Below are 56,869 nucleotides of genomic sequence, written 5' to 3'. Positions count from 1 at the left end.
CGGTGCGATCCGGCGGCGGCGGGCGTGCATGGACTGCAACCACCGGTTCACGACGTACGAGCGCATCGAGACCACGCCGCCGATCGTGCTCAAGCGCGGCGGCGGCAAGCAGGCGTTCGACCGCAACAAGATCCGCGCCGGCTTGCAGCGCGTGTGTCACAAGCGGCCGGTCGACGACGAGCAGATCGAGGCGCTGATCGGCGCGGTCGAGCTGTGGGCCGCGACGCGCGGTGAGCGGGAGATCCGCGCCGAGGAGATCGCCGACCGCGTCACTCGCCTGCTGCGGCCGCTCGACCTGGTCGCCTACGTCCGCTACCTCGCCAGCCACGGCGTCTATCACAACGTCGACGAGTTCGTTCATCTTCTGGGCCAGATGGAGAAGGCCGCGCACACCAGCCCCGAGGGTCAGCGCACGCTGTTCGAGATCGACGCGCGCGGGCAGATCCAGCTGAGCGCGCCGAGCCGGCTGTTCGTCGAGGCCGAGGACGAGGCTGACCCCGGGGACAGGTCGAGCGCGGCCGCGGTGCCGGACAGCGAGGTCTCGTGATCACGCCCGAGCTGGCCGACTTGCTCGGCGGTGCGGACGGGGTCGCCGACGACGGACCGGCCGCGATCGCGGCGGCGCTGGCGAGCGTGGCGGCGGCGAACGAGTCGCCCGAGGCGCGCGACGTCCGGCTGATGGGCGCCGCCGTGGCGCTGGCCCGCTCGGGCACCGGCGCCACGTATCCCAACCCGTGCGTCGGCGCGATCGTCGTGCAGGGCGAGCGGGTCGTCGGCGCCGGGCGCAGCGCGGTCACCGGGGGGCCGCACGCGGAGGTCTCGGCGCTGTCGCAGGCGGGTGGGGCGGCGCGTGGCGCCACGGTCTACGTCACGCTCGAGCCGTGCTCGCACTTCGGCCGCACGCCGCCGTGCACCGGGGCGCTGATCGCCGCCGGCGTCGCGGAGGTCGTGGTCGGTGCCCTCGATCCGGCCGCGCACGCCGGCGGACGCGGCATCGAGCTGCTGCGCGCCGCCGGCATCCGCGTGCGCCACGGCGTGCTCGCGGGCGCGTGCGCGTCGGCACACGAACACTATGTGCACCACGAGGTGACGCGGCTGCCGTTCGTGACCCTCAAGATCGCGTCGTCGCTCGACGGCCAGATCGCGGCTGGCTCCGGGGACAGCAAGTGGATCACCGGCGAGCCGGCGCGGCGGCTCGGGCACTGGTTGCGGGCCCGTCACCACGCGATCGCCGTCGGCGCCGACACCGTGCTGCGCGACGATCCCGCGCTGTCGGTGCGCATGGTCACCGGCGTCGATCCGCTGCCGGTCATCTTCGACAGCGCGCTGCGCGTGGCCGGGGCGGTGCGGCGGCCGACGTTGCTGCGCCCGGGCAGCGTGGTGCTGCACACGAGCCGCGCCCCGGCGGCGGCGCAGCGGGCGGTCGAGGACCTCGGCCTGCGGCGCATCGAGCTGGCCGGCGACGCCGAGGGTCGCGTCGACGTGGCCGGGGCGTTGCAGGCGCTGGGCCAGCTGCCGCTGCGTTCGCTGCTGGTCGAGGGCGGCGGGCGGATGATCGCCAGCTTCGTCGCCGCGGGCGCGTGGCAGCGGTTCTATTGGTTCCATGCCCCGGTGGTGCTGGGCGACGGCAAGCCGGCCGCGGCGGGCCTGAAGGTCGCGGCGGTCGCCGACGCCACGCGGCTCCGTCCGCTGCTGCGCACCGACGTCGGGGTCGACGGCCTCACCATCCTGGGGCCGCCGGCGGATCGCGCCGAGGAGCCCGCGAGACGCGAGAGCTGACGCCGGTGGCGGCCGCCGCGGGCCGTCGATCCGGCCGGTGATCTGTGCCATAACCCCCGCATGTTCACCGGCCTCGTGCGCGGCGTCGGCACGGTCGAGCGCGTGATCCCCGGCGCGCAGCGACGCACCTTCGTGATCGCCTACGCCCTGTCGGAGGGCGATCGCAGCCTCGGCGCGAGCGTCGCGATCAGCGGCGTCTGCCTCACCGTGGTCGCCTCGACCGCGCGCGACTTCACGGTCGAGGCGGCGTTCGAGACGCTGGCCGTGACGACCCTCGGCGACCTGCGGCCGGGCAGCCGCGTCCACCTCGAGCCGGCGCTGCGCCTCGGCGACGCGCTCGGCGGGCACCTCGTCGCGGGCCACGTCGACGGCCTCGCGCGCGTGCGCAGCCGGGTCGCCCGCGGCGACGCGCTCGAGTGTGGTTCGACGTGCCGGGCGAGCTGGCCCGCTACATCGCGGTCAAGGGCAGCGTGTGTGTCGACGGCGTCAGCCTCACCGTCAACGCGGTCGACGCCCGCGGGTTCGCGGTCGGCCTGATCCCGCACACCCTGGCGGTCACGACGCTGAACGAGCGCAAGGTCGGCGACGCGGTCAACCTCGAGGTCGACCTGATGGCCCGCTACGTCGCCCGCCTGCTCGGCGCCGGCGACGAGCCCGCCCGCGCGGCCGCGCCGCCGCTCACGCGCGAGGCCCTGGCCCGCGCGGGCTACCTCGACGACGCCGCCGCGGGTTACACTGACTCTGGGGACAGGTCCGATGCGACATGTCTCGAAGCACCTGTCTCTGAAGACAACCAGTAGCACCATCATGAGCGAAACGACCAACTACGAGCACGTGGAGCGCTGCATCGAGGTCATCCGCCGCGGCGGGATGATCGTCCTCGTCGACGACAAGGACCGCGAGAACGAGGGCGACCTGGTCTGCGCGGCCGAGCACTGCACGCCGGAGCAGGTCAACTTCATGTGCCGGTGGGGCCGCGGCCTCATCTGCCTGGCGCTGACGGCCGACCGCGTGCGCGAGCTGCGGCTGCCGATGATGGTGCCGACCGACCCGGGGCACATGGGCACCGCGTTCACCGTCTCGATCGAGGCGCGCAGCGGCGTCACCACCGGCATCTCGGCGGCCGACCGCGCGCAGACGATCCGCGTCGCCAGCGACGAGAAGTTCGGCCCGCACGACGTGGTCAGCCCCGGCCACATCTTCCCGCTGCGGGCCCAGCCCGGCGGCGTGCTCGTCCGCTCGGGCCACACCGAGGGCTCGGTCGACCTGGCCCGCCTGGCCGGCCTGCGCTCCGCCGGCGTGATCTGCGAGATCATGCGCGACGACGGCGAGATGGCCCGCATGGACGATCTCGAGGCGTTCGCGCGCACGCACGACCTGCCGATTTTGACGATCGCCGATCTGATCGGCTACCGCCTGCAGCGCGAGACGCTGATCGAGGAGATCGCCCGCCAGCCGCTCGAGTCGCCGATCCTCGGCATCACCGCGCAGGACGGCTGGACGATGCACACCTTCCGCTCGACGGTCGAGCCGGCCAGCTTCTACGTCGCGCTGTGCAAGGGCGACCTGCACCAGCGCGAGGACGGCGACGACGCGGTGCTGCTGCGGGCCCAGCGGTCGCAGGTGCTCGAGGACGTGTTCGGGGTGACGGGCGACGGCGCGGCCAGCCGGATGCGCGCGAGCCTCAAGCAGATCGATCGCGCCGGCCGCGGGGTGTTCCTGTACGTGCTCGGCCACCGCTGGCCGTCCGACCCGCTGCTGACGCCGCGCACCGCCGAGCCGGCGCCGGCGCTCAAGCCCGCGGAGGCCGGCTTCCGCGAGTTCGGCCTCGGCGCCCAGGTGCTGCGCAGCCTCGGCATCCACCGCATCGAGGTGATCACCAACAACCCGCGCAAGATCGTCGGGCTGACCGGCTTCGGCATCCACACCGTCGGCGCCGTGCCGCTCGAGGAGGGGGCGGTTGGCTGAGGCTGGCAGGGCGGACATGTCCCAGGGGACACGTCCGCGCGGCCGTCGCGTCCTGCTGATCGTCAGCGGCGGGATCGCGGCCTACAAGACGCCGGAGCTAGTGCGGGCGTTCGTCGCCGCCGGCTGCGAGGTCCAGGTGGTGATGACGCCGGCGGCCGCGGCGTTCGTCAGCGAGCTGTCGCTGGCGACGGTGTCGACTCGGCCGGTGCGCAAGCGCCTGCTCGACCCGGAGGAGGAGGGCCACGTCGGTCACATCGAGCTGGCCGACTGGCCCGACCTCGTGGTCGTCGCGCCCGCGACCGCCGACCTGCTGGCGCGCGCGACCGCCGGGATGGCCGACGACCTGGCGGCGACGGTGCTGCTGGCCACGCGCGCGCCGGTGCTGTGGGCGCCGGCGATGAACACCAACATGTGGCGCCACCCGGCGACGCAGGCCAACCTGGCGACGCTGCGCACCCGCGGGGCCGAGTTCGTCGGGCCCGATCGCGGGCAGCTGGCGTGCGGGTGGATCGGCGAGGGCCGCATGATCGACCCGCCGCTGATCGTCGCGGCCGCGCTGGCGCAGCTCGAGGCGCGCGGGCCGTGGGCCAAAAAGCGCGTGCTGGTCTCGGCCGGGCCGACGCGCACGTACATCGATCCGGTCCGCTTCGTCACCAACGCGTCCACCGGGGCGATGGGGTTCGCGCTGGCCGAGGCGGCCAGGCGCGCCGGCGCCGAGGTGACGCTGGTCGCGGGGCCGGTCGAGCTGGCGACGCCCCAGGGCGTACGCCGCCTCGACGTCGAGACCGCGGAGCAGATGTACGCGGCGATGGAGACCGAGCTGTCCCAAAAGCCATATGATTGGGTGGCGATGGTCGCGGCGGTGCAGGACCTCGAGATCGACGGCGGGGCCGGGCGCAAGCTCGAGAAGGCCGAGCTGCTGACGACGCTGCCGACGCTCGGCTGGCGAGCGGCGCGCGACATCCTCGCCGCGCTGACGGCCCGCTTCGGCCGCGGCGCGCCCGCCGGGGCCGCGCGCGCTTCCTCGGGTTCGCGGCGCAGACGGTCGAGGATGGCCCCGAGGACAGGTTGCAGCAGGAGCTGATCCGCCTCGGCGAGGCCAAGCTGCGGGCCAAGGGCGCCGACGCGATCTTCGTCAACCGCGTCGGCGCGCCCGGGGTCGGCTTCGCGTCGGCGACCAACGCCGGCCTGCTGCTCGCCCGCGACGGCGAGGCGATCGCCGTGCGCGCGTCGGGCCCGCCGATCGCCAAGGCGGCGCTGGCGACCTGGCTGCTCGACGCGCTGGCGGTCACATAACCGGGGGGAGGATCTCGTGGAGGGCGATCGACGCGAAGCGACGCGACGGCTGGCGGTCCAGTTCGCCGCGCACTTGCGCCACCTCCGGGAGTTCCGGGGCCTGGCGTACGTGTCGGCCGCGCCGTCGCCCCGTCGCGCGCCCGAGCCCGAAGCGCGCACGGCCGCACCCGTCGAGGCGGCCTGGCCGTCCGGACAGGCGACCGCCGAGCACGCCGCGAGCGCGCGCGCGCCGACATGGCCCGAAGGACAGGCAGAATCCGACCCGCCGTCGCGTGGGCCGCACGCGCCGTCGTCCGCGCGTCCGCAGCCGAGCCCGCCGGCGCGCGAAGGGACGCAGACTCGCGAAGGCGCGCCGGGGCCGGAGGGGCGCGCGAGTCACAGCCGCGCGCGGCGAGCCGCGACGGCGGACCCGAGGGGTCGGGCGAGTCGCAGACGCGCCCCACGAATCGAGACGAGTGGCCGCAGCAGTCGCAGCCGCGCGGAACGAATCGGGACGAGGGGTCGCAGCAGTCGCAGGCGCGCGGAACGAATCGAGACGAGTGGTCGCGCGAGTCACAGACGCGCCCCGCGAATCGAGACGAGTGGTCGCGCGAGTCGCAGCCGCGCGCGGCGCATCGGGACGAGGGGCCGCAGCAGTCGCAGCCTCGCACCGCGAACCGCGAGAACGGTCCGGAGTGGTCGCGCGAGTCGCAGGCGCGCGGAGCGGATCGGGACGAGTGGTCGCGCGAGTCGCAGGCGCGCGGGGCGAATCGGGACGAGGCGTCGCGCGGAGCAAATCGAGACGAGCGGTCGCGCGAGTCGCAGCCGCGCACGGCGAGCCGCGAGAGCGGTTCGGAGTGGTCGCAGCAGTCACAGCCGCGCGCGGCGAGCCGTGAGAGCGGTTCGGAGTGGCCGCGCGAGTCACAGCCGCGCGCGGCGAGCCGCGAGAGCGGTCCGGAGTGGCCGCGCGAGTCGCAGCCGCGTGCGGCGAGCGGGCCGGACCACGACGAGCCGCCCGAGATCGAGTGGGGCGACGACACGCCGGCGCCGCGTGCCGCCAGCGTGACGCAGCGACCGCCGACCGCAGACCGGTCGCCGCCTCGCCCGGCGAGCGCGCCTCCGCCGTCGCGCAGCGCCAGCCCGCCACCTGCGGAGGCCCGCCCCCGCAGCCCCAGCCTGCCGCTGGTGGATCCGTCAGGGCCGCCGCGCGCGGCCGAGAGTCCGCCGCGCGCGGGCAGCGACGGAGGGCTGCGCGCGCAGGCTCAGGCGTGGACGCCGGGGCAGAAGCTCGAGTACCTGCGGAGCCGCAACGTCGGTGACTGCACGCGCTGCAAGCTGGCGAAGACCCGCACGAACATCGTATTCGGGGTGGGCGACCCGAACGCCCGCGTGATGTTCATCGGCGAGGCGCCCGGCGCGGACGAAGATCGGCGCGGCGAGCCGTTCGTCGGCGCGGCCGGTCGGCGGCTGACGCAGTGGATCGAGCGCCTCGGCATGAAGCGCGAGCAGGTCTACATCGCCAACGTGCTCAAGTGCCGTCCGCCCGGCAACCGCGACCCGGCCGCCGAGGAGATCGAGAAGTGCTCGCCGTTCCTGCGGGCCCAGGTGCGGGCGATCCGTCCCGCGGTGATCGTGGCGCTCGGCAGGTACGCCGGGATGTTGCTGATCGGCACCGATCAGGATCTGAAGTTGGCACAGATGCGCAACCGTCGTTTTACCTACGATGACGCCGGTGCGGGCCTGCAGATCCCACTTCACGTCACGTATCATCCATCGTACGTGATCCGGCGCGAGGGGGAGCTCCCTCCGGGTCAGCGAAACCCGGCCGACGACACGGTGATGTCGGACCTCGAGCGAGCGCTGCGCGTGCTGCGAAGTTGATCTCCTCATGCACATGCAATGCCCGGACGATCGACGGAATTCTACGTGCGAAGCGCTGTGGAGAATTTCGTCACGCGCCGCTCGTGGGGGCAGCGCCGCGAAATTCCTCGCATCCAGATTCTTCGGCGCGTGTCCTGTCAGCGGCTGATGCTGTTCGGCAGTACAGTTGACGTGTCGCGTCGCCACTTCTACAGTCACGGTTCTGTGGCGACGCGATGACGAAGGCTGAACTCATCGAAAAAATCGCACGCAATCGTGATCTGCCGCCGGACATCACGAAGAAGTGTGTGCAGCAGATCCTCGAGATCGCCTTCGGGGAGCTCTCCGCGTACTTCGTCAAGGCGCGAGTGACCCGGGCTCAGAGCCCGCGCTTCACGTTCCCCGGCTTCGGCACCTTCACCAAGAAGAAGCGCTCGGCTCGCAAGGGCGTCAACCCGCGGACGCTCGAGCCGATGACGATCGACGCGGCGTTCACCATCGACTTCCGCCCGGGCGTCGAGCTGCGCGCCAGCCTCAACGTGCCGGCCGGCAAGGCCCCCGCGGCCCGCAAGCGGCGCACCTCGCCGGCGCAGCTCGAGCTGCAGCCGCCCAGCGTCGACCCGGCCGAGCTCGACGAGCTCGACGAGGACGAGGTCGCCGAGGAGGCGGACGAGGCCGACGAGGCGCTGATCCTCCGCCGCCGCTTCACCGCGCGCGAGGACCTCGAGGAGGACGACGCCGACGACGAGTTCGACGAGGTCTCGCTCGCGGTGCTGCGCCGCCAGGAGCCGGCCGACCCGCGGCTCGAGCTGCCGCCCGCGCCGATGCAGCGCGCCGACGTCCCCGGCCGCCGCGCCCACGCGCGCACCGGCTCGCGCTCGTAGCTGTCCGCGAGGACATGTAGAAAGGGTCATGGCCTCGCGGTCATGGCCCTTCGAGCATGTCCGAATCGACATGAAAAAGGGCCATGACCGCATGGTCATGGCCCTTGATCCACTGCGGGACGGGCGCGAGGTTCACTGCGGCGCGGCCAGCTTGGCGTCGTTCTTCGGCGGCTCGGTGGTCTTCGGCGCGGCGGTCAGGCCGACGGGGCTGGTCTTGCCCTTGGGCTTGCTGGGGCTGCTGGAGATGGTGCCGGGGCCGGTCTTGGGCTTGCCGTCGCTGGCGCTGAGCGTGCCGACGCCGGGCTTGGGCGCCTCGCCCTCGCGGGTGGTCACCAGCGAGGCGCTCTTCGGCTCGGTCGGCTGGCTGCCCGGCGCGGCGAGGCGGGCGGAGGTGGCGACGGTCGGCGTGCCGCCGGCTCGCGCGGGCGTCGACTCGTCGGCGCGCGGCGGCTGGGTGTCGTCGGTGGACCGGGTCGGAGCGGGGTCCGGCGTGGTCGCGGGCTCGGGCGTCGCAGCGGGCTCGGGCGTGGCGGCAGGCTGAGCCGCGGGAGTCGGAGCTGAGGTGCTCGACGAATCGACCGCGGCCTGACGCGCCGGCTTGCCCTTGCCCTTGCCCTTCTGGGACCCGTTGGAGGTGCCCTGCGTGCCCGAGCCGCGAGACGACGAATACGAGAAGGAGCAGGCGGGCAGGGTGAAGGCGAGGGCCATGAAGACCGGAAGCAGCTTGCGCATAAAACCTCGGCGTCCAGGACGCGCGACTTAGTGTCTTATTCAGGAGCGCCCGGGCCAAGGGGTCGCGTCGCGCCGGGCGGCATCGCCCTCCGGCAGCGAGCTCACGACGACGGAGATCGACGCGTGCGAGGGCCGATACCGCCCGCTGCGCGCGACCTGCCCGATCCGCGGGCCTGGCAGCGTCTCCGCGGCCGTTCGCGGCGAGAGGGCCGATATCACCCGTCGTTCGTGAGGCTGCGAGGCGGCTTTACAGACCGGTGGGGGTCTCCGTTAGCGTGGAGACCGGGGGCGCCGCCCAGGCGCCGGGAGGGTGGGGAGCCGAGATGACACGCCAGAAGATCGACGACCAGCGCAAGCAGCAGATCCGGGCTGCGGCGACCCGGTGCTTCGTGCGCCGCGGCTACTCCTCGACGCGACTCCTCGACATCGCCCGCGACGCCGGTCTCAGCAAGGGCGGCGTTTATTTCCACTACAAGGCCAAGGAGTCGCTGTTCCACGACATCCTGGACGCGCAGTTGCTGGCCTTGCAGGAGCGCTGGGCGGCGGACGTACCGCCGGACCTGCCGGCCGACCGGGCGCTGGCGCAGGTGGCCGCGAATCACCTCCGCCTGTTCGTGGAGCACGGCGACGAGGCCAAGCTGTGCAACCTGCTGGTGACGATGTCGGGCCAGATCCAGGAGTACCGCGAGAAGCTCGAGCGCACCTTCGTCGAGATGCGGACCGCTTACGCGGAGATCGTCCGCCGCGGGGTCGAGCAAGGCGTGCTGAGCGGCGACCCGCAGGTGGTGGCTCGCGGCATCATCGCCGTGATCTACGGGCTCGCGGCCCAGGCCTCGGTCGACCCGCAGGGCCGGATCCCGCTGACCGTCGAGCAGGCCGTCGAGCAGATCATGCGACTCGCGGGCTCGAAGGCGTGAAGTCGTCGTCGTCGTCGGCGACCGGCCGGGTGAAGCGGACGCCGCCGAGGCCGATCCAGCCCTCGTCGGCGCCGACCGGTCGGCCGGCCGCGTAGGCGACGAGGTCAGCCCCGTAGCCGACGGGGAACAGGCGCGCGGCGGTCACGAGCGCCGCGGTGCCGCTCGGCGGGTCGAGGCCCGGGACGTCCTTGCAGACGCGGCCCAGCTGGTCGGGCCGGCCGTCGGCGAGGGCGGCGAGGGCGGCCCGGTCGCGGGCCATCAGCGCCGCCGCGCGGTCCTTCGTCAGCGCGGGCCGGCCGTACGCCGGACCCTCGTGCCCGAGCTCGGCGGTCACCCACCACAGCACGCGCCTGTCCTCGAGGACATGTTCCATGGTGGCGAGGAAGGCCTCGACCGGGCCGCCCTCGTCGAGCTCGATCGCACCCGGGCCGCACAGCACCGGGAGTACCGGAGGACATGTCCCATCGTACAGGTGCTGAAGGACAGCCGCGGCGAGCTCGAGGCTCATGGCCTCGCGGTGGCGGATCTCCTCGCGGCGGATCCACGGCAGCCGGCGGTCGAGCGCCCGCACCAGCGCCGGGTCGGACGCCAGCTCGCCGCGCGGGGTGGCGTAGCGCTTGTCGGTGACGACGAACGGCTGCAGGCCCGGGTGGTAGTCGGTGCCGAGGACGACCACGAGGTCGATGTCGCGGGCGCGCGGGAGGCCGCGCAGGACCTCGTCGCACAGGCCGGCGGCGGCGCGCGTGGCCGCGTCGGCCGGGGCGCCCGCGGCGAGCAGCGGCTGGTGCGGCAGCAGCACGCCGAGCGCGGCGCCGGCGTCGGTGAACCTGGTCGAAGGGTCAGGTATGGCGGCGGCCAGCAGCTCGGCCAGCGCGGCCGGGTCGTCGGGGTAGAGCAGGCCGGCCCAGCGCGGGCGGCGGACCGGGCTGGCCAGGAACTCGCGGTGGATGGCCTCCCAGCGGGCGCGGAAGGCGGCGTCGTCGAGGTAGCCGGCGGCCTCGAGGTCGCGCACCAGCGCCTCGAGGTCGGCGAGCTCGATGTCGAGGATCCCGCGCATCGCCAGGGACTGGCGGATCTGCGGGACGGTGCGCTGACCGTCGAGCGCGTCGAGCACGACCGAGGCCTCCTGTGGGAAGGCGACCTGCTCGCTGAGGCCGGTCGGATCGCGCAGGACCAGCAGCGCCTCGTCGCCGCGCTGAAGATGGAGGCGCTCGACCTTGCGGAGCCTGGGCTTGTCGCGGCCGGTGCTCATCGTCCGTTGCCCGCGCAGGGTTCGTCGAGGTCGGGGAAGAGGCCGCGGAGGGCCCGCTGAGCGCTCTGGGCCAGCTCCTGGCGCTTGCCCGCGGCGCACAGGGCCTGGCGCACGTCGTCGGTGCCGGGGCCCTCGAGGCGCTGCAGCGCGCGCACGAGGCGGAGCGCGACCGCGAGGTCGTCGGTGCCGCGCAGCACCGCGGCGACGACGTCGGCGCCGGCGGGGCCGTGGCGGTCGACGAGCTGGCGCGCGGCCTCGGCCCGGCGGTCGACGTTCTGCGCGACGTCGACGACCACGGCCTGCAGGGCCGCGAAGGCGTCGGGTCCGCCGCAGCGGCCGAGCGCGGCCAGGACCTCGCGCGCGACCGTGGGGTCGGCCTCGAAGGTGTCGCCGCTGGTGGCGGTGCCGTCGCGCAGGCGGCGGAGGATCGGCGTGGAGCAGGGGCCGTCGACCCGCGCGAGCGCGGCGGCGCGGACCTCGGGCCAGGCGTGGCGCTGGCTGGCGTCGAGCCAGGCGCCGCTGTCGGGCAGGGCGGCGACGGCGAAGGCCGCGGTGGCGACGCGCGGGGCGTCGGCGCCGATGAGCTGCAGGCGCTCGACGAGCGCGGCGGCGCGGGTGGCATCGACGCCGGCGAGGGCGAGGCTGCCGAGGATCTCGCTGCGCAGGGCGACGCGCTTGTCGGCGGGGAGGTGCTGCTCGACGAGGCGGGCGAGGACGTCCTGCGCGGCGGGGTCGCTGCGGCGCGCGACGAGGACGCGAACGGCGGCGACGCGCGCGGCGAACTCCCCGGCCGCGTCCTCGGCGAGGGCGGCGGCGCGACCGGTGAACGCGGCGTCGCCGGCGTCGCCCAGCGCGGCGCGCAGCAGCACGAGGCCGGGCAGACGCGCCGGCTCACTGCCGTCGAGCGCGGCGTCGACGACCTTGATCAGCTGCGCGCGCTCGTTGGCGGAGCTGTGGGCGCGGCGGGCGATCGCCTGGCGCAGCGCGGCGCGCAGGGTCGGCGCGCCGAGGCCGACCAGCGCGACCAGCTCGGGCAGCTTGTCGGCCGGGGTGACCGCGACGAGGTCGGCGATCAGGAGGCCGCGCAGCTCCTCGGTGAACGACTTCTCGGCGATGAGCCCCGTCAGCGCGGGCGCGGCCGCGGGCCCTGCGCGCGCAAGACCTCGCGCCACGGCTCGGCCGCGGGCAGCTCGATGCCCTGCTCCTGCGACTGCTTGACCGCGGCGGCGACGTCGCGGCGCATGGCCTCGGCGAACAGCGGGATGTCCTCGGGGCGGGCGATGCCGCCGAGCAGGGCGAGCAGGCGGCGCTGCTCGGCGGTGGTCGGCGCCGGCGTGGCGGCCATGCGCGCGGTGACCAGCGGCGCGGCCACGGCGGGGTGCAGCTCGAGGCGGGCGCGGGCCTGCAGGTAGTCCTTGCCGCGGCCGGTCAACACCAGCCCGATGTCGGCGGCGGCCTGCTCGGGGCCGTAGGGCGGCTGGGCAACGGCCGGCTCGGCGACGGGGCCGCGGCGGGCCCCGCCTTGCCGCCGCGGGCCGGGGCGAGGGCGGCGAGCATGACTGGTCCATCGGACATGCCCGAACGGACCTGTCCCGAAGGACCTGCGCTCGGGGACATGCTCGATGCGCCAGGTGCCGCGCCGGCGAGCGCGAGCCAGGCGAGGAGCGGGACGGCGGACAGGGGGTCGCCACGGGGGACAAGACTGCCACGCCTCGGCGCTCACTGCAGCACGATCGTCTCGATTTGCCGGCGCGACAGGACGTACGAGAGGAGCAGCGCGCGCTTGTCCGTGGCTTGAGTCACGTCGAGCAGGCGCAGGAACTCGGCGCTGTCGGAGTCCGCCTCGGCCTGGTTGGCGAGCATCCGCTGGACCACCCCGACCAGCGCGCCGGCCTTGAGCGGGGTGTCGGTCGGCATGCGGAGGAAGAAGCCGAAGTACTCGTGGGCGACGCCGGCCATCTGCAGGCCCTCGGGGCGCGGCAGGAGCATCTGCAGCAGGCCGCGGCGGCCCTTCGACATGTTGCCGAAGCCGAGCTCCTGCACCGCGGCCTCGGTGGCGACGGCGAAGAAGCCGGCGTCGACCGGCGTGCCGACGACGAGGCGGTCGACCTCGCGGGGCAGCGTGCGCTTGCCGCGGGCGAAGTTGGCGGCGATCTCGGTCATCACCGCGGGCGGCGCGACGACCAGCTCGCCGGTGTCGAGCACGCGCAGCAGGACCTCCTGGCCCTGGTAGCGCAGCGGGGTGAGCGCCCAGGTGTCGTCGCCGCGGGCGAGCAGTCGTCCGGCGGCGGTGGCGGCGGCGAGCTTGGCGGCGAGGTCGGGGATCTCGAGGATGGCGGCGGAGCGGCGGAAGTCGCGGTGCGCGAGGGCGAACGCGCCGCGGGTCCAGGCCGCCACGGTGTCGTCGCCGAGGGCGCGGGCGACCTGGCAGGTGGCGTCGGCGAACACCGGCTCCGGCCGGCGCGGGCGGCCCTCGGCCTCGGCCTGGGCGCGCCGCTTCTTGTACGCCTCGGTCCGCTTCTTCTCCTCGGCGACGACGTCCGACATGGCCTTTGAACAGGTACACCTGTCTCTCGGGACTTGCGCTGGGCCTTGCGGAGGATCCGCAGGTCGTCGAGCTGGGCCCGCACGTGCGGGTCGCAGGTCAGGACGTACTCGGCGATCTCGTCGAGCTGCTGGGCCAGCGGCGAGGCCATGAGCCGCTGGATGTGGGCGTGGAAGACGACGTCGAAGTCCTTGGGCAAAAACCGGGCGGTGTAGGGCAGGTGTCCGCGGCGGGTGTCGGTCTTGCCGGCGTCCCAGAAGCGGCGCAGCGCGGCCTTGAGGTCCTCGGGGCGGTCCTCCTTCTCGTACAGCTTGACCAGGCGGAGCAGACCGTCAGTGACGAGCTCGCGGCGATCGGTGCGCTCGTCGAGCAGCTCTTCGAAGTGCTCGATCGCGCAGTCGCGGCGCTCGATCTCCTCCATGCAGTGGACGCCCTTGCGGTGCAGCCGCTCGGCGCTCGACTCGCCGCCGTGGGCGGGCGCGGGCGCCAGGGCGAGCAGGGCGAGGGAGGCGGCGGTGACGAGCGTGCGGGGGGACACTGCGGCGAGCATGGACCGTCGCCGCGGCGGGGGCCACTGTGCGCGGCGGCGCGGGTGTGTCAAAACCCGCGCGTCTTTTATGGGTCCTGACGCCTACGACTACGTGTTGCCGCCCGAGCAGATCGCCCAGACGCCGGCGGCGCGGCGCGGTGACGCCCGGCTGCTGGTGCAGCGCGACGCGGGGGCGCCGGTCCACGCCCGCGCGCGTGAGCTGCCGCGCTTCCTCGATCCGCGAGCGCTCGTCGTCGTGAACGACTCGCGGGTGGTGCCGGCGCGGCTGCGGGTGATGCACGGGACGCGCGAGCTGGAGCTGCTGGTGAGCGACCCGCGGCCGGGGCTCGGGCCCGGGCAGACGTTCCGCGCGTGGGTCCGCGGGGCCAAGCGGCTGCGGCCTGGCGACGTCGTGACCTGCGGCGAATGGGTCGCTCGTTACGTCGAGCCGGACGTGATCGATCCGCGGGCGCGCGTGTTCGCGGTCGAGGCCGGCGAGTGGATGAGCGCGCTGCAGAGCCGCGGCGAGGTCCCGCTGCCGCCGTACATCCGGCGGCCCGAGGGGCCCACCGCCGACGACGCGAGCCGCTATCAGACGGTCTACGCCGCGCAGCCGGGCTCGGTCGCGGCGCCGACCGCCGGGCTGCACTGGGAGCCCGAGGTGCTGGAGCAGCTCGACGTCGTGCGCGTCACCCTGCACGTCGGGCCGGGCACGTTCTTGCCGCTCGAGGCCGAGGACGTGCGCGAGCACAAGGTCGGCGCCGAGCGCATCGAGGTCGACGCGGCGGCGGCGAGCCGGATCGCGGCGGCCAAGGCGGAGGGGCGGCCGGTGGTGGCGATCGGGACCACGGCCACGCGCGCGCTCGAGGCGGTGGCGCGCGCCGGCGGCGGGACCGTGGTGCCGTTCTCCGGCGCCACCGACCTGGTGATCGCGCCGGGCTTCGAGTTCCGGGTGGTCGACGCGATCGTCACCAACTTCCACCTGCCGCGCAGCTCGCTGCTGATGCTGGTGTGCTGCCTCGGCGGGCGCGAGCGCGTGCTGGCGGCCTACGCCGCGGCGGTGGCCGCCGGCTACCGCTTCTACTCCTACGGCGACTGCATGCTGCTCACGCGCATGGACGCGCCGCAGTGAAGCATGGTCGAAGGGGCATGCTCTGAAGCGCATGTCCTCGGGGCATGCGCATCAGGACATGTCTTCGCGGACATCACGGTTTCGGCTCGAAGGTCTCGCAGCGGCGGCGCCTGCACGCCGGGGCGAGGCCGCGTGTGCGCTCAGCCGAGCACGAGGACGGCCAGGCCGAGGACGACCAGGTAGGGCACGAAGGGCAGGACGCCGACGCGGACCAGCAGGACCAGCAGGACGCGCAGGGTGGCGACGCCGACGACGAAGCTGACGAGGAAGCCGATGATGAAGGCCAGCGGATCGGCGGCGGGCATGCCGTGCTTCATCAGGCCGATGGCCTCCTTGAGCGAGGCGCCGAGGATGGCCGGGATCGCCAGCAGGAAGGAGAAGCGGGCCGCCGGCAGGCGGCCGAGGCCGAGGGCCATGGCCGCGGCGATGGTGGAGCCGCTGCGCGAGATGCCGGGCAGGATGGCGACGAGCTGGGCGAGGCCGATCAGCAGCGCCTGCAGCGGCCGCGGCACCTCCTGCGGCCGGTGCTGTCGCCGCGCGCGCCACTCGGCGAAGCCGAGCATGGCCGCGGTGACGAGGAAGCAGACGCCGATGGCCTTGGGGTAGTGCTCGGTGGCGATGACGAGGCCCTCGACCGGCGGCGCCAGGGCGGCCGCCAGCGGCAAGGTGCCGAGCACGAGGGCGAAGAGCAGGGCGCGCGCGTCGGTGGGCGAGCTGCCCGAGGCGGCGCGGCCGTGGCTGTCCGCAGGGACATGCCCTGTCGGGTCGGTCACGCCCCTGGCGATGGGGCTGTCCGCGGGGACATGTCCGGCCGGGTCGGTCGCCGCGCGCGGCGGGCAGCGGGTTGTCCGCGCCGGCGAGTAAGCTGTCCGAAGGGACATGCCCGGCGCGGCCTGTCGTCCCACGCGCGGCGGCGTCTGGAAGGGCCTGCTCCGCCGGGCGGGCGGAGCGTGCTTCGAGGCTGTCTGGAAGGGCATGTCCGGTCGCACCTGGCGTAACGGGCATGTCTTTTAAGCATGTCCCGGACGCAGCACGCCGCGGGCGATCGTCAGCAGGTCGTCGCGGTAGTGGATGAGGACGGCCAGCAGGGTGCCGGCGTGGACGACGATGTTGAAGGAGTGGCCGCCTGCGCCGGCTTGGAGGCCGGCGACGCGCTCGGCCAGGGCGAGGTGGCCGGACGAGGAGATCGGCAGGAACTCGGCGACGCCCTGGAGGGCGCCGAGGAGGGCGGCGAGGCCGAGGCTGAGGTCGGGGGCGGACATGGCGATCAGGCGGCGATCGAGGCGGTTACGTCGCGCTGCGCCCCGGCATTCCGCTGGGCCGGCTGCGGTTCGCGCGATGCACGGAGCGGGTCACGACGAACCGTTGCGGCTTGCGAGGCGCAAAGAGCGGGGGACGCTGGCCGGCCAGGACGCGCGGCGCGTCGCGGATCACGACGACACGTCGCAACTTGCGAGATGGCAGGCGAAAGCCGGTCGGTGCCGGGTTCGCTACGCACGGCGCGGGTCACGATGACCGGTTGCGACTTGCGAGGTTCAGGAGAGCGCTGGCCGGCGCCGGGCTCGCGGCAGGCTGCGCGCGTCACGACTCGTCGTCGCCCGGGAACGAGGGGGACCGCTCGATCATGCCGCGCTCCCACAGGTGATTTTCGATCGCCTGCATCAAGGGGAAGGTGCTGCGGCGGTCGAGCGCGGTGATGAAGAAGGTGTCGGGGCCGGCCTCGGCGCGGCGCACCGCCAGCTCCTCGGCGTCGAGGAGGTCGCACTTGTTGAAGACGAGCAGGCGCGGGACCTTGCCGGCGCCGAGGCCGCCGAGGATCGCCTCGACGGCGCTGCGCTGCTGGTCGCGATCGGGGTCGCTGGCGTCGACCACGAGCAGCAGCAGGTCGGCGTCGGCGACCTCCTCGAGGGTGGCGCTGAACGCCTGCAGCAGCGCGGGCGGGAGGTCGCGGATGAAGCCGACGGTGTCGAGCAGGACGACCTCGCGGTCCTCGGGGAAGCGGATCCGCCGGACCGTGGGGTCGAGGGTGGCGAACAGCTTGTTCTCGGCCAGGACCTCGCTCTGGGTCACGGTGTTGAGCAGGCTCGACTTGCCGGCGTTGGTGTAGCCGACGATCGCGACCACCGGCACGTTGGTGCTGCGGCGGAGGGCGCGGCGCTGGTCGCGACGCTGGCGCAGCTCGTCGAGGCGGCGGGTGAGGGCGCCAATGCGCTCCTTGGCGCGGCGGCGATCGATCTCGAGCTTGGTCTCGCCGGGGCCGCGCCCGCCGATGCCGCCGGCCAGCCGCGACATCGCGGTGCCCTTGCCGACCATGCGCGGCAGCATGTAGCGCAGCTGGGCCAGCTCGACCTGCAGCTTGCCGTCGGCGCTGCGGGCGTGCTGGGCGAAGATGTCGAGGATGAGCGTGGTGCGGTCGATGACCTTGAGCTCGGTCTCCTCGGCGATCGCGTGCGCCTGCGAGGGGGTGAGGTCGGGGTCGCAGATCAGCAGCTCGCAGTCCTGCTCGAGCGCGCGGACGATGACCTCGCGCAGCTTGCCCTGGCCGAAGAAAGTGCGCGGGTCGGGCTGCGGGCGCCGCTGGGTCACGAGGTCCATCAGCTGGATGCCGGCGGTGCGGCACAGCTCGCGCAGCTCGGAGATCCGCGCCGCGACCTCGGGGCCGCCGCCGTGGACCACCAGCGCGGTGGCCTTGGTGCCGCGCGCCTCGGCCCGCGCGTCGGTGGTGGCGGCGACGAGCCGAGCCTCGAGCTCGCGGATGAAGCCGGTGAAGTCGACCGGGAGGTCGGGCGCGCCGGGCGGGGGCGGGGTCTGCTCGTCCGGGCGCGTCGACAGGTCGGGGCTGAGCGTCGAGACAGGTACCCGGGGCCAGGTGCGGATCGTGAACACCTCGGCGGCGCGGGGCGGGGCCGGGGTGAGGCTGGCGAGGTCGAGCTGGATGCCCGCGGGGCCGCGGTGGACGGCGGCGACGAGGTCGAGGCGCAGCTTGGCGAGGTCGGCCAGCTCCTCGCGCGTGAGCGGGTCGGGCACCAGGTGGGTGACGATCAGGCGGATGCCGCGGAGGCGGCCGAGCGCGCCGCGGACGCGGGCGAACTCCGGCAGGCTGAGGCTGTGCGCGTCGCCGAGGATGACCGCCTCGACCTGACCGCGGCGGTCGATGAAGAGGCCGAGCTGGCGCCCGAGCTGGTGCGAGAGGTCGAGCAGGTCGCGGGCGAGCGCGGCCGAGACGACGCGATCGGCGGGCACGCGGCGCTCGCCGAGGCGCTGCAGCGCGCGCGACTGGCTGCTCTTGAGGTTGGCGGTGTCCCCGTGGAGGCGGTCGGCGCTCACGCGGTGATCCCTCGAAGATGGCCTTCAGGACAGGTCATGTCTGGTCGGTGATTCGCTGGAGATGGCCCGCAGGACAGGTCGAGACGGAGGGCGGTGCTCACGGACATGTCCTTCAGGACAGGTCATGTCTGGTCGTCGTCCTCGAGCAGCTTGAGGCCGACGGCGAGGGCCTGCTGGGCGCGCTGGGCGGCGTCGCGGCGGCGGGCGAGCAGGGTCTCGGCGCGGTCGAGCTGGGCGCCGAGCTCGTCGACCTGGTGCTCGAGGCCGGCGATCCGGCGGTTGTTGTCGGCGGCGGCGTCGTCGGCCTGGGCGCGGGCCTCGGCCAGCGCCGCCTGCAGCGAGCCGAGCTCGCCGCGCGCGGTCTCCTCGGCCTGCGCCAGCGTCTGTTGCAGCTGCTGGATCTCCCGCCGCGCCGCCTCCTCGGTGGCGGCCAGCGTCTGCGTCAGCTGGCTGACCTGCAGGCGGGCGTTCTCCTCGGTCTCCATCAGCGCCTGCGACATGCGCTCGCGCTCCTGCTGGGCCTGATCGCGCAGACCGTTGATTTGGTTCTGCAGCTGCGCGACGGCGGCGCGGTGGTCCTCCTCGCGCTCGTCGAGCTCGGCGTGGTGCTGGCGCGCGAGCGACTCGAGGGAGGCGACCCGCTCGGTCTCGGCGTCGGCGAGGGCGCGCTCCATCTCCTGGCGGTGGTTCTCGAGCTGCGACTCGAGGTCGGTGACGCTCTTGCGCGCGCCCTCGAAGCCGTCGACGAGGCTGGAGACCTGACCGTTCGCCTCGACGAGCTGGGCGGTGAGGCGCTCGCGCTCGTTCTCGAGCTCGGTGAGCATGCCGGTCTGCATCTCGAGCCGCTGCTGGGCCTCGGCGAGGGCGATGGCGGCCTTGTCGCGGTCCTGGGCGGTCTGGGCGCGGAAGGCCGCGAACTCGGTCTCGGTCTCCTTGAGCTTCTTCTGCGTGACCTCGAGGCGGGTCTTGACGCCCTCCTCGCGCTTGAGCGCGGTCTGCTTGTCGCGCACCGCGGCCTCGATGTTCTCGCGCGACGACAGGATCTGCTCCTGGGCGGCGAGGACCTGGTTCTCGAGCTCGCCGATCTGCGCCTGCAGCTCGCGCTGGAGCTTCTTGGCGTCGACGATGTTGCGCTCGCGCGACGCGAGCTCGTCCTTGAGCGTGAGGATCTCGCGGCTGCGCGCGTTGAGCTGGCTCTTCAGCTGCAACACCTCGCGCTGGGCCTTGAAGCCGCCGACGGCCATGGAGGCGTCGGACATCTCGCCGTCGGGCGGCGGCACGGCGCCGGAGCCCTCGCGCGGGATGGCCGACGAGGGCTCGTCCTGGAGCGCGTTGAAGCCGTCCTGGAACTCCTGCTCGAAGGCCTGGCGGTTTTCGCCGGTGCGCGCGGGCGCGTCGCGCAGCTCGACCTCGAGGCGCTCTTTCGACCGGCCGGCGCGGGCCGGCTTGGCGGGTTGGGGCGCGCCGGCCCCCGCCGGGGCGTTGTCGGGCTTGGCCTCGCCGATCGGCAGGACGGGGCGGATGGCGGCGACCAGGCGCGACTCGTCGAGCGGCAGGCGCAGGTAGTCGTCGGCGTGGGTCTTGAGGTTGCGGTGCTGCTCGAACACGTCGTCGCTGACGTTCGAGGAGTACATGATGAGCGGGATCCGCTTGGTGTCCTCGTGCCGCCGCAGGCGGTTGCACACCGAGAAGCCGGACGTGAGCGGCAGCTCGGCGCGCAAAAAGATGATGTCCGGCGCCGCCTGACGCGCGACGTTGACAGCCTCGGGCCCGTTCTCGGTGATGGTGAACTCGAAGCCGTAGGGGGCCAGGATGTTCTTCAGGGTTGCCGGGGTCTTGCCGTCCGCGTCGATGATCAGCGCTGAGTGCACGTGGGCCAAAATATCCGGCCTTGCTCGCTTCCACCAGGGGCGACGGGCCGGCGGCTGGCTGCCCGCGTAACGAAGTTTTGCGGGGCGTCGCGGGGGTCCGCGCGGAGGCTCTCCGCGGCCTCGTCGCGCGGTCACCGCGAGCGCCGACGCGCCGCGTTCACGCGCTCGCGGGCAGGCAAGCGGCCACGGCGGCCAGGACGCGGGCGGGGTCGAAGGGCACGTGCAAGTAGGCGCTGGCGCGGGTCCGCAGCTTGCTGTGACCGTCGAACACTTCGGGCGCCACGTCGCTGGCGTAGAGAATCAGGGGGATCGCCCGCGTGTCGTCGTCGCGTCGCAGGCGGTTGCACACCGCGAAGCCGGAGGTGCCCGGCAGCTCGACGCGCAGCAGCACCAGCGCCGGCGGCTCGGCCCGCACGCGCGCGAGGGCCCGGTCCGGATCGGCGAGCACGGCCGCCGGCAACGAGCGGGCGGCGAGGATCGTCGCCAGTCGGATCGCCAGCCGCGGGTCGGCCTCGATGATGAGCGCGGACGACACCGCGCCGCACGGTAGCACGCGAGCGGCGCCGCCGACGAGGCCCGCGCCGGCGCTGCGGACGCTCGCTCGCGGGCCGCAGGCGGCGCCGCGGGTGGGGGCTGCAGGCCGGGCGCGCTCAGCCGCGCGAGGCCATGAGGACGAGCGCGCCGGCGGGATCGAGATCGACCTCGACCTGCATGCCGGCGCGGATCTGGCCGCGCAGGATGGCGTCGGCGAGCAGCGCCTCGACGCTGCGCGTAAGGACATGTCGCAAGGGACGTGCCCCAAGGGACATGTCCTTTCCGCACAGGCCGACGACGTGGCGGGTGGCGGCCTCGGTGAGGCGGTAGCGGATGCCGCGCTCGCGCAGCAGGCGGTCGGACGAGGCGCGGACCAGGCGGGCGCAGATGCGGGCCAGCTGGGCCTCGCCGAGCGGGTGGAGCACCAGCGGGGCCTCGATGCGGTTCCACAGCTCGACCGGGAAGGCGGCGCGGGCGGCCTCGAGCACGCGGGCCTCGTCGAGCCGGGCGTCGCCGGTGGCGTCGAGGCAGGTGGCGCCGAGGTTCGAGGTCATGATGATCGCGGCGTGGCGGAAGTCGATCGTGCGCCCGCGGCCGTCGGTCAGCCGGCCCTCGTCGAACACCTGCAGCAGGAGCTGGTGGACGTCGCGGTGGGCCTTCTCGATCTCGTCGAGCAGAACGACGCAGTGCGGCTGCTTGAGCAGGGGGTCGGTCAGCGCGCCGCCCTGCTCGTGGCCGACGTAGCCGGGCGGGGCGCCGACGATCCGCGCGACCGCGTGGGCCTCGGCGTACTCGCTCATGTCGAGGCGCACGAACGCGTCGGGGCGGTCGAACAGGGCCCCGCACAGGGCCTTGGCGATCTCGGTCTTGCCGACGCCGCTGGGGCCGAGCAAAAGGACGGTGGCGATCGGCCGCTGCGAGCCGAAGCCGGCGCGGTTCCTGCGGATCAGCTGGGCGATGGCCGACAGCGCGTGCTCGTGGCCGACGACCTTGCGCGCGAGCTCGGCCTCGAGCTCGAGCATGTCCTGGTGGCCCTGGCCCTCGAGGCGCTCGCGCGGGACGCCGCTGCGCTCGCAGACGATGTCGATCCAGGTGTCGCGCTGGACGGCGCCGCGGCCCTCGCGGGCGGTGCGGGCGCAGGCGAGGTCGAGCAGGTCGAGGCTGCGGCCGGGCTGGGCCAGGCCGGCGAGGAAGCGGTCGGCCAGGCGCACCAGCTCGGCCAGGCGGCTGCCTGACCCGAGAGACAGGCCGTGTTGGGCCAGCACCGCGGGCGCGGCGGCGGCCACCGCGGCGCGCAGGTCGTCGCCCTCGAGCGGCTGGAGGGTGACGAGGTCGAGCGCGGCGGTGAGGCCGGGCGCCCAGGCGCCGAGGCGGGCCTGGCCGTCGGGCGAGGCGACTGCGACGATCGGCGGCTGTCCCGAAGACCAGGCCTTGGCGAGGGCGCCGAGCAGCGCCGGCGGGCCGTCGCCGCCGAGGCGGTCGAGGTCGTCGAGGATGGCGACGCCGCCCTGCTTGGCGACCGCGGCGAGGTCGGCGCGCAGGCCGTCCTCGTCCTCGTAGCGGGTCGCGGACAGGTAGAAGACGGGCTGGTGCAGCAGGCCGGCGAGGTGCTTGGCGACCAGAGTGCGGCCGCTGCCGGCCGGACCGACGAGCAGCGGCGGGCGCGGCGAGCGGCGCAGGACGGCGTCGGCCAGGCGCGCCAGCTTGCCCTCGCGGCCGTGCAGCGGCGGCAGGGCGGCGGGGTCGATCGGGGCCAGGCGATGGCTGCGGACCTCGGGCTGCGGCGCCGGGGCCGGGCGCGGCTCGGGCTCGACCGCGGCGGCGACCTGCGGGTTCGCACCTGTCCGCGGGGACAGGGCCGGGGCGCGCGTGGGGCGGGGCTCGGGGCGGGTCAGCAGGCGCGGCTGCTCGCGGGTGGGCCGGCGGACCCCGGGCTGGTCTTCGGGCCAGGTGCGGGCGCCCTGGGCGTTGTCGCCGGCGGGGCGGGCGGCGTCGAGGCGCTGCCGGGCCGGATGGTCTTCGGGCCAGGTGCGGACGTCGGTCGGACGGGCCGGATCGAGGCGGACCCGCGCCTGGTCTTCGGACCAGGTGCGAGTGCCGCCGCGGGTCGGACGCGGGGCGCCGTCGGCCCAGGTCGGGGCGTCGGCGCGGGCGGGAGCGGGGCGCGCGGACGGGTCGGCGACGCGGCCGTCGGCGAGCGAGCGCCGCACCGGGCGCTCGCCGGCCCGCGCGGTGGACATGCGCTGGACGACCGGGCGGCGCGGGCTGGATGTCTCGGCGGACATGGCCGATGGAACATGGCGCGAAGGACCTGTCTCGTTGAGCGCGGCGGCCTCGAGCGCGCGCAGGCGGTCGATGAGGAGCTTGCGCAGAGCGCCGCAGGCGGCGCCGGCCCGCTCGAGCAGCTGGTAGGCGTGCGAGTCGGCGGAGCGGACGAGGGCGAGCAGGAGATCGAGGTCGGGGTCGGCCGCGCGGCCGCCGCGCTGGGTGATCCGCAGGCGCCAGTCGGCCGGCTCGGTCTCGACCTCGGCGTGCAGCTCGTCGACGACGGCGCGCAGACGGCCGACGTCGAGCCCGTGCGCGGCCAGGACGCCCTGGACGGACTCGGCGGCGCACAGGGAGATCAGGAGCTCGCACGAGCAGCCGGCCCGCGGCCCGGCAGGCGAGGTTCGGCGCGAGCCGCTGCGCACGCCAGGCTCCGGGGGTCCGATCATGGAGCGACGCTACTCGCCGCGCGGCGGACCGCCAAAAAACCGGCAGACGAGCGACTTGCGGGGGCTGGGCGTTGTTCGCTACAAGGCCCGGGCGCCATGCCCAGGTTTCAGATCCTCGTCTGCGACGGCCCGAGCTGCGGCATCACCCACGAGAGCGACCGCCTGGTGACGCTGCTCAAGGCGAGGATCGCGGCCGACCCCGGCCTCAAGACCCGCTGCTACGTGGCCGCCTACAACTGTTTCGGCCGCTGCAGCGAGGGGCCCAACATGTTCGTGCGGCCGCTGGCCCCCGACGAGAAGGGCGAAGTCGAGCCGCGTGAGGTGAGCGGGCTCGGCTTTTACCCGGGGGTGACCGAGGAGATGGCGACGACGATCCTCGAGCGCCACGCGGGCGAGGGCACGCCGGTCGCCGAGTGGGTCGAGGAGTACTGAGGCGGCGCGCGGCGCGAGCGCGAGGCTGCGAGGCGAGCAGCGAGGAGGGTCCACGCGAGCTGCCGCCCGGTGCGACGGCGCACGCGTCGCAGGCGTCGCGGCGGACGGCAGCTTGCAGCGGCGAGGCGTGAGCGAGCTTCAGCGCTGTCTCGAGGGACATGTCCATTTCTGCATGGCGAAATGGACATGTCCTTTCAGACATCCATCGACGACGGCGGTCGGCGGGTCGTGCGGGCGCCGACCCGCGCGAGCGCCGGACGGAGCGGCGATCAGCCGACGCTCTCGATCACCGGCGACCAGAACAGGCACTCGTCGCCGGGCTGCTCGCCGCGGGCGTACTTGCCGAGCTTGCAGTGGTCGCCGCGCAGGACGTCGATGGTGCGCACCAGGACGTCCATCGGCACGTCGCCCTCGGCGGTGATCGTGACGGTCGACTCGGCCGGGAACAGGTGCTTGAGATCGCGGGCGGCGGCGGCGAGGCCGGCGTAGTCGTAGTCGCCGCTGCTCAGGGGGATCGTGCCGGGACCGGCGTCGGCGCCGCCGGAGCGGGTGCGGAAGCCGTCGCGGCCGATGGTGACCTTGAAGCCGAGCTCGGGCTGGGTCGGGTCCTTCGGCTGCGAGGTGGGGTTGCTGACGGAGCGGGGGACGGCGACCGAGATCTGGGCCATGCTCGCGAACTCCATCGCCAGCAGCAGGGCGGGGATCAGCAAGAACATGACGTTCATGACGGGCAGGAGGTCGGCTTGGACGGTGTCTTCCTCGGGCGGCTTGCGGGTGGGCACGGCGGGATCCTCCACGGACATGTAGATGTCCAATAGGACATGTCTCGACGGACAGCGCGGCCGCACACCGGCCGCACGCGTCGCTTCGGACAGGCAGACAGCGCGGCTCCGAAGAGGTTCCCGGGGAATATTCACCGGCCGTCGCGCGTGACCGCGATCTTCGGCCGCCCGTCAGGTGAGGCGGGTGATGACGTCGGCGTGGCCGGGGAAGGCGCGGACCAGCGCGTCGCGGTCGGCGAACTCGAGGTTGGCGAACTCGAAGCCCGGCGCGACGGTGCAGCTGACCAGCGCCCACCCGCCCGGCCGCTCGACCTCGGCGCCGAACCACGCGCCGGCGGCGACCCACTGCTGCGGGGCCTCGCCGGCGGCGAGGTCGAGCCCGAGGCGCAGGACGCTGGGCTCGTCGGCGGCGAAGACGTGGACCTGGAGGCCGTCGCCGGCGTGGAAGTGCCACAGCTCGTCGCTGCGGATCCGGTGCAGACGCGAGCGCTCGCCGTGGCGGAGCAAGTAGTAGATCGCGGTCGAGGCGGTGCGAGCGGCGCCGTCGCGCGTGACCGCGAGCGCGGCGCGATAGGTCTCGCGGTAGTGCCCGCCCTCCGGGTGCGGGACGAGGTGAAGCGCGTCGATCCAGCTCTGAGCGTCGTGCGGCACCGCGCGAGGGTAGCCCAGGCGGGTCGAGGTCGATACCGGGCTCGTCCGCGGCGGCCGGCGGCGAGGCGCGCGGCTCAGCTCGAGAGGGCGGCGCGGCCGATCGTCGCGCCGCGCTCGAGGGTCTCGGCGCCCGCGAGGATGGCCCGGCGCGCCGCGTCACCGGCCGTGTAGCCGGACAGGAAGAAGTCCCAGGCGGCCGCGTAGAAGGCGGCGTAGCTCGCGGCGAGCGCGGGCTCGCCGAGCGCGTCGAGCCGCCGCACGGCGGTCGAGCGATTGCCGCCCCACGCCTCCGCGTAGGCCAGGTCCCGCGCGCTGAGGACCCGCGAGGCGGTCGGCGAGACGCGCCACGCGAGGTCGCGCAGGCGCCCCCATAGGAACTTCGCGGGCGTGTCCACGACCTGCCACGGCAGCCGCGCGACGTAGTCGTCGTGCTGGAGGAGCGAGGCCGCGTCGATGCGCCGGATGGCCGCGGCGTCGAGGGCGGTCGTCGTGGGGTACGGCGCGCCGAGCAGCACGCGGACGGTGCTCGCCACCGAGGGCACGTAGAGGAGCTGGTCCTTGAGCGCGTTCAGGGCGACGAGCTGCGGCCGCGGCACGTGGAGCGGATCGCGGACGCGCTCGCAGTAGAGGACCTCGGCGCGCGCTTGCAGCTCCAGCGCGACGCGCAGGCTGCCGAGGTTCGCGTCGAGGCGCGCGGGGTCGTGCACGAGGATGTGCAGGTCGACGTCGCTGAGCTCGGGCACGTAGTCGAGCGGGGCGTCCCACGGCTTCACCGCGGAGCCCTTGGCGTACAGACCGACGATGTCCTCGCGCGGCACGTGCTCGAGCAGCGCGCTCACGTAGGCGCTCGTCATGCCGTCGACCTCGGCGCGGAGGCGGAGCGGGTCGGGATGCGGCGGGGCCCAGGTCATCGGCGTCACTCTACGTCGGGCGGGGCGGGCCGTCACCGCCCGCGGATCGGCGGCGCGAGGGCGGCTCGCTCACCCTCGTCACACGGGCCGCGATGTCCTCGCGGATCGATCGGCGAATCACATGTCCCGAAGGACATCAACGCGGCGCGGCGCCCGGGACGCCCGGGCGGGTGGGAGCCATGCGGCGGGCCGCGAGGATCTGCTCACGGGTGCCGACGACGGCGAGGACGTCGTTGTGATCCAGCGGCGCGTTGGGATCGATCGCCAGCGGGGCCTCGCCGCGCAGCCACTCGACCACCGTGGCGCCGGTCTGCGAGCGCAGCGCCAGGTCGGCGAGGGTGCGGCCGGCCCAGCGGCGGCCGACGACGATGTGGTCCAAAATCATGCCCTTGCCGAGGCCGACCTCGTGGCCGTGGACGGCGCCGCCGGTCGTGTGCATGTGCACCGCCTCCTCTTGCTCGCCGAGGACCTTGTCGCTGTAGTGGGCGAGCAGGTCGCCGCGGCGGAGCACGCCGACCAGGCGGCGCTCGTGATCGACGACCGGCAGGACCTCGGCGGAAGAGCGCGCGGACGCCAGCATCGCGCCGGCGAGGGTGTCGGTCGGGTAGAGCAGCGCGAGCTGGACGTCCGTCATCAGGTCGCGCGCGGCGGCGTCGGCCGGGACGTCGCCGTGCAGCACCCGCTTGGCCAGCAGGTCGGCGTCGATCCACCCGACCACCGCGCCGGTGTCGTCGACCACGAACGGCGAGCGGCCCTCGTCGAGGGCGACGCGCCGGATCTCGGTCGCGACTGTCCCTTCGGACAGGGTGACAGGCGGCGGCAGCATGAGGTCGGCGACGTGGCCGCGCTTCATGACCTCGACCTCGGCCTCGTGGCCGAGCACCACGCCCTGCTGGTGCAGGATCTCCTGGAACAGGCTGCGCGGCGAGATCCGCCGGGCGACGAACACCGCGAGGATGCAGCCGAGCATCAGCGGGAGGATGAGCTGGTAGTCCCGGGTGAGCTCGAAGATCATCACGATCGGCGTCAGCGGGGCCTGCATGGTGGCGGCGAAGATCGCCCCCATGCCGACGAGCGCGTAGGCGGCGGTCGATTCGGCGCCGGGGCCGAGCGCGAAGTGGGCGACCGCGCCGACGACGGTGCCGAGGCAGGCGCCGACGTACAGCGAGGGCGTGAACACGCCGCCGAAGCCGCCGCTGCCGACGGTCAGGGCGGTGGCGACGAGCTTGAGGCCGAGCAGCGCCAGCGCGAGCTGCCAGCCGAGGTGGCCCTGCAGCGCCTCGTTGATGGTAGCGAGGCCGCCGCCGAGGACGTCGTTGGAGACGACGGCGGCGAGCAGGCCGACCCCGAACGCGCCGAGCGCCGGCTTGAGCAGGACGGGGGCCTTGAGGCGCTGAAACCACTTGGTGGTGCCGATCACGGCGCGGCCCATCAGCGTGCCGAGCACGCCGGCCAGCACGGCGAGGGCGACGAACAGGCCCATCTCGGCGAGCATGGCGTCGCCGTGCTGGACTGTCGCAAGGTCAGGTGCTCGCCGCGGATGGCGTGCGAGGTGAAGGTGCCCGCGACCGCGGCGACGATCAGCGGCACGAACACCGACATGGTGCCGATGTTGCCGCCGATGGCGCCGCCGAACACGATCTCGACGGTGAACACGACGCCCGCCAGCGGGGCGTTGAAGGCCGCCGCGAGGCCGCCGGCGCACCCGGCCCCGACCATCGCCAGGTGCCAGCGCATGCGCAGGCCGAAGAAGCGGGCGAGGACGCTGCCGACGGCCGCGCCGATGGCGACGCTCGGGCCCTCGTGCCCGCACGAGCCGCCGCTGCCGATCGTGATGCCGGTGCCGACGCCGGCGATGACCGCCTGGCGCCCGCCGATCGTGCCCTGCTTGCGGGCGATGGCCTCGATCACGGCGGGGATGCCCATCACCAGCGGCTGCCGGATGATGCGCCGCAGCACGAAGTGCAGGCCGCCGGCCGCGAGGCCGCCGAGCACCGGGACGCCGATGACCGCGGCCCAGCGGACCAGCGCGCTGCTCTCCTCGGGTCGCGGGAACAGGCGGAAGGCGTACTCGATCCACGCCAGCAGGGCGCCGGCCGCGACGCCGCTGGTGGTGCCGACCACCGCGGCCATGACGATGAGGAAGACGTGGTCGTCGCGGACGACCCGCGCGAGCTGCTGGCCCATGAGCAGGCCGAAGCGCGCCCACAACCGCATCAGCACGGTGCCGTGCGGCAAGGCGTCGAAGAAGCCGGTCACCTCGGCGCTGGCGATCCGGTGCGCGCCGGTCAGGCGCGTCGCAGTCGCGTTGCCGGAGGCCGCGGCGGGGTCGGGGGGCGAACCTCGCGCGGGCGCTGGGGGCTCCGTCTCGGGCACGGGGATCCGACGATATCAAGAACGCCGCGGGGAGCGCGAGCCGGAACGAGGCTGTCCTCGAGGACAGGGGCGAGGTGGGCCTGGTCTCGAGGACAGGTCGAGACCGCGCGGCCGAAGCGGTGCGGGAGGCCGGGCGAGGCGCCGCGTCGCTCGCAGGCCGCGCGGACGAGGCTTGGCAAGGAGCCGCTTAACACCTGCAGGGAGTACCCCTGCGTGGGCCGACCGCCCGGCAGGATCTCGCAAGACCGTCGCGCAGCGCCGACGGCGAAATCGTCACGAATGGCGGCAGCGGCAGCGGGCTCAGGCGCCGCGAGCGAAGCGCGGTCGCCTCGTGAGGTGCGCTCGCAACAGATGCGTCGCGGGCGCGGGCGAGGGAGACGGCCGTCCTTCAGCCAGCAGACGCCCGTACATGGCCTCGACGAGTCGCGCGATCATCGACCTCCGCGACGATCGCCGCGAGCGCAGCGATCGTCGCGTGGGGCTCACGTCAGTTCTTGATCGCCTGCGTGTGCGAGCGCAGCGCCTCGGGCAGGCCGGGGACGATGTCGGCGCCGACCGGGACGGTGATGCTCGAGCCGGTCAGGTCCTTGCCGATCGGCTCGACGCGGCCGCCGAGGCAGGTGCCGAGGAAGCCCTCGGCCGCGGCGGTGTAGGCCTTGCTGTTCTCCGAGCGGGCGAAGCCGTGGCCCTCGTCGGGGAACAGCACGTAGGTGACCGGGATGTTCTTGGCCTTCATGGCCTCGACGATCTGGTCGCTCTCGGCCTGCTTGACGCGCGGGTCGTTGGCGCCCTGGGCGATGAGCAGCGGCTTCTTGATCTTGTCGACGTGGGTGATCGGCGAGCGGTCGAGCAGCTTCTGCTTGCCCTCGTCGGTGCGCGGGTCGCCGACGCGGTGGTACCACTGCTGCATGAAGCTGGCCCAGTAGGCGGGGAAGGTGTTGAACAGGGTCATCAGGTTGGACGGACCGACGACGTCGACGCCGCACTTGAAGGTGTCGGGCGTGAAGGTCAGGCCGACCAGCGTGGCGTAGCCGCCGTAGCTGCCGCCCATGATCGCGACCTGGTCGGCGGTGGTGATGCCCTGCTTGACGGCCCAGTCGACGGCGTCGATCAGGTCCTCGTGCATCTTGCCGGCCCACTCGAAATTGGACTTGTTGACGAAGTCCTTGCCGAAGCCGGTCGAGCCGCGATAGTTGACCTGCAGCACCGCGTAGCCGCGGTTGGCCAGCCACTGCGGCGTGGACGAGTAGCCGTAGGTGTCGCGCGCCCACGGGCCGCCGTGGACGTGCAGGACCAGCGGCGCGGGGGTGTTCGGCTTGCCGTCCTGCTCGGGGTCGGCCTTGTGCGGCAGGGTCAGGTAGCTGACGAGCGTCAGGCCGTCGCGCGAGGGAATCTCCTGCGGCCACTGCTTGACCAGCGGCTTGCCGTCGAGCGCGGGGCGGGCCGAGAACAGCTTCGTGAGCTCGCCGCTGCCGCGCGCGTAGCGGTAGTACACCGCCGGCGCCTCGGCGGCCGAGTAGGCGACGATCCAGGTCTGATCGTCGAGCGTGCCGGAGGTGACGCCGATGACGCCGGGGCCGATCGCCTTGAGCCTCGAGGTCGCGGCTGACGCTGTCGTCGAGCGCCTTCCACTCCTCGCGCAGGTAGTTGGTGGCGACCGCCCGCACCACGCCGGTGCGCGGGTCGGTCAGCGCGCCGCTGATGTCGGCCCGCGGGTCCTCGAGCAGCAGCTTCTTGTCGCCGCTGGCGAGGTCGACGGCGTACAGGGCGACGGTGTTGCGGTCGCGAGACTCGCGCAGGTACACGGTCTTGCCGTCGGTGGTGATGTTGCCGAAGTTGGTGCTCAGCGCGTCGTCGAACGGGATCTGCTCGAACGGCTTCCAGCCGCCCTTGCCGTCGGGCAGAAGGACGTCGACGCCGCCGTCCTCGCGCGAGCGCGTGGCCAGGCGCACCTTCAGCTCGGGGTCGGTGACGTAGCCGGAGAGCTTCTGATCGTTGCGCTCGACGAGGGTCCGCTTGCCGGTCGCGAGATCGACGCGGTAGAGGTCGTGCCACTGCTGATCGCGGTCGTTCATGCCGACGAGCACGACGTCGGGGTGGAGGTGGCTGACGCCGTTGACGCTGGCGCGCGTCTTCGGATAGGGCGTGAGGTCGCGGCTCTCGCCGGTCTTGAGGTCGAGCGCGTGGAGATGGAAGTCCTCGTCGCCGCCGGTGTCGCGCACGTAGAGCAGGGTGTCGGGGCGGTAGGACCAGAAGTACTGGGTGATGCCCCGCGCCTTGTCGGTGGTGACCGCGCGACCCTTGCTCGCGTCGTCGGCCGGCGCGACGTGGACGTTGAGCACGCCGTCGACCGGGGCGACCCAGCTGAGGTGCTTGCCGTCGGGGCTGATCTGCACGTTCACGCGCTCGGGGTTGCCGAACAACAGCTCGCGCGGGATGAGCTCGGGCTCCGGCGCGGCGGGCGTGGCGAGCGGCGGCGCGGTGGTGGGCTTGGGCGCCGCCGGAGCGGGCTTCCCGGGGTCGGCCGGCGTCGGCGAATACAAGCGGGAGCGACGGCCAGGCCGAGGGACAGGAGCAGGAATCGACGCATTCGGGTCCTCCAGGGACGGTTGTTCGGGCGAGGCTTTGGAATCCGTGGATGGCGGGTTGGATTCACGCGCTGGGTGAAATCTGGCGAAAGCGCGGGCGGAACCGCGCGACGCATGGCAGGGGCCGACGACCTCAGCCGCGCAGCGGCGGCGAAAACCGGCGTTCCGGCCGGTATGGGCATTGTGTTTCGCGGGCCGAAAAAAACCCCGCGGCCGATCACGCTGCCGCCAATCGGCGGGCGGCTCAGCCCTTCACGCCGCCGGCGGTGAGGCCGGCGATGAGGTGCCGCTGGGCGATGTAGAAGAGGATCATCACCGGGATCGAGACGATCAGCGAGCCGGCGGCGAACTTGGGCCAGTCGGCGCTGAACTCGGAGATGTAGCGCTGCAGGACCACCGGGACGGTGTACATCTCCTCGCGCCCGAGCATCGTGTGCGCCAGGACGAACTCGTTGTAGGCGCTCATGAAGGCGAACAGGGCGGTGACCGCGATGGCCGGGCGGGCGGCGGGCAGGACGACCTTGCGGAAGGCCTCGAAGCGGGTGGCGCCGTCGACCATGGCGGCCTCCTCGAGGTCGCGCGGGATGGTCTCGAAGGCGCCGCGCAGCTGGAAGATGGCGAACGGCACGGCGGTGGTGGCGTAGCAGAGGACGAGGCCCGAGCGGGTGCCGAGCAGGCCGAGGCCGTCGAGGATGATGTAGAGGGGGATCGCGCTGGCGACCGCGGGGAACATCTGCGTGGCCAGCAGGGCCCGCACGCCGCCCTCCTTGCCGACGAACTCGAAGCGGGCCAAGGCGTAGGCGGTCGGCACGGCGATGACGACGCCGACGAGGGCGGTGGCGAGGCTGATGACGATCGAGTTGGCGAGCTGCAGGCCGAACAGCCACCGGTCGGGCTCGCCCGGGACCTCGAGGGTGGAGAAGGCGACGCCGCGCAGGTGCTCGAGGGTGGGTTCGAGCGGGACCGGCAAGACCCGCGGGGTCGGCTCGACCGCGCCGGAGAACGCGAGCGAGACGACCCACAGCAGCGGATAGAGCGCGAAGGCGACGGCGACGACGAGCAGCAGGTGGGCGCCGATCGACTCGGCGAGGCTGACCTTTCGACCCTGTCCCGACGGGCTCATCGCGTCACCTCGGCCGAGATGGCGCTTCGGACATGTCCGAAGCGACCTGGTCGCGGGAGCATGACCGCGAGGACATGTCCGAAGGTGGCGACGCCGGCGCGGGCGAAATCGCGGGGCCGGCGAGCGGAGGGGTTCATCGCCCGGCCCCCTTGCGCGCCAGCCAGGCGGGCAGGCGGGTGGTGACGAGCAGGAGCAGGAAGATCAGGACGGCGTAGGCGGCGGCGTAGCCGTACTGGGCCTCGCGGGTGAAGGCCCAGCGGTACGCCTCGCTGACGAGGATGTCGGTCGAGCCGTCGGGGTCGCCGCCCGAGACGAGGAAGACGACGTTGAACATGTTGAAGGTCCAGATCGCGCCGAGCGTGACGGCGGGGGCGAGGGCCGGACGGATCATCGGCAGGGTGACGCGCGTCAGCCGTTGCCAGCGGGTGGCGCCGTCGACCTCGGCGGCCTCGAGCACGTCGGCGGGCACTGCAGTGAGCGCGCCGAGGGTGACGACCATCATGAAGGGGAAGCCGAGCCACACGTTGGTGGCGACGTTGGCGGCGAAGGCGGTGGCGAAGCGCGAGAACCAGGCGATGGGCTCGATGCTGGCGCCGAACCAGTCGTTGATCGCGTAGATGAGGCCGGTGACCGCGCCGTACTGCTGGTGGAACATGCCCTTCCACGCCAGGGCGGTGACGTAGCTGGGGACGGCCCAGGGCAGGATCAGGAGCACGCGGTAGAGCGCGCGCAGGCGCAGGGTCGGGCGCGACAGCACGAGGCCGAGCGCGAGGCCGATGCCGAGGTGGAGGACGACGTTGACGGCCGTCCACAGGAAGGTGACGAGGAGGACGAACCAGAACGAGCCGGTGGCGAGCAAGGGGCCGCCGCGGGCGGTGAGGATCTCGACGAAGTTGGCGAGGCCGACGTAGTAGCCCTCGCCCGGGCGGCCGGCGAACAGCGAGGTGGCGGCGCCGACGATCAAGGGGATGAACACCAGGAGGCCGACGACGACGACGCTGTGGGCGACGTAGCGGTAGGCCGGCAGCGAGGCGCGCAGGGCCCGGCGGGCGTCGGGGTCGCGGGCGCGGCGGACCAGGTGGAAGGCGACGAGCAGCATGCCGAGGCCGAGCACCAGCAGCGCGGGGTCGGCGAGGCGGCGGCGGGCGGCGGGCGGCGGACGTCGGCGAAGCGGCGGGCGGCCTCGGCGAGGGCGTCGGCGGGCTCGGCCTGGCCGCGCAGGACCTTGCGGATCGCGCGGAAGGCCGGCTCCCAGGTCGAGCGCATGGCCGGATCGGCGGACATCGGCGCGGCCAGCTCGGCCTGGGCGCGGAAGCCGGCGAGGACCGGGCTGTCCTCGGGGACAGGTACGTCTGTCCTCACGGACAGGGTGCCGGCGAGGCGCTGGCGCAGGGCGGCCGCGTCGGCGCTGCCGAGGGCGCGGGCGAGGTCGATCGCGGCGGGCGAGGCGGCCCCCTGCGGCGACAGCATGGCGGCCTCGACGGTCAGCGGCGGGCGCATCGGCTGGCCGGTCTCGCCGACGATCGGCAGCGGCACGACGCGCCAGGCGAAGTCGACGCCGGCGAGCTGACCGACCAGCCACGGGCCGCTGATGGCGAAGGCGGCCCGGCCCGAGCGGAACAGGTCGGAGACGAGGGCGCCGTCGGCGTCGCGCGGGACGGCGCCGCGATCGACGAGCTCCTTGGCGAAGGCGAGCGAGCGCGCGGCGGCGGGGCCGACGAAGCCGAAGCTGGCGTCCTCGGCGAGCATGCGCCCGCCGAACGCGGCGAGCAGCGGCATGTGGCCGTAGGCGCTCTGGGCCTCGTAGGCCAGCGGGTAGACGCCGGGGGGCAGCTGCAGGGCGGCGATGCCCTCGAGGGTGGGCGGGACGTCGTCGACGAGGGCGGTGTTGACGAACAGCGCGACCGACTTGGCGCTCAGCGGGACGCCCCAGCGCGCGCCGTCCTGGGTGACCGCGGCCAGCGACTGGGCGGTGTAGACGGCGTCGGGATCGAGCGCTGCCCCGGCGTCGCCGACGAGGGCACGCAGGCGGTAGTCGCCGAGGCGCTCGTGCGAGTCGATGAAGACGTGCGGGCCCTGGCCGCGCGGGATGGTGGCCGCGAGCTTGCTGCCGAAGCTCTCGTGGGCGACCGCCAGCAGCTCGACGCGGTGGCCGGTGCGCGCGGCGAAGTCCTCTACATTGCCACCAGCGCGGCCGCCTCGGCGTCGCGGTAGGCGTGCCACAGCCGCAGCTCGTCGGCCCGCGCGAGCGCGGGGGCGAGGGCGGCGATGAGGAAGCACAGGGCCCCGAGGACATGTCCCACGGAACATGCGCCGAAGGCCGCGCCCCTCAACAACCGGGCCTCCTGAACATGTCGTCCAGGACATGCGCGAAAGGACATGGTTTTGAGAGCATGTTCATGCGCGCAGGCTCAGGCCGGTGGCGGGGTCGAACAGGTGGAGGGCGCGCACGGCCAGGGGCAGGCGGTCGCCGCGGGCGACGCCGCTCTGGCTGTCGAGGCAGACGGTCAGCAGGGCGCCGCCGAGGCGGGCGTGGATCTGCAGCTCCGGGCCGAGCAGCTCGACCAGCTCGACGTCGACCACGAGGTCGGGCGCGTCGGGGCGGACCACGAAGTCGTGCGGGCGCACGCCGAGGCTGACCGTTCGGCCAGGCTGCAGGGCGGCCCCGAACGGGGCAGGGTCGCGGACCGCGAGGGTCTGGCCGCCGGGCAGGGCGAGGCCGCCGGCCGCGACCTGGACGCCGTCGATGAAATTCATCGCCGGGCTGCCGAGGAAGCCGGCGACGAAGCGGGTGCGCGGGTGCTCGTAGACCTCGCGCGGCGGGCCGACCTGCTCGACGACGCCGCGGTTGAGGACGAAGATCTGGTCGGCCAGGGTCATCGCCTCGACCTGGTCGTGGGTGACGTACACGCTGGTCGCGCCGAGCTGGTCGTGGAGCTTGCGGATCTCGACGCGCACCTGGGCCCGCAGCGCGGCGTCGAGGTTGGACAGCGGCTCGTCGAACAGGAACAGCTGCGGGCGGCGGACGATCGCGCGGCCCATGGCGACGCGCTGGCGCTGGCCGCCGGACAGCGCGCGCGGCAGGCGGTCGAGCAGGTGATCGAGGCCGAGCATGGCGCTGACCTCGGTGACGCGGCTGGCGATGGTGGCCGCGTCGGTCTTGCGCAGGCCCAGGCCGAACGCGAGGTTGTCGCGCACCGTGAGGTGCGGATAGAGGGCGTACGACTGGAACACCATGGCGATGTCGCGGTCGCGCGGGGCGAGCCGGGTGACGTCGCGGTCGCCGAAGCGGATCTCGCCCGAGGTGACCTCCTCGAGGCCGGCGAGCAGGCGCAGCAGGGTGCTCTTGCCGCAGCCGCTCGGGCCGACGAGGACGGCGAAGCCGCCGTGCGGGACGTGGACGTCGACGCCGCGCAGGACCTCGGTGGCCCCGAACCGCTTCACGATCGTGCGCGCAGTGACGGCGACCATCGAGGCGTCGGACGTCCTGCTGCGGGACCAGGAGCATGCCGGAGACCGGCGGGAGGGTGAGGTCGAGGGTGCCGCCGGCGCCGACGGTGTACTTCTTGTTGCCGCCGAGGACGTCGACCAGCACCGCGCCCGCGGGGGCCGAGACGGTCATGGCGGCGCCCTCGAACTGGGTGCGGCTGTCGTGGTTCTGGTTGGTGTTGAACACGACGAGCACGTAGTTGTTGCCGGCCTCGCCGCCGGCGCGCTCGAAGGCGAAGATGCCGGCGTCCGACTCGTCGCCGGTGCGCGTGGTCGACCACACGACCTTGGTGTCGCCGCGGCGCAGCGCCGCCAGCTTCTTGCGGTAAGCGAGCAGCTTCTTGGTGAAGACGAAGGTCGGCCCGGTGGTGTCGAAGGCCGGCGGCGGGGTCGTCTCGCCCAAATAGGGGTAGGGCCGCCACATGTCCTCGCGGTTGCTCGGGTCGTTGCCGCCGCGGTACTCGAGCTCGGTGCCGTAGTAGAGGCAGGGCACCCCCTCGGCGGTCATGAGCATGAGCAGGGCGTTCTGCAGCATGGCCCGCAGGCGCAGCTCCTTGTCGCGCACCGACTTGCCGGCGAAGGCCGGGTGGGCGTCGACCCGCTCGCGCGCGAAGTAGAGGAAGCGCGCGACGTCGTGGTTGTCGATGAAGTTGACGAGGACCTTGTGCGGGGCGATGCCGGCGCTGTCCTTCGGCGGGACGGTGCCGTAGTTGACGGTCTTGTTGGCCCACAGGTTGGCGATCCGGTCGGTCGAGGCGCCGTCCTGGAACACGTCGCGGAACACCTGGTAGTGCTGCGGGAAGTAGAAGGCGCTGTCGAGCTGGTCGCCGCTGAGCTTCGGACCGTCGTCGCACGAGTTCTCGCGCGCGAGCTCCTCGTCGCTCGGCAGGTCGTTCTTGGTGAACGAGCCGACCAGGTCGTCGCGGCCGTCGAAGGCCTCGCCGAACATGAAGAACTTGCTCTTGCCCTGGGCCGCCAGCCGCTGGCGCACCCGCTGGGTGAAGTAGCGCCAGAACTCGTGCTCGACGTGCTTGACGGTGTCGATGCGGAAGCCGTCGGCGTCGGTCAGCTCGATCCACCGCGCGTACGAGTCGACGAACGCCTGCTTGACGTCGCAGCGGGTGGTGTTCACGTCCTTGAGGCCGCCGGGGAAGTCGCCGGTGAGCAGCTGCTGCGGGTCGTCGTAATTGAAGGTGCGACCCTTGCGGTTGTAGACCTCGGGGTTCTGGAAGAGCGCCGGCATCGGCGTGACGTGGCCGCTCTTCGGGTCGAACGGGAACACGACCGGCGCCGGCCCGGCCGGGCCCAGCGAGGTGAAGGCCTGGATCCCGAGCGGGTTGAAGTCGGGGTCGTACTCGGTGATGTGGGTGAAGCCCGACTGGTCGAAGCCCGGCGGCACGGGGGTGCCCTGCGGCCGCGTCCCGGTGCCCTGCAGCAGGATGTCGGGCACGCCGTTCAGGTTCATGTCGTAGAAGAACAGCTGACCCATGTGGTTGGCGACGATGTCGATCACCACCAACATGTCGCGCTCGTGCGCGGCCTGGACCAGCGAGCGCAGGTCGTCGAGGTTGCCGAAGTGGGCGTTCGGCTGGGTCAGGTCGACGGCCCAGTAGCCGTGATAACCGTCGACGTTGGCGTCGGTCTCGATGTTCTTGATGACCGGCGAGATCCACAGGGTGTTGACGCCCAGCTCCTGGATGTAGTCGAGCCGGTTCTCGAGCCCGATCCAGTCGCCGCCGTGGTAGCGGGCCATGTTCTCGCGGTCGAGCAAATAGTTGTTGCCGTCGTCGCCGTCGTCGAAGCGGTCGATCAGCACCTGGTAGATGACGGCCTCGCGCCAGTCCTGCGCGTGGGTGGCCATCTTGACGGGCTCTTCGAGGGTGTCGAAGTGGAGGCAGCCGGCGGCGGCCAGCAGGGTCGGGGCGAGGGCGAGGGCGAGGAGTCGGCGAGCGGGCATGGTCAGTCTCCGAGGCCGCGTCAGCGAAGTAGCTGGTGCTCCCGAACCACCATTCGGCGCCGACGCCGATGAAGTGGTCGATGCCTCGCCGGGCGAACACGTCCTCGGCGGGGTAGAACGAGCGCGCGGCGGCGTCGCGCACGGTGAGGAGGTAGATCAGGCGGATGTGCGGGCGCTGGAACGCTCCCGGGCCGCCCGGGGTGATGAACGGGATGAGGCCGAAGCGGCCCATCTGCGCGAACACGGGCTTGAACAGGTTGGGCTCGGCCTCGGTGGCGACGCCGCGCTGCTGGGCCTGATACGAGGCCTCGAGCGCGACGCCGGCGATCTTGGCGAACCACACCTGCGGGCGGACGATGACGATGCCCTCGTTGAGGTCGTCCCAATCGAGCGAGCGGCTGGCGTTGCGGAACTGGCGATAATAGGAGCCCATCAGCAGGCCGAACGGGCCGCGCTCCCAGTTGCCGCTGAGGGTGATGAGCGCCTCGTAAGCGCCGGTGGTCAGGCGATCGGGCCGCAGCTGCCGCGGCGCGTTGAGCTCGCCGTAGGCCGCGAGGCCGCTGGCGAACCGCGCGGTGAGGTTGACGTAGGTGCTGCGCTTGCCGGTGAAGGCGCTGAGCTGGGCGCCGCCGACGAAGCCCTTGTCCTTGGGGACGTTCTCGTAGACCTTGCTCTCGATCTCGCGCTGGCCCTCGGGCACGTAGTGGAGCTCGCCGTAGAGGATGCCCTTGATGCCGGCGCTGTCGCCGATCGGCCAGGTGTGGGTCAGCTTGAGGCTGCTGACGAGCTTCTGGCGATCGAGGATCGCGACCTCGGCGGCGCCGAATTGATTGTAGGCCGGCGGCCGCAGGATGGTCTGGCGATAGTACGGATCGGTCGGCTGATTGAGGCCGGCGTGGAACTTGAGCTCGGTGCCGGTCTTGAAGGTGTAGCCGACGCCGCCGCCGATGGTGTTGAGGTTGTCGAGCGGCCAGAAGTCGAGCAGGTAGATGTCGTCGCCGCGGTACATGCGAGAACCTGCCCAAAAGGACAGGCCCTTGACGCCGGCGTTGCGGACCTCGAGGTAGAGGTTGCGGATCGCCAGCGAGGCGGCAAACTGGCCGTTGTAGTGGAAGATCGGGGTGGCGAAGGCGGTGGTGGCGACGATCCGCGTGTAGGCGCCGGTCGACTTCCAGTAGTCCTCGCGCCGCAGCTCGAGCTCGGCGTATTGGCCTCGTCGAGCCGCGAGCCGCGAGCGACGATGTCGCCGTTGCGGCCGGCCCGCCCGCCCGCGTCGCCGCCGGCGATGACGCGGCCGTACGAGCCGAAGTGGAAGCCGTCGGCGAGGCCGGGCGGGCTGTTCGGATCGTGCGGGTGCGGGCCGCGAGCGGCCGGTTTGGCCGGCTTGGGCTCCGGCTCGGGCACGGGGGCCTCGGGCGGCTTCTCGGCGGTGGGCGCCGGCTCGGCGGCGTCGGCCGGGACGGCGTCGGGCGCCGGCTCGACGGGGACCGAGCTGTCCTCAGAGCCAGGTCCGGAGCCGGGCTCGCTCGGAGCCGGGGTCACCGGCGGGGTCGAGGCCGTGGGCTGCGAGGTGGTGGGCGGCGCGGCCGGACTCTGAGCAGCGGCCGTCGGTGAGACGGCGACGCCGAGGAGCGCGGCGGCGAGGGGCAGGAGAGGACGTAGATCGCAGCGCACGGCGTCGTCGCATTGGTACTCGAAGCGACGACGGTTGTCGAGCGTGGATCGCGGGGTCAGCCGAGGCGCTGCTTCAGGGCCTTCAGCAGCTCGCGGTCGCCGGGGTCGTCGCTCTCGGCGACGAGGGCCTGGAGCGGCCCGACCGCGGTGTCGTGGGCGACCCGCATGGTCCGGGTCAACTCGCTCGGGGCGCCCTGCGTGTGGACGAACTGCCGCAGCGCGTGTCGGCGGTCCTGGGCGCTGCCCTGGGCGAAGGCGGGGTTGCTGAACAGGTCGCGATAGCCCTGGTAGGCGGCGTCCATGTCGCCGCGGCGGAAGTCGGAGGTGATCTGCGCGAGGGCCTGGATCATCTGTTGTGACTGCATGAGTGGCTCCGTGAAACCCGTAGCACGACAAGGCAGACGCGCACGGGGCTGCACGGAGCGGGCGGCGCCGGACGCCGTCGTGATACGCTGGGCGCCGATGTGGGGCCGAGGCACGTCCGCCCGAGTCGCCGCCGCGGCGATCGCGGCCGGGCTCGCCGCGTGCGAGGACGCGGCTCCACCGCGACGCGACTGCGCGGCGACGGTGTGGGCCCAGCCGCAGCGCCCGGGGGCGACGCTCGAGATCGTGGGCTCGTGGAACTCGTGGTACGTGCCAGGGATCCCGCTGCGCGCGAGCGCGGAGGACCCCGAGTGGCAGGTGGCCCGCGTGGAGCTGCCGCCCGGCGAATACGGCTACTTGATCGTCGAGGACGGGGTCGATCGCGTCGACGACCACAACCCGCTGACGACGTTCTGGCAGGAGCAGGACGACCTCGAGGTGTCGCTGCTGCGGATCGCCGATTGTGGGCAGCCGCAGCTGGTGGTCGATGGGGTGACGGCGACGCCGACCGGGAGTGGACGACGTCGGCGCGGCTGCTCGCGGCGGCCGACGGCTCGCCGCTGCGGCGCGCGGAGGCCCGCGCGAGCGACGGGACGGTGGTGCCGGCGACGATCGACGCGGCGAGCGGATCGATCTCGATCGCGCGGGCCGGGCTGCCGCGCGGCAAGCACTCGCTCGAGCTGGTGGCGGTCGACGAGGCCGGTCGCGAGGCGCGGGCGCGGGCGGTCGGATGGGTCGAGCCGGCGGCAGCGCGGCCGCAAGAGGGGCTGCTGTATCAGATCATGATCGACCGCTTCCGCGGACCGGACGGGGCGCCGCTCGCTCCGCCGGCGAGCCCGGGCGGACGCGCGGGCGGGACTTTGGCGGGCATCGAGGCGGAGCTCGACGCGATCGAGGCGCTCGGGGCGACTGCGCTGTGGCTGTCGCCGGTGTACGTGAATCCGGTCGAGGCCCGCGAGGGCCGCGGCGACGGGCACCTCTACGAGGGCTACCACGGCTACTGGCCGCTCGACTCGCGCGGAGTGGACCCGCGGATCGGCGGCGAGGCGGGGCTGCGCTCGCTGGTGACGGCCGCGCACGCGCGCGGGCTGCGGGTGCTGCTCGACCTGGTGCCCAACCACGTCTACGAGGACAACCCGCGCTACCGCGAGTCGCAGGCGCAAGACCTTTGGAACATGTCCGATCCGCCATGCGTGTGCGGGCTCGGCAGCTGCGACTGGGGGCGCTACATCCAAACGTGCTGGTTCACCCCGTACCTGCCCGACGTGCGGCTCGAGCGGCCGGAGGCGCTGCGCTGGGCCTACGAGGACGCGGTGTGGTGGACGGAGGCGTTCGACCTCGACGGGCTGCGGGTCGACGCGGTGCCGATGATGCCGCGGGCGGCGACCCGGCGGATCGCGGCGGAGGTGCGCGAGCGGCTGGCGCCGCGCGAGGCGAGCTTCTTCGTCGGCGAGGTGTTCACCGGGCCGGGCGCGTGGGGGATCGAGGTGATCCGCTACTACCTGGGGCCCGACGGGCTCGACAGCGTGTTCGACTTCCCGCTGATGTGGGCGCTGCGCGACGCGATCGCCCACGAGTCGGCCGGCTTCGCGGCGGTCGAGGCGTCGCTCGTCGAGGTCGAAGAGAAGACCGCGGGCAGCGGCGGGACGCTGACGCGGATGATCGGCAACCACGACGTCACGCGGTTCGTGTCGGAGGCGGCGGGCGGGACGGCGTCGGACCCGTGGGCCAGCCCGGAGCCGCAGCCGGACGCGGCGCTGCCGTACGAGCGCCAGGCGCTGGCGCTCGGGCTGGTGCTGACGCTGCCGGGGCTGCCTGTCGTTTATTACGGCGACGAGGTCGGGCTGGCCGGCGGGCAGGACCCCGACTGCCGGCGGGTGATGCCCGCTTGGGACGGGCTGGCAGAGCCGCAGGCGCGGCTGCTGGCGACCGCGCGCAGGCTCGGGACGCTGCGCCGCTGCTCGCCCGCGCTGCTCCGCGGGTCGCGGCGGGCGGTGGCGGTGACGGGCGACACGTACGCGTTCGAGCGGGCGACGCCGGCGGGGAGCGCGCGCTGGTGCTGGTGTCGCGGGCGGGGGAGGGGCGAGAGGTGGCGCTGACGGACCTGTCCCTGCAGCCAGGCGAGTACGTCGACGCGCTCACCGGCGAGGCGTTCACGCTCGCGCCGGCGGCGTCGGTGCCGATGGCGCCGCGCTCGCAGCGGGTGCTGCTGCCGGCCGGCGATCCGTGCCTGTGAGAGTGTGATGGGACATGTTCGAGGGGACATGGCACATCGGACATGCTTTCATGGACATGCTTGAAGAGGCATGTCTCTTCGAGCAGCTCGGGTCCGTCCGCGGGGGCGCCGGGCGGGCGGTCGACGCCGCTCCGGCGCGGAAGCGCGCGCGAACGCGGGCCGCTTGCGAGATCGCAGATCGCGGCCCGCGGGGCTGATTCGGGCCGTGGGCGAAGATTGCGCGTTCTCGCGCGGTGCCGGCGCTTGCGGCGGAATGTAACGTGTTCTAGGGGTGTAGAACGCGTTTCAAAGAAGGACGACCGCCTTGCTGCAAGCCCTGCTCGATCGTGTCTCGCCGCCCATCGATTCGATCCCGACGCCGACGCGCTGGCCGGTGTTCGGCCACATCCCGATGTTGACCCGTCACGGGCTCATGCCCGTGGTCGAGGCGGCGCGGCAGAAGCACGGCGACTTCTTCCGCCTGGTCGTCGGCAAGCACTCGCTGTTCGTGGCGCTGCACCCCGACGCGGTCGAGCAGATCTTGCTCACCGACAAGGACTCGTACGGCAAGCGCGACACGTACGACGCGATCCGCATGCTGGTGGGCGACGGGATCCTGACCAGCGAGGGCGAGCTGTGGCGACGCGAGCGGCGGATCGCCCAGCCGTCGTTCAACAAGGGCAGCGTGGCGGCGCTGGCCGGCAAGATGACGCGGCTGACCGAGCGCACGCTGGCCGACTGGACCCGGCGCTACCGCGTCGGCGACGAGTTCGACGTGTACTCGGAGCTGCTCGGGCTGGCGATGGAGATCATCGGCGAGACGCTCTTCAGCCTCGACCTGCGCGCGCAGGTGAGCGAGTCGGCGCATGCGTTCACCGTGGCGCTCGAGCAGGTGTCGGGGCGCGGCAACCAGATGCTGCAGCTGCCGCTGCGCTGGCCGACGCCCGGCAACCTGCGGCTGCGCAAGGCGCTGCGGACCCTCGACGAGGTGACGTTCGACATCATCGCGCGGCGGCGGGCGGCCGGCGCGCTGGGTGACGATCTGCTGGCGGCGTACCTCAACGCGCGCGACGAGGACGGCGCGCCGCTCGACCCGCGGCTGGTGCGCGACGAGATCGCCACGTTCTTCCTGGCCGGCCACGAGACCACCGCGATCGCGCTGGCGTGGACGTTCTACCTGCTCGGCACGCATCCGGCGGTGTGGGACAAGCTCATCGAGGAGGTCGACCGGCTCGAGGGGCGCGTGCCGACCGCCGAGGACGTGCAGTCGACGCTCGTCTACACCAAGGCGGTGCTGCAGGAGTCGCTGCGGCTGTATCCGCCCACCTGGAGCGGGGGCGCGACATCGTGGCCGAGACCGAGCTCGCGGGCCATCGCGTGTATCCGGGCGATCGCGTGCTCTACCTGCCATTCCTGATGCACCGCGACCCGCGCTTCTGGGACGACCCGGAGCGGTTCGAGCCGGCGCGGTTCATGCCCGGCGGGGCGCAAGCCCGGCACAAGCTGGCGTACATCCCCTTCAGCGCCGGTCCGCGCATGTGCATCGGCAACCACTTCACGCTGCTCGAGGGCACGCTGGTGCTGGCGATGATCGCCCAGCGCTTCCGCCTGTCGCTGAGCGCGCGGGCCCGGATCGCGCAGGAGTTCCAGATCACGATGCGGCCGCGCCACGGGGTCCTCGTTCGCGTCGAGGCCAAGCGTTGACGGACTCCGCGGGGTTGCATAAACCCAGGTGGATGACCGCAGTCCCGCTCCCCGGTGAGCTCACCCTGGTCGACGACCGCGCCCGCAGGATCCTCGACGCGGCGGTCCGGCTCGCCGAGACCGGCGGGTTCTCGGCGGTGCGCCTGCGCGACGTGGCCCAGGCCTCGGGCGTGGCCCTCGGCACGGTGTACAAGCGCTTCCGCAGCAAGGAGGACCTGCTCGTCGGCGTCCTCTCGCTCGAGCTGGTGGCGCTGCGCGAGCGCTTCGCCAGCGAACCGCTGCAGGGCGCGACCCGCCTCGAGCGGCTGGTCCAGTGCTTCGCCGCGCTGACCGAGACGCTGTGCGCCCGGCCCCACCTCGGCCGCGCGGTGATCCGCTCGGCCGCGACCGGGGAGAACGCCCTGGCGGAGCGGCTACAGCGGTTCCACACCGCGTTGATGGAGCTGATCGTCGGGGCGATCCGCGGGCGCGACGACGGGCCGGTCAGCGCGCTCGAGCTCGAGCGCCTGGCGGTGCTCGAGGACGTGTGGTTCTCGCGCCTGGTCGGCTGGACCGGCGGGCTCCTGACGCCCGAGATGGTGGTCGAGCAGGTGGCGCGCGCGGCCCGGCTGCTCTACGGCGAAGACGGCGACGCGTGAGGCCGTAGGGCGGCGCGAGCCCTCGCCGGCGAGCGCCGCCTCGCGTCGACGGGTTCGGGTCGGGACGCTCCGAGGACATGTCTCAAGAGGCATGTCTCCGGGGGCATGTGAATCCGGACATGTCGGAGCGAGCATGTCCATGAGGGCATGTGACAGCGGGGCGGCGACGACTGCGACTGACTCGGTGCTGCAGCCGATGACCTGCGAGGAGTTCACCTGTGAGGCGGCCTCGTGCGCGGTCGAGCAGGAGGGCGCGTTCGACTGGCGCGACGCGATCATCTACTTCGTGTTCGTCGACCGCTTCAACAACGGCGACCCGGGCAACGACGCGCTGACGGGGGTCGAGACGGCGGCCGACTGGCAGGGCGGCGACTGGGCCGGGGTGACCGCGAAGATCGAGGACGGTTACTTCAACGAGCTCGGCGTCAACACGCTGTGGCTGACGGTGCCGATGAACAACACGTCGGACGACGGCCTCGGCACCGACGGCCACCTGTACAGCGCGTACCACGGCTACTGGCCGACCGACCTGACGCAGACCGAGGAGCACTTCGGCACGCTGGCCGAGCTGCAGGCGCTGGTGACCGCGGCCCACGCGGCCGACATCAAGGTGATCCTCGACTACGCGATGAACCACGTCCATGTCAGCGCGCCGGTGTACGCCGACCACCCGGACTGGTTCAACCCGAACGACAACGGCAACGGCGGCGACTGCGTGTGCGGGGCCGGCTGCTCGTGGGACGGGGCCGACGGCGAGCGCTGCTGGTTCACCGACTACCTGCCCGACTTCATTCCAGCAACCAGGCGGCCCGCGACTACTCGGTGAACAACGCGATCCAGTGGATCAAGGACACCGGCGCCGACGGCTTCCGCCTCGACGCGGTCAAGCACATCAAGATGGAGTGGCTGACCGACCTGCGCGCGCGTGAAGGCCGACATCGAGCCGATGTCGGGGCAGCACTTCTACATGGTCGGCGAGACGTTCACCGGCGACAAGCCGACCATCAACAAGTACGTCGGCTGCGACAAGCTCGACGGCCAGTTCGACTTCCCGCTGCGCATGCAGATGGCCTACAACGTGCTGATGCGCCAGGGCACGATGACGGAGCTGGCCGACTTCTTCGACGGCAACAACAACTATTACAACGGCGGCGCGGCGGTGATGAGCACGTTCATCGGCAATCACGACATCCCGCGCGCGATCCACCTGGCCGAGGACACGCCGGTGTGGAACAACCAGTGGGCCGACGGCAAGGACAAGGCGTGGAACGGCAAGCCGGGCCTGCCCGCCGGCGCGGCGGCGTTCGAGCGGCTCGGCCTGTCGTTCACGATGCTGTACACCTCCCCCGGCGCGCCGCTCGTCTACTACGGCGACGAGGTCGGGATGCCCGGCGCCGGCGACCCCGACAACCGCCGCTTCATGCAGTGGGACAATCACTCGAGCGGGCAGACCTGGCTCTTGGGGCATATCCAGGATCTGGGGGCGATCCGCGCGGCCCACCCGGCGCTCCGCCGCGGCTCGTACACCCGGCTCGGCGCCGACGCCGACACCATGGCCTACTCGATGGCCGGCGAGGGCGAGACGGTGTGGGTCGCCCTCAACCGCAGCGACGCCGGCAAGTCGGTCGGCGGGCTGCCGGCGATGGCGCTCAAGGACGAGCTCTCGGGCGAGACGGTCGACGGGCCGACGGTGATGGTGCCGGCCCGCTCGGCGCGGGTGCTCGTCGCGCCGTGAAGATGGGACATGTCCTTCGGGACATGCCTTGTGAAACGAGCGGACGCCGGCGCTCGTGAGCCGGGCGCGGCCGGCGTCGCGCCCGCAGCGGGCGGAGGCGAGGGCGAGCGCCGGGCCGCGACGCGCGGAATGGCGAGAGGGCGACACGGTGTGATCATAGCCACGCGCGGCGGCCGGCAGCGGCGGGCGGCGGGGGAGCGGCGATGGTGGTGATTGCTGGCCCCGAGGACAGGTGTGGACATTGCCGGGCCGCCGGCCGCAGCGGGCCCCGGGGGCCGCGGACGGGCGGGCGGGCGGTCACTGGCGCGGGCGCGGTCCTCGGCCATACGCCTTGGCATGCAGCTCCGCCGACCCCGCATCCTGCTGATCTCGACGGGCGCCGTGGCCCTGCTGCTGGCCGGGGCCAAGTTCGCGGTGCTGGCCGCGGGGCCGTCGGGGCCGAAGCCCGCGACCGAGGCGACGCGCGAGGCCAACGCGGCGCTGCTCCAGCAATTGCCGTTCGGCGACCGCGCGGACTTCGAAGACGCCGAGCGGGGCCTGATCGCTCGCCCGCACACGCTGACGATCACCGACGCCGACGGCAACGTGGTGTGGGACCTCGAGCCCTTCAAAAATTCATCCGCCGCGACGCGCCGGCCCCCGAGACGGTGAACCCGAGCCTGTGGCGCCAGGCCCAGCTGAACATGATCTACGGCCTGTTCAAGGTGACGGAGCGGGTCTACCAGGTCCGCGGCTTCGACCTGGCGAACATCACGTACATCAAGGGCGACCGCGGGTGGATCGTGATGGACCCGCTGCTGACGATCGAGTCGGCGAAGGCCGCGCACGCGCTGGTCAAGCAGCACCTCGGCGACCGGCCGATCGTGGCTGTGATCTACAGCCATTCGCACCCCGATCATTACGGCGGGGTGCGCGGGCTGGTCGACGAGGCCGACGTGCGCTCGGGCCGGGTGCGGATCATCGCCCCGGAGGGCTTCATGGCCCACGCGGTCAGCGAGATGGTGCTCGCGGGCTCGGCGATGGCTCGCCGCGCGGCGTACATGTACGGGATGTTTCTCCCGCGCGACGCCCAGGGCAACGTGGGCAGCGGCCTCGGCATCGCCAACGCGACGGGGACGGTGTCGCTCATCGCGCCGACGCAGTCGATCACGAAGACCGGGCAGGAGCTGGTCATCGACGGGGTGAAGATGGTGTTCCAGCTGACGCCCGACACCGAGGCGCCGGCGGAGATGAACACCTACTTCCCGCAGTTCAAGGCGATGTGGATGGCCGAGAACGCGACCCATACCCTTCACAACATCCAGACGCTGCGCGGGCCCCGGTCCGCGACGCGCTGGCGTGGGCCAAGTACCTGCAGCAGACGATCGAGCTGTACGGCGACGGGACCGAGGTCAAGTTCCAGGCCCACCACTGGCCGATGTGGGGCCAGAAGAACGTGCGCGACTACCTCGAGAAGCAGCGCGACCTCTACAAGTACATCCACGATCAATCGCTGCACATGCTGAACTTCGGCTATCTCGGCACCGAGATCGCCGAGTACCTGCATTGCCGCCGGCGCTGGCGCAGTACTGGCCGAACCGCGGCTACTACGGGACGGTCCGCCACAACGCGCGGGCGGTGTACGACCGCTACATGGGCTTTTACACCGGCAACCCGTCGGACCTGAACGAGCTGCCGCAGGAGCCGGCGGCCCGCAAGTACGTCGAATACATGGGCGGCGGGGCGGCGGTGCTGGAGCGCGCCCGCGCCGACTTCGCGCGCGGCGAGTACCGCTGGGTGGCGCAGGTGCTGCGCCACGTGGTGTTCGCGGACCCGGACAGCGCGGCCGCGAAAGAGCTGCTGGCGGACGCGTACGAGCAGCTCGGCTACCAGGCGGAGTCGGGCCCGTGGCGCTCGGAGTACCTGCAGGGCGCCTACGAGCTGCGCCACGGGGTGCCCGAGGGCGAGCCGATCGACCCGAGCGGCCGCGACACGCTGCGCGCTGCCGCCGGCGCTGCTGTTCGACTACCTGGCGGTCCGCCTCAACGGGGCGCGCGCGGCCGCCAAGACGCTGAAGCTGGACGTCGAGCTCACCGACCTGAAGGAGCGCTACGAGCTGACGGTCGACCGCGGGGTGCTGAACTACACCCGCCGCACCGCCGAGGTCGACGGCGCCGACGCCGGCCTGGCGCTGCAGAAGCTGACCCTGATCGAGCTGCAGCTCGGCAAGACGACGATCGAGCAGGCGATCGCAACCAAGGCCCTGAAGCTGCGCGGCAACCGGGCGGCCGTCGAGGAGTTCTTCGGCCTGCTCGACCGCTTCCCGCCGTCGTTCGCCATCGTCACGCCGTGACGGACATGTCGATTCGGACATGCGCTCAGGAGCATGTCCTAGGAGGCATGTCCGAAAGGACGGGTCACGCCGGGGTCGCGGCGCGGCTGCGGCGGAGCAGCGGCCAGCTGACGAGCACGAGGACCGCGAACGAGGCGGTCATGACGAGGCGCGAGCTGAGCACGAACAGGGCGATCGCGGCGTCGTCGGCCCCGACCCACTTGAAGCCGCCGACCCATCCCGCCTCCTGGATTCCCAGCGCCCCCGGCGTGAAGCCCAGCATGCCCGCGAGCTGGCCGACCGGGGTGGCGGCGGCGATCTGGAAGAAGCTGAAGTCGACGCCGATCCCGGCCGCGGTCGACCAGAACAGCAGCATGACCGAGAGGTAGCGCAGCAGGCTGAGCGCGCCGATCTGCACCGCCAGGCGGCGGTCGACGATCGGCGGGTCGAGCTCGGGCTCGTCGACGGCGACGCGGCGCAGGCGGGCTCGCAGGGCGCGGGCGGCCGCGTACGCGCGCAGGGCCAGGCGCGTCAGCGGGGCCAGGCACACCGCGGCGAGCGCGGCGAACAGCAGGCACACGCCGGCGAACGAGCCGGCCGCCTGGGTGGCGTCGAATTGGCCGCGCCAGGCGACGAGGGCCCAGGCGAGCAGCATGACCGGGAGCACGAGGTCGAACACGCGCTCGAGCACCGCCTGGGTGATCGCGTGGCCGAGGCCGCGCTGCGAGCCGGCGTTGCGCAGGGCGACGCCGCGGCCGACGATGTCCATGACGAACGCGGAGCTGACCTGGCCGAGGATCTTGGTCAGGGCGAGGCTGTGGAAGTAGGCGATGTGCGGCAGGCGGTTGCCGCCCATCGCCTCGGCCATCAACCGCCAGCGCGCGCTGGTCACCAGGGTGGCGGCGAAGGTCGCCAGCAGGCACACGCCGAGCCAGCCGGGCCGCGCTCGGCGCGCGCGAAGGCGGCCCGCAGCTCGTCGGCGCCCGGCACCAGCCACCACACCAGGCCGGCGAGCAGGCCGAGGCCGAGCAGCAGCTTGAGCGCGGTGCGCAGCCGCGGGCTCACGCGCGGGCCCTCCTCGGGGACATGTCCGAAAAGACCTGTTGCATCGGGCAGAAACGTCGGGACATGTGCGAAGAGCTAGGCGCTCGCGGGCACGCGCGGGCGCGGGCGGGCGCAGGTCGAGCGCGGCGCGCCAGCCGAGGCGCAGACGCAGGCTGGCGGCGATGCCGAGCGCGGCGATCATGGCGAGCTGGCAGGTGTAGAGGAAGAAGGCGTAGGTCGAGCCGCCGGCGCGGACGACGTCGGGCGGGAGGAACAGGCCGAGGCCGGCGGCGACGCCGAGCTGGAAGGTGCCGACGTGCGCGGGCGGGCCGGGCACGAGCAGGGTGAGGTTGAGGACGGCGAGGACGGCGAGCGCCTCGAGCGGGCCGAGGTCGAGGCCGCAGGCGCGCGCGAGCAGGGCCATGCCGAACACGTTGGTGCCCCAGTAGGCGACGGTGCCGAGCAGGAACAGCACGAGCGGCCGCAGCGACGGCAGGGCGCGCAGGCCGTCGGCGAGGCCGCGGGCGACGTCGGCGAGGATGGCGGCCGGCCGCGCGGCGATCCGCCCGAGCCCGCGGCGCAGCAGCAGCTCGAGCGCGGCGGGCCAGCGCGCGAGGACGACGAGGACGGCGAGGGCGCCGGCGAACAGGGCGAAGGCGGCCGTGCAGGCGGCGTAGAGGCCGCTCAGCGAGGGGACGTCGGGCGCGCCGGCGGCCGCGACGAAGAAGGCCGCGCACACGCACAGGCCGTCGACGACGCGCTCGATGGCGACGGTGCCGAGCAGCGACTGGCCGGGATGCCGCTGCGCCGCGCGAGCAGGGCCGGCCGCACCAGCTCGCCGAGCCGCCACGGCAAGGCGACGATCCACAGCGCGCCGGCGAGACCTACGAGCATGACGTCGCCGAAGCGCACCTGCCCCAGAGGCCTGACGAGGAACCACCACCGGGCGGAGCGCAGGAAGGCGTACAGCAGCAGGGTGGCGAGGTAGGCGGGCAGACCCCAGGCGGCGATCTCGAGCGCGTCCGGCACCGGATCGAGCTGGCGCTGGACCAGCCACAGGGCGAGGCCGGTGATCACCAGCGACAGGCCGACGCGCAGCCACGGACGCCCGGAGGCGGGCGCTGCGGTCGGCGCGGGAGCGGGCTCGGTCGTCACTGCTGGCGAGAGTGTCCCCGGGGCGGCGGCGAATGTCAGGGCCCTGGTTCGGACCCGCCGACGATCGCCGCCCGTCGCCGTGGAGACGGCTCACGCAGGGCCGATCCGGCCCGCCGGGCCCTCGCTCGCGGCAGGGCTCGACGACCCGCGCGCACCAGGGGAGCGCCGCGCTCGCCGGAGAGGTGATGCACCCGCCCGAACTGCTCGCGGCAGCGAGGCGGCGAGCCGTGACGCGAGGCGAGTCGGACGCGTGCCGACCCGAGCGACGCGCGAGGCGGGGCGGACGCCTTCCCAGCAAGCGACGCGCGCACGACGAGCTTCGGGTCGGCCGCAGGGGAGGGCACGTGCGCCGCTTCGTCGCGAGGCCGCCGCGACGGCGCGACCTAACGCAAAGAGCGGCGCAGGGCGCCGCTCTCGTGTGGTCAGGTTGTCAGGATTACGAGCGGCCGCGAGGGCTCACTTCTTCTTCGCGCTGCGGAACCGGCTCAGGTCGTTGGGCAGGTCGGCGACCGCGGGGAAGCTCTTCTCGGGGTGGAGCTTGCGGGCGCGCTCGAGCAGGGTCTCCTCGCTCTCGCGGCGCTCGGGGTCGGGGACGCAGCACTCGACCGGGCACACGGCCTGGCAGGCCTCGTAATCGTGGAACCCGACGCACTCGGTGCAGAGGTTGGGGTCGATGACATACCGGTCGTCGCCCTCCGAGATCGCCTCGTTGGGGCACTCCGGCTCGCACGCGCCGCAGTTGATGCACTCTTCAGTGATGTGGGTCGCCATGGGTAAAACTGGGCTCCTTCCGGGCCGGGGCCACGCGCCCGCAGTGTGCCACGCCTGGACGGCGGCGGCGCAGCAGGTGTGGCGCGCAACATGTGACCTTGCGTCAAGGTCGCGCGCCGCCCCCCGCAGCGACCGCCGTCAGGCCTGCAGGAGCGCCTCGATGTCCCGGCGCAGGTCCCGGAAGCCCGCGAGCACGCGTTCGGCCTCGGCGGCGCGGGCCTCGTCGTCCCCCTGGGCGGGCTCCGAGACGATCGCCAGGACGTAGGCGCCGCCGACGAACGCGCAGCAGAGGCGGCCGTGACTTGCCTCAATCAAGATCTCACAGTGGCCTCGGCCGCGATCTTGGAACCATGAAGTCAGCCGCTCGGCGGCCCGGTCGAGCTGGGCGCCGAGGATCTGGACCTCCAGGGCGGTGGTGCGGGCCTCGTCGAAGACGAGGTCGACGGCGTCGCCCTGGTCGTCGCTGAGCACCGCCCCGCGCACGGCGGTCTCACGCGTGATGTAGTCGGCCAACACGCGGCCGAACTCGCTGAACCCGGAAAAAATCTCGGCCATGCAGTGCGGCCATATTGCGCTGACGGGCTACATCTCGTCATCGCTGCCGGTGCAGGCAGCGATTCCGAGCGCGGTCTGGTACGCGCAGGTGGCGTCGATCAGGCGCTGGCTGACCTCCATGGCCGCCGCCTCGTCCTCGCCGGTGCGCACCAGCTCGGCGTAGGTGTCCCAGTCGGCGAGGTAGGCCTCGGTGTTCATCATCGCCGACTTCATCCCGGCGACGATGAGCTTGGCGTAGGTGCGCCCCTCGACCGCGCCCTTGTAGCTCGGCGGGATCCCGAGGCCCTCGCCGAACGCCTGGTCGGCGTAGTTGCGGGTGCGCTTGGCGAACGCCTTGTCCATCTCGATGGCGATCAGCGTGCCGCTGATCATCGCCGGGTCGCCGGCCAGCATGCCCTCGATGACGGCGATGCCGGGGGTGTTGCGGCCCTCCAGGCGGTCGCGCACGAGGCCGAACACGCCGAGCGCGCGGGCGGCCAGGGCGGTGTCGGCGGCCATGGTGGCGCCGATCGCCTGACCGACGATGTCGCGGTGGGCGGCCCGGAACAGGGTCTTCTCGATGATCTGCTTGTTCGGGGGATCCGCCAGTCGTCGATCGCGGTGGCCGGGGGCTCGCCGCTGATGCCGTCGTGGCCGGCGGCGAAGGCGGCGTCGATGTCGGCGATCATCGGGTCGCCGGCGCCCTCCCAGCCCTCGGCCTGGGCCCGCTCGGCGAGGCTGCGCAGGGCGCCGTCCCACACGCAGTGGGCCTCGTCCCAGGCGGCGTACTTGTCCTCGGCGCCGGTCTCGACGGCCGAGAGGTTGGCCCGCGCTGGAACATCAGGCTGGTGTACAGGTGGCCCTCGGCGAGCGCGGCCCCGGGGCCGTCACCGGTGGCCAGGGCGGCCGTGATGGCGCTGTCGTCGTCGCGCATGTTGGCGGTGTCGAGCGCCTGCACGTAGACCTTGAGGGCGTCGGTGTAGGCGGTGGTGGCGGCGGCGGCGTCGGCGTCGGCGGTGGCGGCGAGGAAGGTCGCGGCCCCGGTCATGGCGTCCTTGCAGGCCTGGCTGGCGTGGTCGCCGAGGGTGTGCGGGTTCAGGTCGCCGCCGGGCTCGCCGGTGGTCCCGGCGGTCGGCTCGTCCTCGGTGGTCGTGGGCCCCGCCGTCTGGGTGCCTTCGGTCGCCGGCCCGTCGGTGGTCGGCTCGGTCGTCGTGGCGTCGGTGGTGCCGTCCGTCTCCGATTCGTTGCCGGGGCAGGCGGCGAGACCGAGCGAGAGGGCGAGTAGGGGAAGGCTGCGCAGGCGCATGAAAGTCTCCTGATGGACGCTTGGGAGCGAACGGCGCCGGTCATAATGAAAAGGAAAATCATTTGCAAGGTCATTTGTTTCCTGTCTCTTGGGGAGACTTACCTGCTTGACCCCGGGGACTGCGGTGCTACAGAACCCCAAAAATGAAAACGATTTTCAATATTGCCCTCGCCGGCACGGCGACGGTCACGTGGGGCTGCGTGGGCTTCGAGCCGATGCAGCCGGACACGTACGAGGGCGACGGGCTGCCGCCGGAGGTCGACCTCTGTGAAGGCTGTCCCGAAGACCAGCCGCTCCGCGGCGAGCTGATGCTGATCGTCAACACCAAGCCGACCGACGGCGGGGCCAACTTCCAGTCCAACTTCCCGCTCGACGACAAGGGCCGGTTCGTCGGCAACGCGCTGTACCTGTACGACCCGTCGAAGCCGTGCGACGCGGGCGGCTGCCTGGCCAAGCTCGGCAACCTGTGGCTCGACGACAAGATGGGCCCGATCTCGCTGGCCGACACGTCGCTGCTGCGCTTCACCGTGCGCGACCTGGCCTGGCACCCCGACAAGGGGCTGTGGGGCCTCAGCTACGACCCACTCAACGACGAGTGGGGGCTGATGACCCTCGGTGTGCCCGACTGGACGCGCGCCGACAACCGCGTCGAGAGCGTCCGCTACGCCTTCAAGTACGGCGACGTGAAGGACCCGGCGACCGACGCCTGCTACTGGCGCCAGAGCATGACCGGGCTCGAGTTCGTCGGTGACTCGCTGTTCGCCGGCTCGGCCGGCAAGCCCGGCAACGGCCTCGACGCCCGCGGCGCGCTGTTCCTGCTCGACCCCGCGTTCCTGGCCGCGCCCAAGCACTGCGTGCTGCCGAGCGACATCAGCCAGGACCCGGTGTACTACGCCTGCGCGCCGATCTGCTCGGTCCACGCCGAGTTCGAGGAGAAGGTGGGTGTCTCCGGGGACATGGCGCCGGGGCCAGGCGGCGACGTGCTCGCGCTGGTCCGCGGCGAGATGTCCGAGACGTTCCCCGCGGGTCGCCACGAGCTGCTGCGGGTCGCGGCGACCGGCGAGCTGCCGGAGCCGCGCGCGTACGGGCCGTACATCGACGATATCCCGGCCGGCTCCGAGATCGAGGGCCTGGCGCGCGTCCAGGGCGCGCTGTACGGCGTCGGCATCGGCGGCACGGTCTACAAGATCACCGAGCCGACCGCCGAGTCGCCGGGGTCGTGGAAGTTCGCGGTGCACGACGAGCTCGGGCCGCTGTTCACCGATCCCGCTCGCAGCCTGCGGATCCGCGGGGCCACGGCCGTCGTCGTGCCCTGAGCCGTCGTGTCGTCGCTCGCGCTCCAACTGCTCGCCCTGCTGCTGGCGGCCGACCCGCGCGGGTACGACGGGCCGGACGCGGCGCCGGACGTACCTGCCCCAGGGGACAGGCCCGATTGGACATTCTCCAAGGGACCTGCCCCGAAGAGCATGGCCGAAGAGCCAGGCGAGGGCGAGGCCGCCGAAGCGGCCGAGGCGGGCGCGGCGGCGGGCCCCGGCGCGCCCCCGGTGGAGCCGCCGGCGGCGAGCGGCGGCGAGCTGCTGCCGGGCGAGTCGCGCGACATCGAGGTCACGACCGACCTGCTCGGCCGCTCGAGCCGGGTCGACGCCCACCGCCACGCGGGCGGGCGGCAGGTGGTCGACGTCGACCAGGCGAAGGCCCAGGGCGCGAGCGGGGTGGCCGAGCTGCTCGACAAGGTCCCGGGGGTGCGCGCGGTCGAGGGCGCGTCGGGGCTGTCGACGTCGGCGACCAAGCTGAACCTCGCGGTCCGCGGCGCCGACCCGCGGCTGTCGGAGCAGGCGACGGTGCTGCTCGACGAGGTGCCGGTGGCGCCGGCGCCGTACGGCGCGCCGTCGATGGTGCTGTTCCCGCTGTCGCTGTTCCAGATCGCCCGCGTCGACACCGTGCGCGGCGGCTCGTCGGTGCGCTTCGGGCCGTGGACGTCGGGCGGCGTGTTCAACATGGTGTCGCACCCGATCCCGAAGAACCCGACGGTGTCGGTGTTCGCCCAGTCGGACCAGTTCGGCGACGCCGGCGCGGCGGCCTCGTACGGCGGCACGCATAAGGGCATCGGCGTGTACGTCGAGTACGCGCCGCGGTTCGGCAAGACGTACCGCGAGCACAGCGAGTTCCAGAGCCACGGCGGGATCGTCAAGTTCGCGGTGCCGGTGACGAAGCGGCTCGAGCTGCTGTCGAGCACGCACCTGTTCTGGGAGAAGACCAACCTGCCGGGCGGCGTCGACTCCGAGACCTACGCGAAGGACCGGTTCACCAGCAACCGCCCGTACGACACCTTCAACGGCCACCGCGAGGGCACGAGCCTCAAGCTGCACTGGCGGCCCAAGGCCGAGCACGAGCTGCAGGTGATCGCGTTTTACAGCCACACGCTGCGGCGCGTGGTCCAGGCGACCAACGAGGACCGCAACCTCGGCGCGGCGCCGACCTTCCTGCTCGTGCAGCCGCGGGCGTTCGACGTGGTCGGCATCGAGCCGCGCTACGCGTTCCGCGTGCGCCACCGCGGCGGCTTCCACGACCTCTCGATCGGCACCCGCGGGGTGTTCGAGACGGCGCGGATCCGCGGCTTCCGCGTCGAGTTCCCCGACCGCCCCGGCGACAAGCTCGAGGCCGACGGCGACGCGCGTGTGCCCGCGCGGCACCATCCTGCCGGAGGGCTCGCCCAACGCGCTGCGCTGCTTCGACGGCCGGATCGGCGGCTACTCCCTGTACCTCGAGGACAAGATCTACCTGCTCGACACCAAGCTGGTGCTGACCGCCGGCGTGCGCCTCGAGCTGACCAAGCAGAGCTTTTACAACGTGCTCGAGGGCCTGAGCTACCCGCGGCCGCTGTACGGCGGGCCGCTGCCGGCGGCGTCGGTGTGGTACGGCGGCGACCACGTCGGGCTCTACCTCGGCTACGGGCGCTCGTTCGGGGCCCCGAGCTACCTGTCGGGGGCGATCCAGCCGATCAACCCCGGCGAGGCGATGGGCCGGGCGCTGCGCTTCATCAAGCCCGAGCTGGCCGACACCGTCGAGGCCGGCGTGAAGCTGATGGAGCTCGGCGGGGTGTACGCGACCGTCGACGGCTGGTACCGCTACTTCAACAACCTGCGCGACGAGGGCGAGAACGCGATCGACATCATCCCGGCGGCGCACACCTACGGCGCCGAGGTCGACCTCGAGTGGCTGCCCGGCGAGGTGTGGGAGAAGGTCGACGGGCTCGAGCTCAACGTCGGCTACGCGTACAACGGCAGCCGGGTGCTGCGCGACCTCTACACCGGCAACCGCATGCCGTGGTACCCGGCGCACGAGGTGTGGGGCTCGGCCAGCTACGAGGCGCCGTTCGGCCTGCGCGTCGGCACCAAGGTCGAGTTCGTCGACAAGCAGTACACCGACTACGCCAACTGGGACGCGCCGCGCGCGACCGGCGAGGTCGGGACCATGCCGGCCTACACGCTGATGGGCGCGTGGCTCGGCTACCGCGCCAGCTTGCCCGCGGGCTGGCGGCTCGAGGCGACGGTCGGCGTCAAGAACCTGCTGAACGAGCAGTGGTTCACCCGCTCCGACGACATCAACGGCGGCATCCTGGCCATGCGCCCGCGCACCTTCTACTTCAACCTGGGCTTCGCCCACGAGTGGATCCGCGGCAAGGCCGGTGAGCAGGCCCGCGCCAGCTGGAAGCGCGGCAAGGTCAACCGCCGGGTCTGGACCGCCGGGGTGCGCCGCGTCGAGCGGTGGTTCTGGCGCACGTGGGGGGC

At 72.9% G+C, this 56,869-nt stretch carries 47 protein-coding genes and 7 pseudogenes (2 of these 54 cut by a window edge); 23 read left to right on the top strand and 31 right to left on the bottom strand.

Features of this window, described 5'->3' with window-relative positions; translation table 11 throughout:
* The 9 genes from rpiB to OV079_RS17745 all read left to right on the top strand — a co-directional run.
* Positions 1–547: the 3' portion of a ribose 5-phosphate isomerase B gene (rpiB, locus tag OV079_RS54125; protein ID WP_276602727.1), read on the top strand. It extends 506 nt beyond the left edge of the window; only the last 547 of its 1,053 coding nucleotides appear in the window; its start codon lies beyond the left edge, outside the window; it ends in the stop codon at positions 545–547.
* A complete protein-coding gene (gene ribD, locus OV079_RS17780; protein ID WP_267769984.1) occupies positions 544–1,779 on the top strand; it encodes a bifunctional diaminohydroxyphosphoribosylaminopyrimidine deaminase/5-amino-6-(5-phosphoribosylamino)uracil reductase RibD in 1,236 nt (411 codons plus the stop codon). Before rpiB ends, ribD begins: the two co-directional genes overlap by 4 nt.
* A 60-nt stretch (positions 1,780–1,839) precedes the next feature.
* The gene (locus OV079_RS17775; protein WP_267769983.1) at positions 1,840–2,316 is read left to right on the top strand and encodes a riboflavin synthase; all 477 of its coding nucleotides are present in this window, start codon (positions 1,840–1,842) and stop codon (positions 2,314–2,316) included.
* Positions 2,208–2,579: a hypothetical protein gene (locus tag OV079_RS17770; RefSeq protein ID WP_267769982.1), complete on the top strand. Its 372-nt coding sequence runs from the start codon at positions 2,208–2,210 to the stop codon at positions 2,577–2,579. Before OV079_RS17775 ends, OV079_RS17770 begins: the two co-directional genes overlap by 109 nt.
* Before the next feature lie 7 nt (positions 2,580–2,586).
* Complete coding sequence (ribB, locus tag OV079_RS17765; protein ID WP_267708542.1) at positions 2,587–3,747, top strand: 3,4-dihydroxy-2-butanone-4-phosphate synthase; 1,161 nt, start codon at positions 2,587–2,589, stop codon at positions 3,745–3,747.
* A 16-nt stretch (positions 3,748–3,763) separates the two neighbouring features.
* Entirely contained in the window at positions 3,764–4,831 is a 1,068-nt protein-coding gene (gene coaBC, locus OV079_RS17760; RefSeq protein ID WP_338088912.1) for a bifunctional phosphopantothenoylcysteine decarboxylase/phosphopantothenate--cysteine ligase CoaBC, read from the top strand.
* A complete protein-coding gene (locus tag OV079_RS56025; protein ID WP_338088911.1) occupies positions 4,816–5,043 on the top strand; it encodes a phosphopantothenoylcysteine decarboxylase domain-containing protein in 228 nt (75 codons plus the stop codon). Before coaBC ends, OV079_RS56025 begins: the two co-directional genes overlap by 16 nt.
* Positions 5,044–6,207: 1,164 nt before the next feature.
* Complete coding sequence (locus OV079_RS56020) at positions 6,208–6,903, top strand: uracil-DNA glycosylase (RefSeq protein WP_338088910.1); 696 nt, start codon at positions 6,208–6,210, stop codon at positions 6,901–6,903.
* Positions 6,904–7,118: 215 nt separating this feature from the next.
* The gene (locus OV079_RS17745) at positions 7,119–7,766 is read left to right on the top strand and encodes an HU family DNA-binding protein (RefSeq protein WP_267769979.1); all 648 of its coding nucleotides are present in this window, start codon (positions 7,119–7,121) and stop codon (positions 7,764–7,766) included.
* A 132-nt stretch (positions 7,767–7,898) separates the two neighbouring features.
* Here OV079_RS17745 and OV079_RS17740 read toward each other — a convergent pair whose 3' ends face one another.
* Positions 7,899–8,498, bottom strand: a complete 600-nt coding sequence (locus OV079_RS17740) for a hypothetical protein (protein ID WP_267769978.1) — start codon at positions 8,496–8,498, stop codon at positions 7,899–7,901.
* A gap of 323 nt (positions 8,499–8,821) precedes the next feature.
* Here OV079_RS17740 and OV079_RS17735 point away from each other — a divergent pair, with 323 nt between their 5' ends.
* Positions 8,822–9,415: a TetR/AcrR family transcriptional regulator gene (locus tag OV079_RS17735; protein WP_267769976.1), complete on the top strand. Its 594-nt coding sequence runs from the start codon at positions 8,822–8,824 to the stop codon at positions 9,413–9,415.
* Here the strand turns inward: OV079_RS17735 and amrB are convergent.
* The 4 genes from amrB to OV079_RS17715 are packed head-to-tail and all read right to left on the bottom strand — an operon-like array spanning position 9,387 to position 13,214.
* The gene (amrB, locus tag OV079_RS17730; RefSeq protein ID WP_267769974.1) at positions 9,387–10,667 is read right to left on the bottom strand and encodes an AmmeMemoRadiSam system protein B; all 1,281 of its coding nucleotides are present in this window, start codon (positions 10,665–10,667) and stop codon (positions 9,387–9,389) included. The genes OV079_RS17735 and amrB overlap by 29 nt on opposite strands.
* Positions 10,664–11,839: a hypothetical protein gene (locus OV079_RS17725; protein ID WP_267769973.1), complete on the bottom strand. Its 1,176-nt coding sequence runs from the start codon at positions 11,837–11,839 to the stop codon at positions 10,664–10,666. The genes amrB and OV079_RS17725 overlap by 4 nt, the downstream gene beginning before the upstream one ends.
* Positions 11,791–12,390: a hypothetical protein gene (locus OV079_RS17720; RefSeq protein ID WP_267769971.1), complete on the bottom strand. Its 600-nt coding sequence runs from the start codon at positions 12,388–12,390 to the stop codon at positions 11,791–11,793. Before OV079_RS17720 ends, OV079_RS17725 begins: the two co-directional genes overlap by 49 nt.
* Positions 12,387–13,214 (bottom strand): hypothetical protein, encoded by an 828-nt coding sequence (locus OV079_RS17715; protein WP_267769969.1) that lies wholly within the window; start codon positions 13,212–13,214, stop codon positions 12,387–12,389. The genes OV079_RS17720 and OV079_RS17715 overlap by 4 nt, the downstream gene beginning before the upstream one ends.
* A gap of 5 nt (positions 13,215–13,219) precedes the next feature.
* Here OV079_RS17715 and OV079_RS17710 point away from each other — a divergent pair, with 5 nt between their 5' ends.
* Together OV079_RS17710 and queA are read left to right on the top strand one after the other, a co-directional pair.
* A complete protein-coding gene (locus OV079_RS17710; protein WP_267769967.1) occupies positions 13,220–13,840 on the top strand; it encodes a hypothetical protein in 621 nt (206 codons plus the stop codon).
* On the top strand, positions 13,830–14,873 hold the full coding sequence (gene queA, locus OV079_RS17705) for a tRNA preQ1(34) S-adenosylmethionine ribosyltransferase-isomerase QueA (RefSeq protein ID WP_267769965.1): 1,044 nt from the start codon (positions 13,830–13,832) through the stop codon (positions 14,871–14,873). Before OV079_RS17710 ends, queA begins: the two co-directional genes overlap by 11 nt.
* Before the next feature lie 140 nt (positions 14,874–15,013).
* On the opposite strand, the gene OV079_RS17700 is transcribed toward queA, so the two are convergent.
* The 6 genes from OV079_RS17700 to OV079_RS17675 form a co-directional block, all read right to left on the bottom strand.
* Positions 15,014–15,646: an undecaprenyl-diphosphate phosphatase gene (locus OV079_RS17700; RefSeq protein ID WP_267769964.1), complete on the bottom strand. Its 633-nt coding sequence runs from the start codon at positions 15,644–15,646 to the stop codon at positions 15,014–15,016.
* A gap of 237 nt (positions 15,647–15,883) precedes the next feature.
* The gene (locus tag OV079_RS17695; protein ID WP_267769963.1) at positions 15,884–16,135 is read right to left on the bottom strand and encodes an undecaprenyl-diphosphate phosphatase; all 252 of its coding nucleotides are present in this window, start codon (positions 16,133–16,135) and stop codon (positions 15,884–15,886) included.
* A 319-nt stretch (positions 16,136–16,454) separates the two neighbouring features.
* Positions 16,455–18,200: a GTPase HflX gene (gene hflX, locus OV079_RS56015; protein WP_267769962.1), complete on the bottom strand. Its 1,746-nt coding sequence runs from the start codon at positions 18,198–18,200 to the stop codon at positions 16,455–16,457.
* A 122-nt stretch (positions 18,201–18,322) separates the two neighbouring features.
* A complete protein-coding gene (locus OV079_RS17685; protein WP_267769961.1) occupies positions 18,323–20,071 on the bottom strand; it encodes a response regulator in 1,749 nt (582 codons plus the stop codon).
* Between the two features lie 157 nt (positions 20,072–20,228).
* Positions 20,229–20,606 carry a response regulator gene (locus OV079_RS17680; RefSeq protein ID WP_267769960.1) on the bottom strand — a complete coding sequence of 126 codons (378 nt, stop codon included), beginning with the start codon at positions 20,604–20,606 and terminating at the stop codon, positions 20,229–20,231.
* Between the two features lie 115 nt (positions 20,607–20,721).
* Positions 20,722–23,319, bottom strand: a complete 2,598-nt coding sequence (locus tag OV079_RS17675) for an AAA family ATPase (RefSeq protein WP_267769959.1) — start codon at positions 23,317–23,319, stop codon at positions 20,722–20,724.
* Positions 23,320–23,415: 96 nt separating this feature from the next.
* Between OV079_RS17675 and OV079_RS17670 the strand changes: the two genes are divergently transcribed.
* A complete protein-coding gene (locus tag OV079_RS17670; RefSeq protein WP_267769958.1) occupies positions 23,416–23,751 on the top strand; it encodes a (2Fe-2S) ferredoxin domain-containing protein in 336 nt (111 codons plus the stop codon).
* Positions 23,752–24,020: 269 nt separating this feature from the next.
* Here the strand turns inward: OV079_RS17670 and OV079_RS17665 are convergent, their stop codons facing one another.
* The 14 genes and pseudogenes from OV079_RS17665 to OV079_RS17595 all read right to left on the bottom strand — a co-directional run bounded on the left by OV079_RS17665 (position 24,021) and on the right by OV079_RS17595 (position 39,667).
* Positions 24,021–24,533 (bottom strand): biopolymer transporter ExbD, encoded by a 513-nt coding sequence (locus OV079_RS17665; RefSeq protein WP_267769957.1) that lies wholly within the window; start codon positions 24,531–24,533, stop codon positions 24,021–24,023.
* 171 nt (positions 24,534–24,704) lie between these two features.
* Positions 24,705–25,184 carry a cupin domain-containing protein gene (locus OV079_RS17660; RefSeq protein ID WP_267769956.1) on the bottom strand — a complete coding sequence of 160 codons (480 nt, stop codon included), beginning with the start codon at positions 25,182–25,184 and terminating at the stop codon, positions 24,705–24,707.
* Between the two features lie 74 nt (positions 25,185–25,258).
* Entirely contained in the window at positions 25,259–26,095 is an 837-nt protein-coding gene (locus OV079_RS17655; RefSeq protein ID WP_267769955.1) for a hypothetical protein, read from the bottom strand.
* A 136-nt stretch (positions 26,096–26,231) separates the two neighbouring features.
* Positions 26,232–27,590 (bottom strand): chloride channel protein, encoded by a 1,359-nt coding sequence (locus tag OV079_RS17650; RefSeq protein WP_267769954.1) that lies wholly within the window; start codon positions 27,588–27,590, stop codon positions 26,232–26,234.
* Positions 27,527–28,471 (bottom strand): chloride channel protein, encoded by a 945-nt coding sequence (locus tag OV079_RS56010; protein WP_267769952.1) that lies wholly within the window; start codon positions 28,469–28,471, stop codon positions 27,527–27,529. The genes OV079_RS17650 and OV079_RS56010 overlap by 64 nt, the downstream gene beginning before the upstream one ends.
* Positions 28,472–28,958: 487 nt before the next feature.
* Positions 28,959–31,061, bottom strand: a pseudogene (locus OV079_RS58105) (S9 family peptidase).
* A 242-nt stretch (positions 31,062–31,303) separates the two neighbouring features.
* The gene (locus OV079_RS17630; RefSeq protein ID WP_267743609.1) at positions 31,304–32,182 is read right to left on the bottom strand and encodes a sugar ABC transporter permease; all 879 of its coding nucleotides are present in this window, start codon (positions 32,180–32,182) and stop codon (positions 31,304–31,306) included.
* A 133-nt stretch (positions 32,183–32,315) separates the two neighbouring features.
* Positions 32,316–32,897: a carbohydrate ABC transporter permease gene (locus tag OV079_RS56005; RefSeq protein ID WP_267778572.1), complete on the bottom strand. Its 582-nt coding sequence runs from the start codon at positions 32,895–32,897 to the stop codon at positions 32,316–32,318.
* A 245-nt stretch (positions 32,898–33,142) separates the two neighbouring features.
* Positions 33,143–34,405 carry a sugar ABC transporter substrate-binding protein gene (locus OV079_RS56000; protein WP_267769949.1) on the bottom strand — a complete coding sequence of 421 codons (1,263 nt, stop codon included), beginning with the start codon at positions 34,403–34,405 and terminating at the stop codon, positions 33,143–33,145.
* Positions 34,357–34,515: a hypothetical protein gene (locus OV079_RS17615; RefSeq protein WP_267769947.1), complete on the bottom strand. Its 159-nt coding sequence runs from the start codon at positions 34,513–34,515 to the stop codon at positions 34,357–34,359. The genes OV079_RS56000 and OV079_RS17615 overlap by 49 nt, the downstream gene beginning before the upstream one ends.
* 64 nt (positions 34,516–34,579) lie before the next feature.
* Entirely contained in the window at positions 34,580–35,653 is a 1,074-nt protein-coding gene (locus tag OV079_RS17610) for an ABC transporter ATP-binding protein (RefSeq protein ID WP_267778570.1), read from the bottom strand.
* 481 nt (positions 35,654–36,134) lie between these two features.
* Positions 36,135–37,532, bottom strand: a pseudogene (locus OV079_RS17605) (alpha-amylase family glycosyl hydrolase); the annotation flags it as partial.
* 199 nt (positions 37,533–37,731) lie between these two features.
* A pseudogene (locus OV079_RS58100) lies at positions 37,732–38,820 on the bottom strand (carbohydrate porin); the annotation flags it as partial.
* Positions 38,821–39,358: 538 nt separating this feature from the next.
* Entirely contained in the window at positions 39,359–39,667 is a 309-nt protein-coding gene (locus tag OV079_RS17595) for a hypothetical protein (RefSeq protein ID WP_267769945.1), read from the bottom strand.
* Between the two features lie 459 nt (positions 39,668–40,126).
* Here OV079_RS17595 and OV079_RS17590 point away from each other — a divergent pair, with 459 nt between their 5' ends.
* The 7 genes and pseudogenes from OV079_RS17590 (at position 40,127) to OV079_RS58095 (ending at position 48,289) form a co-directional block, all read left to right on the top strand.
* Positions 40,127–41,764, top strand: a complete 1,638-nt coding sequence (locus OV079_RS17590) for an alpha-amylase family glycosyl hydrolase (protein ID WP_267769944.1) — start codon at positions 40,127–40,129, stop codon at positions 41,762–41,764.
* Positions 41,755–41,901, top strand: a complete 147-nt coding sequence (locus OV079_RS17585) for a hypothetical protein (protein ID WP_267769943.1) — start codon at positions 41,755–41,757, stop codon at positions 41,899–41,901. The genes OV079_RS17590 and OV079_RS17585 overlap by 10 nt, the downstream gene beginning before the upstream one ends.
* Positions 41,902–42,292: 391 nt before the next feature.
* A pseudogene (locus OV079_RS17580) lies at positions 42,293–43,584 on the top strand (cytochrome P450).
* Between the two features lie 32 nt (positions 43,585–43,616).
* Positions 43,617–44,222 (top strand): TetR/AcrR family transcriptional regulator, encoded by a 606-nt coding sequence (locus OV079_RS17575; RefSeq protein WP_267769942.1) that lies wholly within the window; start codon positions 43,617–43,619, stop codon positions 44,220–44,222.
* 133 nt (positions 44,223–44,355) lie between these two features.
* The gene (locus OV079_RS17570; protein WP_267769940.1) at positions 44,356–45,048 is read left to right on the top strand and encodes an alpha-amylase family glycosyl hydrolase; all 693 of its coding nucleotides are present in this window, start codon (positions 44,356–44,358) and stop codon (positions 45,046–45,048) included.
* A 99-nt stretch (positions 45,049–45,147) separates the two neighbouring features.
* The gene (locus tag OV079_RS17565; protein WP_267769938.1) at positions 45,148–45,957 is read left to right on the top strand and encodes an alpha-amylase family glycosyl hydrolase; all 810 of its coding nucleotides are present in this window, start codon (positions 45,148–45,150) and stop codon (positions 45,955–45,957) included.
* Positions 45,958–46,293: 336 nt separating this feature from the next.
* Positions 46,294–48,289: pseudogene (locus tag OV079_RS58095) on the top strand (alkyl/aryl-sulfatase).
* A gap of 64 nt (positions 48,290–48,353) precedes the next feature.
* Here the strand turns inward: OV079_RS58095 and OV079_RS17545 are convergent.
* The 6 genes and pseudogenes from OV079_RS17545 to OV079_RS17520 all read right to left on the bottom strand — a co-directional run bounded on the left by OV079_RS17545 (position 48,354) and on the right by OV079_RS17520 (position 53,078).
* Positions 48,354–49,514: a lysylphosphatidylglycerol synthase transmembrane domain-containing protein gene (locus OV079_RS17545; protein ID WP_267778568.1), complete on the bottom strand. Its 1,161-nt coding sequence runs from the start codon at positions 49,512–49,514 to the stop codon at positions 48,354–48,356.
* Between the two features lie 111 nt (positions 49,515–49,625).
* Positions 49,626–50,341: pseudogene (locus tag OV079_RS17540) on the bottom strand (lysylphosphatidylglycerol synthase domain-containing protein); the annotation flags it as partial.
* A gap of 582 nt (positions 50,342–50,923) precedes the next feature.
* Positions 50,924–51,238 carry a YfhL family 4Fe-4S dicluster ferredoxin gene (locus tag OV079_RS17535; RefSeq protein ID WP_267769935.1) on the bottom strand — a complete coding sequence of 105 codons (315 nt, stop codon included), beginning with the start codon at positions 51,236–51,238 and terminating at the stop codon, positions 50,924–50,926.
* A gap of 138 nt (positions 51,239–51,376) precedes the next feature.
* A complete protein-coding gene (locus OV079_RS17530) occupies positions 51,377–51,793 on the bottom strand; it encodes a hypothetical protein (protein WP_267769934.1) in 417 nt (138 codons plus the stop codon).
* 27 nt (positions 51,794–51,820) lie between these two features.
* Positions 51,821–52,291: a hypothetical protein gene (locus OV079_RS17525; RefSeq protein WP_267769932.1), complete on the bottom strand. Its 471-nt coding sequence runs from the start codon at positions 52,289–52,291 to the stop codon at positions 51,821–51,823.
* Between the two features lie 166 nt (positions 52,292–52,457).
* On the bottom strand, positions 52,458–53,078 hold the full coding sequence (locus OV079_RS17520) for a hypothetical protein (RefSeq protein WP_267769931.1): 621 nt from the start codon (positions 53,076–53,078) through the stop codon (positions 52,458–52,460).
* A gap of 143 nt (positions 53,079–53,221) precedes the next feature.
* Between OV079_RS17520 and OV079_RS17515 the strand changes: the two genes are divergently transcribed.
* The 3 genes and pseudogenes from OV079_RS17515 to OV079_RS17510 form a co-directional block, all read left to right on the top strand.
* Positions 53,222–54,394, top strand: coding sequence for a hypothetical protein (locus OV079_RS17515; protein WP_267769930.1), 1,173 nt, complete (start codon positions 53,222–53,224; stop codon positions 54,392–54,394).
* A gap of 150 nt (positions 54,395–54,544) precedes the next feature.
* Positions 54,545–55,009 (top strand): annotated as a pseudogene (locus OV079_RS58090) (TonB-dependent receptor plug domain-containing protein); the annotation flags it as partial.
* 745 nt (positions 55,010–55,754) lie between these two features.
* A protein-coding gene (locus tag OV079_RS17510; RefSeq protein ID WP_267769928.1) for a TonB-dependent receptor domain-containing protein crosses the window boundary here: on the top strand, positions 55,755–56,869 show its 5' portion. It continues 10 nt past the right edge of the window; 1,115 of the gene's 1,125 nt are visible here — the first part of the coding sequence; it begins with the start codon at positions 55,755–55,757; its stop codon lies off the right edge, out of view.

The organism is Nannocystis pusilla (assembly GCF_026626665.1).
In the GTDB taxonomy this organism is placed as follows: Bacteria; Myxococcota_A; Polyangia; order Nannocystales; family Nannocystaceae; genus Nannocystis; species Nannocystis pusilla.
This window is presented reverse-complemented; position numbering and strand designations above follow the sequence as displayed.

What these genes read in the sequence shown, in the direction of transcription:
- OV079_RS17775 (WP_267769983.1), top strand. Translation starts at nt 1,840, where the DNA reads ATGTTCACCGGCCTCGTGCGCGGCGTCGGCACGGTCGAGCGCGTGATC.
- ribB (WP_267708542.1), top strand. Translation starts at nt 2,587, where the DNA reads ATGAGCGAAACGACCAACTACGAGCACGTGGAGCGCTGCATCGAGGTC.
- coaBC (WP_338088912.1), top strand. Translation starts at nt 3,764, where the DNA reads ATGTCCCAGGGGACACGTCCGCGCGGCCGTCGCGTCCTGCTGATCGTC.
- OV079_RS17745 (WP_267769979.1), top strand. Translation starts at nt 7,119, where the DNA reads ATGACGAAGGCTGAACTCATCGAAAAAATCGCACGCAATCGTGATCTG.
- OV079_RS17740 (WP_267769978.1), bottom strand. Translation starts at nt 8,498, where the DNA reads ATGCGCAAGCTGCTTCCGGTCTTCATGGCCCTCGCCTTCACCCTGCCC.
- OV079_RS17735 (WP_267769976.1), top strand. Translation starts at nt 8,822, where the DNA reads ATGACACGCCAGAAGATCGACGACCAGCGCAAGCAGCAGATCCGGGCT.
- amrB (WP_267769974.1), bottom strand. Translation starts at nt 10,667, where the DNA reads ATGAGCACCGGCCGCGACAAGCCCAGGCTCCGCAAGGTCGAGCGCCTC.
- OV079_RS17715 (WP_267769969.1), bottom strand. Translation starts at nt 13,214, where the DNA reads ATGTCGGACGTCGTCGCCGAGGAGAAGAAGCGGACCGAGGCGTACAAG.
- queA (WP_267769965.1), top strand. Translation starts at nt 13,830, where the DNA reads ATGGGTCCTGACGCCTACGACTACGTGTTGCCGCCCGAGCAGATCGCC.
- OV079_RS17695 (WP_267769963.1), bottom strand. Translation starts at nt 16,135, where the DNA reads ATGTCCGCCCCCGACCTCAGCCTCGGCCTCGCCGCCCTCCTCGGCGCC.
- OV079_RS17675 (WP_267769959.1), bottom strand. Translation starts at nt 23,319, where the DNA reads ATGATCGGACCCCCGGAGCCTGGCGTGCGCAGCGGCTCGCGCCGAACC.
- OV079_RS17670 (WP_267769958.1), top strand. Translation starts at nt 23,416, where the DNA reads ATGCCCAGGTTTCAGATCCTCGTCTGCGACGGCCCGAGCTGCGGCATC.
- OV079_RS17655 (WP_267769955.1), bottom strand. Translation starts at nt 26,095, where the DNA reads ATGACCTGGGCCCCGCCGCATCCCGACCCGCTCCGCCTCCGCGCCGAG.
- OV079_RS17650 (WP_267769954.1), bottom strand. Translation starts at nt 27,590, where the DNA reads ATGCTCGCCGAGATGGGCCTGTTCGTCGCCCTCGCCGTGCTGGCCGGC.
- OV079_RS17630 (WP_267743609.1), bottom strand. Translation starts at nt 32,182, where the DNA reads ATGAGCCCGTCGGGACAGGGTCGAAAGGTCAGCCTCGCCGAGTCGATC.
- OV079_RS17610 (WP_267778570.1), bottom strand. Translation starts at nt 35,653, where the DNA reads ATGGTCGCCGTCACTGCGCGCACGATCGTGAAGCGGTTCGGGGCCACC.
- OV079_RS17595 (WP_267769945.1), bottom strand. Translation starts at nt 39,667, where the DNA reads ATGCAGTCACAACAGATGATCCAGGCCCTCGCGCAGATCACCTCCGAC.
- OV079_RS17575 (WP_267769942.1), top strand. Translation starts at nt 43,617, where the DNA reads ATGACCGCAGTCCCGCTCCCCGGTGAGCTCACCCTGGTCGACGACCGC.
- OV079_RS17570 (WP_267769940.1), top strand. Translation starts at nt 44,356, where the DNA reads ATGTCCATGAGGGCATGTGACAGCGGGGCGGCGACGACTGCGACTGAC.
- OV079_RS17545 (WP_267778568.1), bottom strand. Translation starts at nt 49,514, where the DNA reads ATGATCGCCGCGCTCGGCATCGCCGCCAGCCTGCGTCTGCGCCTCGGC.
- OV079_RS17535 (WP_267769935.1), bottom strand. Translation starts at nt 51,238, where the DNA reads ATGGCGACCCACATCACTGAAGAGTGCATCAACTGCGGCGCGTGCGAG.
- OV079_RS17530 (WP_267769934.1), bottom strand. Translation starts at nt 51,793, where the DNA reads ATGGCCGAGATTTTTTCCGGGTTCAGCGAGTTCGGCCGCGTGTTGGCC.
- OV079_RS17525 (WP_267769932.1), bottom strand. Translation starts at nt 52,291, where the DNA reads ATGGCCGCCGACACCGCCCTGGCCGCCCGCGCGCTCGGCGTGTTCGGC.
- OV079_RS17520 (WP_267769931.1), bottom strand. Translation starts at nt 53,078, where the DNA reads ATGCGCCTGCGCAGCCTTCCCCTACTCGCCCTCTCGCTCGGTCTCGCC.
- OV079_RS17515 (WP_267769930.1), top strand. Translation starts at nt 53,222, where the DNA reads ATGAAAACGATTTTCAATATTGCCCTCGCCGGCACGGCGACGGTCACG.